Annotated in this window: 57 protein-coding genes (1 of these 57 running past the window's edge); 18 read left to right on the plus strand and 39 right to left on the minus strand. The window is 65.9% G+C overall.

What is annotated here, in order from left to right:
• Window positions 1-34 precede the first annotated feature (34 nt).
• The 3 genes from SP6_RS15350 to SP6_RS15360 form a co-directional block, all read right to left on the minus strand.
• Window positions 35-1060 carry an aspartate-semialdehyde dehydrogenase gene (locus tag SP6_RS15350; protein ID WP_007404084.1) on the minus strand — a complete coding sequence of 342 codons (1026 nt, stop codon included), beginning with the start codon at window positions 1058-1060 and terminating at the stop codon, window positions 35-37.
• 171 nt (window positions 1061-1231) lie between these two features.
• Entirely contained in the window at window positions 1232-1948 is a 717-nt protein-coding gene (locus tag SP6_RS15355; protein ID WP_007404186.1) for an MgtC/SapB family protein, read from the minus strand.
• A gap of 148 nt (window positions 1949-2096) precedes the next feature.
• Window positions 2097-4352, minus strand: coding sequence for a S9 family peptidase (locus tag SP6_RS15360; RefSeq protein ID WP_007404115.1), 2256 nt, complete (start codon window positions 4350-4352; stop codon window positions 2097-2099).
• Window positions 4353-4573: 221 nt separating this feature from the next.
• Here SP6_RS15360 and SP6_RS15365 point away from each other — a divergent pair, with 221 nt between their 5' ends.
• The 3 genes from SP6_RS15365 to SP6_RS15375 all read left to right on the plus strand — a co-directional run bounded on the left by SP6_RS15365 (window position 4574) and on the right by SP6_RS15375 (window position 6206).
• A complete protein-coding gene (locus SP6_RS15365; protein WP_007404090.1) occupies window positions 4574-5227 on the plus strand; it encodes a DUF6975 family protein in 654 nt (217 codons plus the stop codon).
• Between the two features lie 117 nt (window positions 5228-5344).
• Window positions 5345-5890: a CHAP domain-containing protein gene (locus SP6_RS15370; RefSeq protein WP_007404020.1), complete on the plus strand. Its 546-nt coding sequence runs from the start codon at window positions 5345-5347 to the stop codon at window positions 5888-5890.
• 58 nt (window positions 5891-5948) lie between these two features.
• The gene (locus SP6_RS15375; protein WP_037567968.1) at window positions 5949-6206 is read left to right on the plus strand and encodes a hypothetical protein; all 258 of its coding nucleotides are present in this window, start codon (window positions 5949-5951) and stop codon (window positions 6204-6206) included.
• 2 nt (window positions 6207-6208) lie between these two features.
• On the opposite strand, the gene SP6_RS15380 is transcribed toward SP6_RS15375, so the two are convergent.
• Window positions 6209-7303 carry an anhydro-N-acetylmuramic acid kinase gene (locus tag SP6_RS15380; RefSeq protein ID WP_007404026.1) on the minus strand — a complete coding sequence of 365 codons (1095 nt, stop codon included), beginning with the start codon at window positions 7301-7303 and terminating at the stop codon, window positions 6209-6211.
• 118 nt (window positions 7304-7421) lie between these two features.
• On the opposite strand from SP6_RS15380, the gene rimO reads away from it, so the two are divergent.
• Window positions 7422-8762: a 30S ribosomal protein S12 methylthiotransferase RimO gene (gene rimO / locus SP6_RS15385; protein WP_042469351.1), complete on the plus strand. Its 1341-nt coding sequence runs from the start codon at window positions 7422-7424 to the stop codon at window positions 8760-8762.
• Here the strand turns inward: rimO and SP6_RS15390 are convergent.
• Window positions 8746-9135 carry an MAPEG family protein gene (locus SP6_RS15390; RefSeq protein ID WP_007404148.1) on the minus strand — a complete coding sequence of 130 codons (390 nt, stop codon included), beginning with the start codon at window positions 9133-9135 and terminating at the stop codon, window positions 8746-8748. The two genes, rimO and SP6_RS15390, sit on opposite strands and share 17 nt — an antisense overlap.
• Before the next feature lie 323 nt (window positions 9136-9458).
• Between SP6_RS15390 and SP6_RS15395 the strand changes: the two genes are divergently transcribed.
• Both SP6_RS15395 and SP6_RS15400 read left to right on the plus strand, forming a co-directional pair.
• The gene (locus tag SP6_RS15395) at window positions 9459-10859 is read left to right on the plus strand and encodes a serine hydrolase domain-containing protein (protein ID WP_037567971.1); all 1401 of its coding nucleotides are present in this window, start codon (window positions 9459-9461) and stop codon (window positions 10857-10859) included.
• On the plus strand, window positions 10856-12235 hold the full coding sequence (locus SP6_RS15400; protein WP_007404211.1) for a leucyl aminopeptidase family protein: 1380 nt from the start codon (window positions 10856-10858) through the stop codon (window positions 12233-12235). The genes SP6_RS15395 and SP6_RS15400 overlap by 4 nt, the downstream gene beginning before the upstream one ends.
• 117 nt (window positions 12236-12352) lie before the next feature.
• Here SP6_RS15400 and tpiA read toward each other — a convergent pair whose 3' ends face one another.
• Window positions 12353-13099 carry a triose-phosphate isomerase gene (gene tpiA / locus SP6_RS15405; protein WP_007404000.1) on the minus strand — a complete coding sequence of 249 codons (747 nt, stop codon included), beginning with the start codon at window positions 13097-13099 and terminating at the stop codon, window positions 12353-12355.
• A 134-nt stretch (window positions 13100-13233) separates the two neighbouring features.
• Between tpiA and SP6_RS15410 the strand changes: the two genes are divergently transcribed.
• Window positions 13234-15186 (plus strand): peptidylprolyl isomerase, encoded by a 1953-nt coding sequence (locus SP6_RS15410; protein WP_007404163.1) that lies wholly within the window; start codon window positions 13234-13236, stop codon window positions 15184-15186.
• A complete protein-coding gene (gene trpE / locus SP6_RS15415) occupies window positions 15167-16687 on the plus strand; it encodes an anthranilate synthase component I (RefSeq protein WP_007404205.1) in 1521 nt (506 codons plus the stop codon). The genes SP6_RS15410 and trpE overlap by 20 nt, the downstream gene beginning before the upstream one ends.
• 220 nt (window positions 16688-16907) lie before the next feature.
• Here the strand turns inward: trpE and SP6_RS15420 are convergent, their stop codons facing one another.
• The gene (locus SP6_RS15420; RefSeq protein ID WP_007404051.1) at window positions 16908-17342 is read right to left on the minus strand and encodes a hypothetical protein; all 435 of its coding nucleotides are present in this window, start codon (window positions 17340-17342) and stop codon (window positions 16908-16910) included.
• 159 nt (window positions 17343-17501) lie between these two features.
• On the opposite strand from SP6_RS15420, the gene SP6_RS15425 reads away from it, so the two are divergent.
• The 6 genes from SP6_RS15425 to lexA are packed head-to-tail and all read left to right on the plus strand — an operon-like array spanning window position 17502 to window position 22315.
• Window positions 17502-18116, plus strand: a complete 615-nt coding sequence (locus tag SP6_RS15425) for an anthranilate synthase component II (RefSeq protein WP_007404049.1) — start codon at window positions 17502-17504, stop codon at window positions 18114-18116.
• Entirely contained in the window at window positions 18113-19108 is a 996-nt protein-coding gene (gene trpD / locus SP6_RS15430; protein ID WP_007403976.1) for an anthranilate phosphoribosyltransferase, read from the plus strand. The genes SP6_RS15425 and trpD overlap by 4 nt, the downstream gene beginning before the upstream one ends.
• Complete coding sequence (trpC, locus tag SP6_RS15435) at window positions 19105-19881, plus strand: indole-3-glycerol phosphate synthase TrpC (RefSeq protein ID WP_007404064.1); 777 nt, start codon at window positions 19105-19107, stop codon at window positions 19879-19881. Before trpD ends, trpC begins: the two co-directional genes overlap by 4 nt.
• Window positions 19878-20345: a cyclic pyranopterin monophosphate synthase MoaC gene (gene moaC, locus SP6_RS15440; RefSeq protein ID WP_007404033.1), complete on the plus strand. Its 468-nt coding sequence runs from the start codon at window positions 19878-19880 to the stop codon at window positions 20343-20345. The genes trpC and moaC overlap by 4 nt, the downstream gene beginning before the upstream one ends.
• A 46-nt stretch (window positions 20346-20391) precedes the next feature.
• Window positions 20392-21576, plus strand: coding sequence for a molybdopterin molybdotransferase MoeA (locus SP6_RS15445; RefSeq protein WP_007404099.1), 1185 nt, complete (start codon window positions 20392-20394; stop codon window positions 21574-21576).
• Window positions 21577-21631: 55 nt separating this feature from the next.
• Entirely contained in the window at window positions 21632-22315 is a 684-nt protein-coding gene (gene lexA, locus SP6_RS15450) for a transcriptional repressor LexA (protein WP_007404097.1), read from the plus strand.
• 445 nt (window positions 22316-22760) lie between these two features.
• On the opposite strand, the gene SP6_RS15455 is transcribed toward lexA, so the two are convergent.
• Complete coding sequence (locus tag SP6_RS15455; RefSeq protein ID WP_227876648.1) at window positions 22761-24920, minus strand: ComEC/Rec2 family competence protein; 2160 nt, start codon at window positions 24918-24920, stop codon at window positions 22761-22763.
• 28 nt (window positions 24921-24948) lie between these two features.
• Between SP6_RS15455 and gltX the strand changes: the two genes are divergently transcribed.
• Genes gltX through SP6_RS15470 form a run of 3 tightly spaced genes read left to right on the plus strand, consistent with a single transcriptional unit; the run spans window position 24949 to window position 27890 of the window.
• On the plus strand, window positions 24949-26391 hold the full coding sequence (gene gltX / locus SP6_RS15460; RefSeq protein WP_007404061.1) for a glutamate--tRNA ligase: 1443 nt from the start codon (window positions 24949-24951) through the stop codon (window positions 26389-26391).
• Between the two features lie 2 nt (window positions 26392-26393).
• A complete protein-coding gene (locus SP6_RS15465; protein ID WP_007404032.1) occupies window positions 26394-27677 on the plus strand; it encodes a citrate synthase in 1284 nt (427 codons plus the stop codon).
• A gap of 3 nt (window positions 27678-27680) precedes the next feature.
• Window positions 27681-27890 (plus strand): hypothetical protein, encoded by a 210-nt coding sequence (locus SP6_RS15470; RefSeq protein WP_007404015.1) that lies wholly within the window; start codon window positions 27681-27683, stop codon window positions 27888-27890.
• Between the two features lie 48 nt (window positions 27891-27938).
• Here SP6_RS15470 and SP6_RS15475 read toward each other — a convergent pair whose 3' ends face one another.
• The 4 genes from SP6_RS15475 to SP6_RS15490 all read right to left on the minus strand — a co-directional run bounded on the left by SP6_RS15475 (window position 27939) and on the right by SP6_RS15490 (window position 31939).
• Entirely contained in the window at window positions 27939-29291 is a 1353-nt protein-coding gene (locus SP6_RS15475; RefSeq protein WP_325065513.1) for a sensor histidine kinase, read from the minus strand.
• Window positions 29288-30352: a DUF2336 domain-containing protein gene (locus SP6_RS15480; RefSeq protein ID WP_007403989.1), complete on the minus strand. Its 1065-nt coding sequence runs from the start codon at window positions 30350-30352 to the stop codon at window positions 29288-29290. Before SP6_RS15480 ends, SP6_RS15475 begins: the two co-directional genes overlap by 4 nt.
• Before the next feature lie 35 nt (window positions 30353-30387).
• On the minus strand, window positions 30388-31572 hold the full coding sequence (locus SP6_RS15485) for a glycosyltransferase family protein (RefSeq protein ID WP_007404129.1): 1185 nt from the start codon (window positions 31570-31572) through the stop codon (window positions 30388-30390).
• A 73-nt stretch (window positions 31573-31645) separates the two neighbouring features.
• On the minus strand, window positions 31646-31939 hold the full coding sequence (locus tag SP6_RS15490) for a hypothetical protein (RefSeq protein ID WP_007403949.1): 294 nt from the start codon (window positions 31937-31939) through the stop codon (window positions 31646-31648).
• Window positions 31940-32040: 101 nt separating this feature from the next.
• Here SP6_RS15490 and SP6_RS15495 point away from each other — a divergent pair, with 101 nt between their 5' ends.
• Entirely contained in the window at window positions 32041-34365 is a 2325-nt protein-coding gene (locus SP6_RS15495; RefSeq protein ID WP_126053180.1) for a coiled-coil domain-containing protein, read from the plus strand.
• Between the two features lie 5 nt (window positions 34366-34370).
• On the opposite strand, the gene SP6_RS15500 is transcribed toward SP6_RS15495, so the two are convergent.
• The 27 genes from SP6_RS15500 to SP6_RS15630 all read right to left on the minus strand — a co-directional run.
• The gene (locus SP6_RS15500; RefSeq protein ID WP_007403955.1) at window positions 34371-34736 is read right to left on the minus strand and encodes a VOC family protein; all 366 of its coding nucleotides are present in this window, start codon (window positions 34734-34736) and stop codon (window positions 34371-34373) included.
• Between the two features lie 32 nt (window positions 34737-34768).
• On the minus strand, window positions 34769-35494 hold the full coding sequence (locus SP6_RS15505; protein WP_007403952.1) for a helix-turn-helix transcriptional regulator: 726 nt from the start codon (window positions 35492-35494) through the stop codon (window positions 34769-34771).
• 1 nt (window position 35495) lies between these two features.
• Entirely contained in the window at window positions 35496-35771 is a 276-nt protein-coding gene (locus tag SP6_RS15510) for a DUF1467 family protein (RefSeq protein ID WP_007404116.1), read from the minus strand.
• 4 nt (window positions 35772-35775) lie between these two features.
• Window positions 35776-37410, minus strand: coding sequence for a ribonuclease J (locus tag SP6_RS15515; protein WP_007404245.1), 1635 nt, complete (start codon window positions 37408-37410; stop codon window positions 35776-35778).
• A 136-nt stretch (window positions 37411-37546) separates the two neighbouring features.
• A complete protein-coding gene (locus SP6_RS15520) occupies window positions 37547-38326 on the minus strand; it encodes a type III pantothenate kinase (protein WP_007404096.1) in 780 nt (259 codons plus the stop codon).
• Between the two features lie 9 nt (window positions 38327-38335).
• Complete coding sequence (locus tag SP6_RS15525) at window positions 38336-39040, minus strand: biotin--[acetyl-CoA-carboxylase] ligase (RefSeq protein WP_007404232.1); 705 nt, start codon at window positions 39038-39040, stop codon at window positions 38336-38338.
• A gap of 5 nt (window positions 39041-39045) precedes the next feature.
• Window positions 39046-40506: an NADH-quinone oxidoreductase subunit NuoN gene (gene nuoN / locus SP6_RS15530; protein WP_007404220.1), complete on the minus strand. Its 1461-nt coding sequence runs from the start codon at window positions 40504-40506 to the stop codon at window positions 39046-39048.
• On the minus strand, window positions 40506-42056 hold the full coding sequence (locus SP6_RS15535; RefSeq protein ID WP_007404188.1) for an NADH-quinone oxidoreductase subunit M: 1551 nt from the start codon (window positions 42054-42056) through the stop codon (window positions 40506-40508). The genes nuoN and SP6_RS15535 overlap by 1 nt, the downstream gene beginning before the upstream one ends.
• 7 nt (window positions 42057-42063) lie before the next feature.
• Entirely contained in the window at window positions 42064-44184 is a 2121-nt protein-coding gene (gene nuoL / locus SP6_RS15540; RefSeq protein ID WP_007404125.1) for an NADH-quinone oxidoreductase subunit L, read from the minus strand.
• Between the two features lie 5 nt (window positions 44185-44189).
• Window positions 44190-44498 carry an NADH-quinone oxidoreductase subunit NuoK gene (gene nuoK, locus SP6_RS15545; RefSeq protein WP_007404079.1) on the minus strand — a complete coding sequence of 103 codons (309 nt, stop codon included), beginning with the start codon at window positions 44496-44498 and terminating at the stop codon, window positions 44190-44192.
• Window positions 44495-45106, minus strand: a complete 612-nt coding sequence (locus SP6_RS15550; protein WP_007404217.1) for an NADH-quinone oxidoreductase subunit J — start codon at window positions 45104-45106, stop codon at window positions 44495-44497. The genes nuoK and SP6_RS15550 overlap by 4 nt, the downstream gene beginning before the upstream one ends.
• A 49-nt stretch (window positions 45107-45155) precedes the next feature.
• On the minus strand, window positions 45156-45641 hold the full coding sequence (gene nuoI, locus SP6_RS15555; RefSeq protein ID WP_007403979.1) for an NADH-quinone oxidoreductase subunit NuoI: 486 nt from the start codon (window positions 45639-45641) through the stop codon (window positions 45156-45158).
• Window positions 45638-46693: an NADH-quinone oxidoreductase subunit NuoH gene (nuoH, locus tag SP6_RS15560; RefSeq protein WP_007403957.1), complete on the minus strand. Its 1056-nt coding sequence runs from the start codon at window positions 46691-46693 to the stop codon at window positions 45638-45640. Before nuoH ends, nuoI begins: the two co-directional genes overlap by 4 nt.
• Window positions 46690-48708, minus strand: coding sequence for an NADH-quinone oxidoreductase subunit NuoG (nuoG, locus tag SP6_RS15565; protein ID WP_007404201.1), 2019 nt, complete (start codon window positions 48706-48708; stop codon window positions 46690-46692). The genes nuoH and nuoG overlap by 4 nt, the downstream gene beginning before the upstream one ends.
• Entirely contained in the window at window positions 48708-50018 is a 1311-nt protein-coding gene (gene nuoF / locus SP6_RS15570) for an NADH-quinone oxidoreductase subunit NuoF (RefSeq protein ID WP_007404054.1), read from the minus strand. Before nuoF ends, nuoG begins: the two co-directional genes overlap by 1 nt.
• Entirely contained in the window at window positions 50018-50692 is a 675-nt protein-coding gene (locus SP6_RS15575) for a complex I 24 kDa subunit family protein (protein ID WP_007404027.1), read from the minus strand. The genes nuoF and SP6_RS15575 overlap by 1 nt, the downstream gene beginning before the upstream one ends.
• Window positions 50692-50904, minus strand: a complete 213-nt coding sequence (locus SP6_RS15580) for a superinfection immunity protein (RefSeq protein ID WP_037567974.1) — start codon at window positions 50902-50904, stop codon at window positions 50692-50694. Before SP6_RS15580 ends, SP6_RS15575 begins: the two co-directional genes overlap by 1 nt.
• A complete protein-coding gene (locus SP6_RS15585; protein ID WP_037567976.1) occupies window positions 50904-52139 on the minus strand; it encodes an NADH-quinone oxidoreductase subunit D in 1236 nt (411 codons plus the stop codon). Before SP6_RS15585 ends, SP6_RS15580 begins: the two co-directional genes overlap by 1 nt.
• On the minus strand, window positions 52136-52972 hold the full coding sequence (locus tag SP6_RS15590) for an NADH-quinone oxidoreductase subunit C (protein WP_037567978.1): 837 nt from the start codon (window positions 52970-52972) through the stop codon (window positions 52136-52138). Before SP6_RS15590 ends, SP6_RS15585 begins: the two co-directional genes overlap by 4 nt.
• Window positions 52969-53553 carry a NuoB/complex I 20 kDa subunit family protein gene (locus tag SP6_RS15595; protein WP_007404146.1) on the minus strand — a complete coding sequence of 195 codons (585 nt, stop codon included), beginning with the start codon at window positions 53551-53553 and terminating at the stop codon, window positions 52969-52971. Before SP6_RS15595 ends, SP6_RS15590 begins: the two co-directional genes overlap by 4 nt.
• Window positions 53544-53918 (minus strand): NADH-quinone oxidoreductase subunit A, encoded by a 375-nt coding sequence (ndhC, locus tag SP6_RS15600; protein ID WP_007404103.1) that lies wholly within the window; start codon window positions 53916-53918, stop codon window positions 53544-53546. The genes SP6_RS15595 and ndhC overlap by 10 nt, the downstream gene beginning before the upstream one ends.
• A 197-nt stretch (window positions 53919-54115) precedes the next feature.
• Window positions 54116-54928 carry an inositol monophosphatase family protein gene (locus SP6_RS15605; RefSeq protein ID WP_007404243.1) on the minus strand — a complete coding sequence of 271 codons (813 nt, stop codon included), beginning with the start codon at window positions 54926-54928 and terminating at the stop codon, window positions 54116-54118.
• A gap of 127 nt (window positions 54929-55055) precedes the next feature.
• Entirely contained in the window at window positions 55056-55619 is a 564-nt protein-coding gene (gene efp, locus SP6_RS15610; protein WP_007403968.1) for an elongation factor P, read from the minus strand.
• Between the two features lie 72 nt (window positions 55620-55691).
• Window positions 55692-56303, minus strand: coding sequence for a M23 family metallopeptidase (locus SP6_RS15615; protein WP_007403962.1), 612 nt, complete (start codon window positions 56301-56303; stop codon window positions 55692-55694).
• Entirely contained in the window at window positions 56300-56518 is a 219-nt protein-coding gene (locus SP6_RS15620) for a hypothetical protein (RefSeq protein WP_007404203.1), read from the minus strand. The genes SP6_RS15615 and SP6_RS15620 overlap by 4 nt, the downstream gene beginning before the upstream one ends.
• 252 nt (window positions 56519-56770) lie before the next feature.
• Window positions 56771-57457, minus strand: coding sequence for a thiamine phosphate synthase (thiE, locus tag SP6_RS15625; RefSeq protein WP_007404178.1), 687 nt, complete (start codon window positions 57455-57457; stop codon window positions 56771-56773).
• A 102-nt stretch (window positions 57458-57559) separates the two neighbouring features.
• Window positions 57560-57671 carry the final stretch of a class I fructose-bisphosphate aldolase gene (locus SP6_RS15630; protein WP_007404069.1) on the minus strand. It continues 797 nt past the right edge of the window, so 112 of the gene's 909 nt are visible here — the last part of the coding sequence; its start codon lies off the right edge, out of view; the stop codon is at window positions 57560-57562.

Genomic DNA, 57671 nt, shown 5'->3' on the forward strand with positions numbered 1-57671 from the left:
CCACCTCCCCTGCAAGGGGAGGAAGCAGGTCTTCTCAACCCTTCTTCAGGTGACGACGGCCGAGCAGTTCGGCGATCTGCACGGCGTTCAGCGCGGCACCCTTGCGCAGATTGTCCGACACGCACCACAGCGACAGGCCATTGTCGACCGTCGAGTCCTCGCGCACGCGGCTGATGAAGGTCGCATAGTCGCCGACGCATTCGATCGGCGTGACGTATCCGCCGTCCTCGCGCTTGTCGATCAGCATGACGCCGGGGGCCTCGCGCAGGATGTCCTGCGCTTCCTGCGCCGAGATCTCGTCCTCGAACTCGATGTTCAGCGCCTCGGAATGGCCGACGAACACCGGCACGCGGACGCAGGTCGCCGTGACCTTCACCTTGGGATCGAGGATCTTCTTGGTCTCGGCCACCATCTTCCACTCTTCCTTGGTGGAGCCGTCGTCCAGGAAGCTGTCAATGTGCGGGATCACGTTGAACGCGATCTGCTTGGTGAACTTCTTCGGCTCGGCAGGGTCGCCGACGAAGATGTTGCGGCTCTGCTCGAACAGCTCGTCCATGCCCGCCTTGCCCGCGCCCGAGACGGACTGATAGGTTGCGACGACGACACGCTTGATCGTCGCCTTGTCGTGGAGCGGCTTCAGCGCCACCACCATCTGCGCGGTCGAGCAGTTGGGATTTGCGATGATGTTTTTGGCCTTGTAGCCATCGATCGCATCCGGGTTCACTTCCGGCACGATCAGCGGCACGTCCGGGTCCATGCGATAGAGCGACGAATTGTCGATCACGACGCAACCGGCGGCGGCGAATTTGGGGGCATAGACCTTGGTCGCGTCGGATCCGATCGCGAACAGCGCCATGTCCCAGCCGGTCGGATCGAAATGCTCGATATTCTTGATGGTGAGCATCTTGCCGGTCTCACCAAATTCGATCTGGTCGCCCTGGCTGCGCGAGGACGCGACGACCGCGATCTCGTCGATCGGGAATTCCCGCTCCGCCAGAATGTTGATCATTTCCCGGCCGACATTGCCCGTCGCCCCGGCGACCACCACGCGATAACCCATTAAACCCTCCACTCGGAAGCGTGAGCCGGTAGCGTCATTGCGCGGACGCGTCCACCAACTTTGCGAAAAGTGCGCGTTTGGCAAGGGCAAGCGGGGGTTTAGGGGCAAGAGCGTTACCGCTGAACCTCCGTCTTCGCCGGGGTGACAGCGCAGAATCATCCGGCTGTCGCATCAATCGTGGGTGCTCGCTGCCCAGGTGGCATGGACAATGCCGTGAACGGTCTGGAAATGATCGGTGATCCGATCCAGTTCGCCCGCCTCAACGATGGTGCTGGTCAGGGTCGCAGTGACCGTCATTTGGCCTTCGCCCAGTTCCTCGGTTTCGAGTTCGCCGACTGGCAGCCCTGCGCCTTCCAGATGCTCGACCAGCAGGTCGCCGACCGGGCCGGCATTCGCCGCATCGGTCGTCAGGCTGACCGAATAGGTCGCCTCGATATGCCGCCCCTCGACGGGGAAGCGGTTGATCGCGTCGACCAGCGGACGCAGCGCCGTGTTGGCGAGGAGGACGACGATGGTCAGCAGCACGGCCTCGGCCACCATGTCGCTGCCCGCGATCGACCCGACCGCCGCCGAGCACCAAAGGGTCGCGGCGGTGTTCAGCCCGCGGACGTTCATCCCCTCCTTCATGATGACGCCCGCGCCCAGAAAGCCGATGCCGGAGACGACATAGGCGATGATCCGGATCGATTCGACATCGCCGCCCAGCCGCTGGCCGAGATCGACGAACGCCGCCGCGCCGATCGCGACCAGCGCATTGGTGCGAAGCCCGGCGGTGCGCTGACGATACTGCCGCTCCGCCCCGATCACGGTGCCGAGGATGAAGGCGGTCAGATAGCTGATTGCCGTGTCGAGGAACGGCCAGAGGTGGAAGGTCTTCAGAAATGCCATGTGCAGATCCGTAAACCCTCCCCGTTACGGGGAAGTGGCAGCGCGCCAGCGCTGACGGAGAGGGGCGTGCCACAAAGGTCACCCCTCGCGGCACGCCCCCTCCAACATGCTTCGCATGGTCCCCCTCCCCGTACCGGGGAGGATCGGGTTACTTCGTCGGCTTATCCTTCACCGTCCGGTCGAGGAAGTTCAGGATCGTGTGCCACAGATGCTGCGAGACGCCCGGCCCGCCGACCCGGTGGGTCTGGCCGGGATAGAGCATCATCTCGAACGGCGTGTCCGTCTTCTGCATCTCGGCGGCGAAGGCCGTCGCATTGTCGAGGAAGACATTGTCGTCCGCCATGCCGTGGATCAGCATCAACGGATCGCGGATCTTCGCCGCATCCGTAATCGCCTGCGACGTCGCATAGCTTTGCGGATCGGTGCGTGGGTCGCCCAGATAACGCTCGGTATAATGGGTATCGTAAAGCTGCCAGTCGGTCACCGGCGCGCCCGACACGGCGGCGGCATAGACACCCGGCGTCTTCTCCAGCATCTTGATCGACATATAGCCGCCATACGACCAGCCATAGGTCGCGATCTTGTTCGGATCAACGAACGGCAGCGACTTCAGATAGTTCGCGCCCGCCAACTGATCGGCAACCTCGACCGTGCCCATCGCATGATAGATGGCATCCTCGAACGCCTTGCCGCGATTATACGAGCCGCGATTGTCGATCTGGAAGAAGATCCAGCCCTGATCGACCAGATATTGCGGCAGCGCGCCCTGCCAGCCGCGCGTCACCTGCTGGCCGGTGCCGGGGCCGCCATAATGCTGGAAGAAGACGGGGTAGCGCTTGCCGGGCACGAGCTTGGGCGTGATCATTTCCCAATAGAGCGTCGTGCCGTCATCGGCCTTGATCGTACCGAATTTCGTCTCGCGGTGGCTGGCGAGATAAGGCGCATAGGGGTGCCCCGCGACAATCGCATTCTCGTTGATCCAGTTCAGCCGCTTGCCCGTCGTATCGGCCAGATAGATTTGCGTCGGCTGGGTCGGGCTGGAGCGCGACACGATGAAGCGGCTGGCCGAGGAGTCCATCGACGCGCTGTTGGTATAGCCGCGCTCGGTCAGGCGGGTGATGACGTTGGGCTGTGCGATGTCGACGGCATAGAGATGCTGTTCGAGCACATCGTCCTTCAGCCCGGTGAAATAGAGCCGGCCCTTGGCTTCGTCGACGCCGACTAGGCCGGTCACGACCCAGGGCCCCTTGGTCAGCTGCGTCCACTGGCCGTCCGCGAAGCGATAGAGATGGCCATAACCGTCCCGCTCCGACCGCCAGATCAGGCTGCCGTCCTTCATCGGGCGATAGGCGTCGGACAGGTTCAGCCAGCTCCGGTCGCCCGAACGCTCGGTGAACAATAGGGTCGACTTGCCGGTCTTGGGATCGACGCGCAGCATGTCGAGCGTCTTCTGGTCGCGGCTCTCGCGCTGAACCAGCATCGCTGAACCGTCGGGCGTCCAGTCGACCCGGGCCAGATAGATGTCGGGATTGCTGCCGAGATCGACCTTCACCCGCCCCGATCCGTCCGCCTTCATGACGTACAGGTCGACCAGCGCATTGGGCGTGCCCGCCGCCGGATAGCGCTGTTCATAGACCTTGGTCCCTGCGGCCCCGATCGCCGCGCGGACCGCGACCTTGACGGGCGCATCGTCGAACCGCTCGACGGCAATGTAACGCTCGTCGGGGCTCCACCAGTATCCGGTAAAGCGGTGCATTTCCTCCTGCGCGACGAACTCCGCCTCGCCGAAATGGACGGTGCCGCCGCCCTCCTTGGTCAGCGCGCGCGCCTCGCCGCCGGCCAATGGCATGGCCCAGAGATTCTGGTCGCGCACGAAACTGACATAGCCGCCCTTGGGGCTGACGATGGGATTCAGCTCGCCGCCGGGCGTGTTGGTCAGGCGGCGGACCTGCCCGTCCAGCCCGGCAAGGTACAGATCGCCATCGAGCGGCACGAGAATCGACTTGCCATCGGGTGCCCAGTCATAGGCGACGATCCCCTTCGACCCGCCGATGCGCGCCCGCTCACGCTGCATCTTTTCGGCTTCCGACAGTTCGGCGCCCGAGCCGACCTTCTTGGAGTCGACCAGCATCCGCTCCTCGCCGGTGCGCGTGTCACGCGCCCAGAGGTCGAGCCGTTCCTTCTCATCGGCGCGCGGGCGCAGCGAGGTCAGCAGCGTCCCGTCGGGCGACAGGCGCAATCCGCGCGGCTGCGATCCCGACAGGTCGGGGCTGCCGAACACCCGGTCCAGGGTCAGTTCGCCCACCTTCTCATTCCGATCAGCGGCCATGGCCGGCACCCCCAGTCCGAACGTGACCGAGACCCCGACCGAAGCCAGCGCCAGACCCAGCACCCATTTGCGCATCCATAGCACTCCAAACCATCGTTTCGCCGCGTATCCCGGCGCATGGCGCGCGTTATCGCGGGCGTGCCCGCATCCGTAAAGCGGCATCCGCGTCGGTCGGAATGCCGCCCGCCCGAATATTCGTAAACCCGGCGTTAAGGAAAAGCGGATAGGACCAAGGATCGGGAGCAAAAGGGCGGCGTACCTCCCCGGTCGGGGGCGGGAGGTTTATCGGAACGGACATGACGATCACGACGGCATATGACATGCAGCATGACCGACGCGGTGATATCGACGCTATCCTGGCAAGGCTGGGTAGCGCCGGGCATCCGCATGTCCAGGCGCTGCTGCTGCCCCAGGCCCTGCTTCACGACCTGACCGATGCGGTCCATGCGCTGTGTACCGTGCACGGCAATCACCCCAGCATGATCGATTATGCGATGGCGCGCGGCATCCAGATCGAGACGCTGCCCTGGCTGATCCGATCGTCCAACGCCTTTGCCCATGAACGCGCTTTTCTCGCCAACCTGACCTCCGCCGCCGGTCCGTTGCCCTCGACGCCGGGACAGGCGCAGGCCGACACCGCACTCACCCAATTGCGCCATACGCTTGAGATGCTCGCCAATTCCGACCGGCGCGGCTGTGCGACCGGTGCCGTGTCCGCCCTGATCCTCGACTGGCGGATGATCCGCCAACTGCTCGACCATGCCGCCCGCCGCTTCGGCATCGAATCGCCCCCCGGCCTGATGCCGGAGCCCTTGGGGCGCGAGGTAGATGGCGACGATCCCGCCATGGGCATCGCCCGCGCACGCGGCTTCGGCGCCACCCAATTGCTCACCCAGCATCGCGGCCTTTGGGAATTGCTCGAAGCCCGCGCGAGCGCGCGTCGGGGATAGGGGCATGGCGGCGCGTACCCTCCACCGGGCGTACGCAACACTCCGTTTACCGACCTGCCACGGCGTTAACCATATCGGGCAGGTCCAGGTTAATCCTGCGAAAGCAGCATGGTGACCATGAAAGGCATCGTTCCCCCCGTAACTTTGTCGCTCTGCGCAGTAGCGATCGCATCGCCCGCCCCTGCCCGCTCGCTGCTCGACTATGTCGGGCAGTGCGTGCCCTTTGCCCGCCAGGCCTCCGGCATCGCGATCTATGGCGATGCCTGGACCTGGTGGAGCCAGGCAGAGGGCAAATATCCGCGCGGACATGCCCCCCGCGTCGGCGCGGTCGTCGTCTTCGCCAAGACCAGCCGCCTGCCGCTGGGCCATGTCGCGGTGGTCAGCCGCGTCGTCGAGGACCGGGTGCTGATGCTCACCCACGCCAATTGGTCTATCCAGAATGGCGAGCGCGGACATGCCGAACAGGACGTCACGCTGTTCGACGTGTCGCCCAACAATGACTGGAGCAGCGTGCGCGTCTGGTTCCGCGACTCGGACGGGCTGGGCAGCTCGACCTATCCGCTCTACGGCTTCATCTATGGCAAGGGCCGCACCGCGCCCGAGTTGACCAGCGAGAGGCCCGATTATGTCGGCGCGCTGATCGACGCCTATGTCGCGCGCTGATTGCCGTCCTGCCCGATAAGGCATAGGCTGTCGCCTATTCTTTGGGAGGAGAGTGGCGATGCTGTTGCTCGTTGCGTTACTGACCTTGTCGTCCATCGGTGAAGACGTGCCGAACACCATGCCAACCCATGGTCAGCCCCTAGCGCGCTGCGTGCCGCATGGCGACCGGGTGGCCAGCCCCGCCGCCACGGACAAAGCCGGCCCCCGCAAGCTTAACGAAATGCCCGCCGCCGAGCCGCATCTAGCGGTATGGCGCAGCGTTGATGGCTGCCCGGTTCCCGCCAAGGTTCGAACAGAGGTCGCGCCCCGCCGCTGACCCTACACGCCGGCGGCGTGATGCATGACGCCGCCGGTCATCGGCTCGGGCGCGCCGGTCGTGCCCGGAAAGCTGATCGGCAGGTCGCGCAACCGGCGCACCGCCATATAGGCGAAGCCCTGCGCCTCCAGCGCGTCGCCGTTCCAACCGAGCGTGTCGGTCGACTCGGGGGTCAGACCCGTCTCGGCGGCGATCATCGCCAGCATCGTGGCATTGTGCCGCCCGCCGCCCGCGACCAGCAAGCGACGCGGCCGCTCCGGCAGATGGTCCAGCGCACGCGCCACCGTCCGCGCGGTGAATGCGGTCAGCGTCGCGGCTCCATCCGCCGGTAACAGGCCCCGCGCCGGCTGAATGGTGAAATCATTGCGGTCGAGCGACTTGGGCGGCGCCAAGTCGAACCAGTCATTGTCCATCATCGTGTCGAGCACGGTCGGCTCGACCCGCCCCGCCGCCGCCAGCGCGCCGTTCGCATCGAAACGCTGACCCGACTCGGCCTCCATCCAATGATCGATCAGCCCGTTCGCCGGTCCGGTATCGAAGGCGACCAGCGATCCGTCACGCCCGATCCAGGTGATATTGGCGACACCGCCCAGGTTCAAGATGGCAACCGGCCTCTCCAGCCCGCCGGCTAGTGCAGCATGATAGACCGGGATCAGCGGCGCGCCCTGCCCGCCCGCCGTGACATCGGCGGATCGGAAATCGCCCACGACCGTGATCCCGGTCGCATCCGCCAGCGCCTGGCCATCGCCGATCTGCCAAGTCCAGCCGCGATCGGGGCGGTGCGCCACCGTCTGGCCATGAAAGCCGATCACATCGACCGCATCGGCGGCGAGCCCGGCATCGCGCAACAGCTTCTGCACGACCATCGCATGGGTACGCACGATCAGCTCGCTGGCCGCCACGATCGGCGGACTGGCGCGCGGCCGCTCGAAGGTCAGCGCCAGCGCGGTCGCCTCGGCCAGTTCGGCGCGCGCGGCGTCGGAATAGGGCTCGCTTCGAAAGGCCAGCGCCCGGACTTGCGCCTCGCCATCGGTCTCGATCAGCGCGGCATCCACGCCGTCGAGCGAGGTCCCCGACATCAATCCGATCGCCAGCATCACGCCTAACCCTTATTAAGTTTCGCCCCTCATGCCGGGATCGTGGCGGCCTGTCGACCACATGGCGCAAGCGCATCTGGAAAAGCGGTCCGATTTGGACTATGTGCGCGCGCATCCCATGGCAACCAAACTCCCCACTCCGCCGCGCGTCGGCATGGTCTCGCTCGGCTGTCCCAAGAATCTGGTCGACAGCGAACGCATCCTGACCCAGCTCCGCGCCGATGGCTATCAGATGTCGCCCGACTATGCCGGCGCGGACGTCGTGCTGGTCAACACCTGCGGCTTTCTCGACTCCGCCAAGGAGGAAAGCCTGGAAGCGATCGGCGAGGCGATCAAGGAGAACGGTCGCGTCATCGTCACGGGGTGCATGGGCAAGGAAGCCGAGGCGATCCGCACCCGCTTCCCGGACGTGCTCGCCATCACCGGCGCGCATGAATATGAGCAGGTGGTGGAGGCGGTCCACGCCGCCGCGCCCGCGAACCTGTCGCCCTATATCGACCTGATCCCGGACGCCGGGCTGAAGCTGACGCCGCGTCACTACAGCTATCTGAAGATTTCGGAAGGCTGCAACCATCGGTGCAGCTTCTGCATCATCCCGTCGCTGCGCGGCGATCTGGTCAGCCGCCGCCCCGACGCTATCCTGCGCGAGGCGGAGAAGCTGGTCGCGGCGGGCACGCGCGAGCTGCTGGTCATCAGCCAGGACACCTCGGCCTATGGCATCGACATCCGCAAGGAACCGCGGATGTGGAAGGGGCAGGAGGTCGTGCCGCACATGACCGACCTCGCCCGCGAACTCGGCAAGATCGCACCCTGGGTGCGGCTCCATTATGTCTATCCCTATCCGCATGTGGATCAGGTGATCCCGCTGATGGCGGAAGGACTGGTGCTGCCCTATCTGGACATCCCGTTCCAGCACGCCGCGCCCTCGGTCCTGCGCCGCATGAAGCGCCCCGGCAACGACGCCAAGGTGCTGCAGCGCATCCATCAGTGGCGCGACATCTGCCCCGACATCGCGATCCGCTCGACCTTCGTCGTCGGCTTCCCCGGCGAGACGGAGGAGGATTTCGAGTATCTCCTCGACTGGCTGGACGAAGCCCAGCTCGACCGGGTCGGCGCCTTCCGCTTCGAGCCCGTCGAGGGTGCCGCCGCCAATGCGCTTCCCGATCACGTCCCCGAAGAGGTGAAGGAAGAGCGTTACGCGCGGATCATGGAAAAGACCGCCGCCATCTCCGCCGCCAAGCTCGCCGCCAAGGTCGGGTGCACCCTGCCCGTCATCATCGACGCGGTGGACGAGGAAGGCGGTGCTACCGGCCGTAGCCAGGCCGACGCTCCCGAGATCGACGGCGAGGTCTTCCTGCGCGATGCCGGCCATCTGTCGGTCGGCGACATCGTGAAAGTCGAAATCGAGGATGCCGACGAGCACGACCTGTACGGCGTCCCCGTCACAGGAAACGCATAAGCATCATCACCAGTCCGGCCATCGACACCAGATAGGCCAGCGACCGCACATAGCGGACGCCAAAGATGTACAGCGGCACATAGGCGACCCGCGCGAGGAACCACACCCAAGCGCCGGTCGCCGCGATGCCGCCGCTTTGCCCCGTCACCGCGAGGCCGAGCGCGAGAGCGATGAACACGGGCCAGGTCTCGCGAAAATTAGCCGATGCCCGCTCGGCACGGCCGGCATAGCGCCCCAATGGCGCAGGCGTTCCATCGCGCGGTCCTGCATTCCAGCCAATGCCCCGGTCCAGCGTCGCCATTTGCGATTGCAGCGCGATATGGACGAACAGCAGGATGATCGACCAGCCGAGAATGGTCAGTTCGGTCGTCATTTGCCCTTACCCCTTACACCACCCCGGCGAAGGCCGGATCCCATGCCATACCTCTTCCAACGCAAAGCATCGCGACTGGACCCCGGACTCCGCCGGGGTGGTAAAGAAATTCACCCCCACCCCGGTTCAGCCTGAGCGCAGTCGAAGGCCAAGGGAAACCCCGTCCACGTAACCCCGGATCACGCGTGGCGAATGTGCTAGCATGGCCTTCGACTGCGCTCAGGCTAAACGTAGGTAGGGGTAATTTTGCAAAAGCCATTCAGGCGGAGCCCACGCTCCACACCCCGTTGCACCGCCCCCGCAAACCTGCTTCCTTGGCGCGCATGAGATACCCCCATTTGCTGGCGGCGATCGCGTTCATCGCCCCCGCCCCGCTGCTCGCCCAGGCGCTCACCACGGCCGAAACCCAGAAGATCGATGCGCTGGTGACGAAGACGCTGGCCGATACCGGCGTCCCTTCCGCCTCGATCGCGGTCGTGCGCGGGGGCAAGACCGTGCTCGCCAAGGCCTATGGCAAGCAATTCGAGGGGCAGAAAGGACCCGCCGATCCGACCCTGCCCTATCAGATCGCCTCGGTGTCGAAGCAGTTCACGGCGACCGCTGTCCAATTGCTGGCGGACGAGGGCAAGCTGTCGCTCGACGACACGGTCGGCAAGTATATCCCCGGCATCACGGGTGGCAACACGATCACCATCCGCCAGTTGCTCAGCCACACCTCGGGCCTGCGCGACTATTGGCCGCAGGATTACAGCTTCAAGGCGATGGCGACCCCGACCACGCCGCAAGGCATTGTCGACCGCTGGGCCAAGGCGCCGCTCGATTTCCAGCCCGGTACCCAGTGGCAATATTCCAACACCGGCTATGTCGTCGCCGGCATGATCGTCGAGAAGGTCTCGGGTGAGCCGCTGCTTCAGTTCCTCCAGACCCGCGTCTTCCGCCCGCTCGGCATCCGCGCTCTGGACCAGGACAAGGCGATCGGCCCCGGTTTCCCGCAGGGCTATCTGCGCCACGCGCTCGGCCCCGTGCGGGTCGAGACGCCGGCCGCGCCCGGCTGGCTCTATGCGGCGGGCGAGTTGTCCATGTCGCCGCAGGATCTGGCGAAGTGGGACATTGCCCGGATGAACCGCACGCTGCTGCCGGCCAAGGACTGGGCGGAGCAGGAAACGCCGGTCAAGCTGGCCGACGGCTCCAGCACCAATTACGGGCTGGGCGTCGGCATCGGTGTGACCGATGGTCGCCGGATCGTCGAACATAGCGGTGAGGCGGTGGGCTTCCTGACCGAGAATATCGTGTACCCCGAGGACAAGGCGGCGATCGTCGTCGCGGTCAATGCCTGGTTCGCCGACGCGCAAGGCCGGATCGCCAAGGGCATCGCCGATGTCATCCTCCCCCAGCCACAGACGAACAATGCCGACGCCGCCGCGCTCGATCGGACGAAGCAGGTCTATGGCCAGTTGCAGACCGGCCGACTCGACCGCTCGCTGCTGACCGAGGATGCGGCCTATTATTTCACGCCATCGACGCTCGCCGACTATCAGTCGAGCCTGTCGCCGCTGGGCAGCCCGACCAAGATCGAGCAGGTCGGCAAGACCCGGCTGCGCGGTGGCTTCGTCAACCGCGCCTACCGCGTGACCTATCCGAGCCGCAGCCTGCGGATCAGCACCTATGCCGAGCCCGGTGCGCAGGGCCGCATCGAACAATTTCTGGTGAGCCCCGTCGAATGACCGACTTCGCCCCCCTGCTTCAGCCCGATCGCGGTCAGGCCGCCCAGACGATCACCCTCCTGTCCGCCGACGGCTTTGCCGGCTGGCTGAGCCAGCAACCCGCCACCACCCGCATACTGGCGACGGCGCAGCGCTTCTCAGCCAAAGCCGATACCCATCTGCTGGTGCCGCATGGCGATGGCGTCGCTGTCGTCGCGGGCGTGACCGATCCCGCCTCGCCCTGGGCGCTGGCCAAGCTGGCCGAGACCCTGCCCGAAGGCACCTATCGCCTCGACGAGGCGGAGGTCGGTGCCAACGCGTTGGGCTGGCTGCTCGGCCAGTATCGCTTCACCCGCTATCGCAGGGGCGAGGCCGCTGGCGACCGCGTGCTGTTGACCGGTGACGTCGCGCACCGGGAGGAGGTCATCCGGATCGCCACCGCCACCGCGCTGGTCCGCGATCTGGTCAATACCGGCGCGGGCGATCTCGGCCCGGCGGAACTGGAAGCGGAAGCGGAAGCGCTCGCCCGTCTCCATCATGCGCAGATCACGGTGACAGCGGGCGATACGCTGGCACGGGACTATCCGATGATCCACGCGGTCGGCCAGGCCGCCACGCGCGAGCGCGCGCCCCGGTTGATCGAGTTGATATGGGGCGATCCTGCCCATCCGCGCATCGCGATCGTCGGCAAGGGCGTGTGCTTCGACACCGGCGGGCTCGATATCAAGCCGTCCGCCGGCATGCGGCTGATGAAGAAGGATATGGGCGGCGCGGCGCATGCGCTGGCACTCGCGGGGTTGGTGATGGCGGCAAAGCTGCCGGTGCGGCTCCACCTGTTGATCCCGGCGGTCGAGAATGCGGTATCGGGTGCGTCCTTCCGCCCCGGCGACGTGCTGCGGACGCGCAAGGGCCTGACCGTCGAGAACACCAATACCGATGCCGAGGGTCGCCTGATCCTGGGCGATGCGCTGACCCGGGCGGGTGAGGAGAAGCCGGAGTTGATCCTCGACTTCGCCACGCTGACCGGCGCGGCGCGCGTGGCGTTGGGTCCGGACCTTCCACCGCTGTTCACCGACGATGAACGGCTTGCCACCGATCTGCTCGCGGCGGCGGCGAAAGAGGACGACCCCGTATGGCGCCTGCCGCTCTGGGACGCCTATGACGAGATGCTGAAATCGGACATTGCCGACATGGTCAACGCGCCCGATGGCGGCTTTGCGGGGGCGATCACCGCCGCGCTGTTCCTGCGCCGATTCGTGCCGAAGGACACGGCCTGGGCGCATCTCGACGTGTTCGCCTGGCGGCCGTCGCGCAAGCCGGGGCGTCCCAAGGGAGGCGATGCTTATGCCCTGCGCGCGGCGTATCGGATGTTGAAGGAGCGGTATTCGGGGGCCTGAGGCGCGGTCGGGGCGTGGCCTTCGACTACGCTCAGGCTGAACGGGGGTTGGGTTTCAATCCAAACAGCCGTTCACGCTGAGCGGAGTCGAAGGGCACGCTCCGCCCTCACCCCGAAATCACAACCGCGCCGCCGCCTCGATGATCGGCACGAATTTGGCCGCCGTCAGGCTCGCCCCGCCGACCAGCGCGCCATCGACATTCTCAACCGCGAGTAGCGTCGCGGCATTGTCGCCCGTCACCGAGCCGCCATAGAGGATACGCACCTCATCCGCCGCATCGCCGATCAGCATCCGCAGCTTGGCACGCGCAATAGCGTGGATGCTCGCGATCTCCTCAACGGTCGGGGTCTGGCCGGTGCCGATCGCCCAGCGCGGTTCATAGGCCAGCGTGAACCAGCTGCCATCGGCATTGTCGGGCACCGACTTCTCGATCTGCGCCTGCACCACCCGCTCGGCGCGGCCCGCATTGCGCTCTGCCTCGGTTTCGCCGCAGCACAGGATGACCTGCAGCCCGTTGCGATGCGCCGCCGCCGCCTTGGCCCAGGCGTCCTGGCTGGTCTCGCCCTGATCGGCGCGACGCTCGGAATGGCCGACGATGGTGAAGCGCGCGCCCGCCTCCTTCACCATCCCCGCCGAGACGCAGCCGGTATGGGCCCCCGAGTCGCGCTCATGCACATCCTCCGCGCCGATCGACAGGCTCGGCACCCGCTCGGCCGCCGGCGCGATCAAGGTAAAGGGGACCGCCATCGCCACGTCGATGCCCGGTGCCGCCTGAGCCGCCGCCGCGACGGCGTCCAGCTCGGCCAGTGCCGCGCGGGAACCGTTCATCTTCCAATTGCCCGCCACCAGTTTGCGCCGTGCCATTTCAGGGGCTCCCATAAGTCGACTGTTATACGCGTTCAACATCGATAGCGGATCGCGCGCGCGGCACAAGCTTGATGCGGGCGCGCCGTCCCCCTAAAGCACGTGCGTTTTTATCCTTTGCCGATCGGTCGTCCATGCTCAGCTTCTTCCGCCGGATCATCAATTCCAAGGCCGGCGTCATCGTGACCTTCATCGTGCTGGGCGTCATCGCGATCGCCTTTGCCGCCGGTGACGTGTCCAATATCGCGGGGATGGCCGGCGGCCTGACCGGCTCGACCGTGGCGAAGGTCGGCAGCGCGAAGGTGACCGTCGACGACCTCCGCACCGCCGCGCAGAACGAGGTCGCCGCCTATCGCCAGGAACAGCCGACCCTCGACATGGCGCAGTTCATCGCCGCCGGCGGGTTCGAGGGCGTGTTGCAGCGCGAAGTGACCGGCCTGTCGCTCGAACAGTTTGGCAAGGACCAGGGCATGGTCGTCTCCCGCCGACTGGTCGATGGTCAGATCGCCTCGATTCCGGCGTTCCGCGGCCCCAATGGCCAGTTCGACCCGGCGCTCTATCAACAGCTTCTGGCGCAACGGAAGATGACCGACGCGCAGGTCCGCACGGACCTGCAGCGCACGCTGTTCGCACAGCAGCTGACCGTGCCGACCATCGGTGCCACGCAGATGGCGAGCCAGATGGCGCTGCCTTACGCCTCGCTGCTGCTCGAAAAGCGGCAGGGCGAGGTCGGCTATATCCCGACCCGTCTGGTCAATGCCGGCGGCGCACCGAGCGATGCGGATATCCAGACCTTCTACAGCCGCAACGTCCAGCGCTATACCCTGCCCGAGCGTCGCGTCGTGCGTTATGCGCTGGTCACGCCGTCGGCGATCGCGGCTCAGTCCGCGCCGACCGACGCCGAGATCGCTCGCTATTATCAGACCAACGCCGCACGTTACGCCGCGACCCAGAAGCGCGACGTGACCCAGGTGATCGTCGCCGATCAGGCGGGCGCCAATGCGCTGGCCACCCGTGCCAAGGGTGGTGCGAGCCTGGCCGAGGCGGCACGCGCTGCCGGGCTGGAGGCCTCCGTTCAGAAGGGGGTCGACAAGGCGACCTATGCGACGCAGAGCGCCCCGGCCGTCGCCGATGCGGTGTTCGGCGCGGCGCAGGGCGCGGTCGTCGGCCCGATCCGGGGTCCGCTCGGCTTCGTCGTCGCGCGTGTCGATGCAGTGACCCAGGTTCCGGGCAAGACGCTGGCGCAGGCCCGCCCCGAAATCGTGACCGAACTGACCAAGCAGAAGCAGACCGCCGCGCTTGGTGAGATGCGTAATGCGATCGAGGATTCGCTGTCGGGCAATGCGACCTTCGATGAGGTCATCGCCGATCGCAAGCTTCAGGCGCAGGCCACTCCGGCCGTGACCGCGCAAGGTGCTGCCCCCGATGCGCCCGCCTTCCAACCCTCGGCCGAACAGCGCGCGATGATCACCGCCGCCTTCACCGCCGAAGACGGCGACGCGCCGCAGATCGTACCGATCGGCCAGGATGGCGGCTTTGCCGTTGTCGGCGTCGGCCAGATCCAGCGTTCCGCACCGCGCCCGCTGGCGCAGGTCCGCCAGCAGGTGATCGCCGACCTGACCGCCGACCGTGCCCGCGCCGCTGCGCGCAAGCTGGCCAATGCCGTGCTCGCCAAGGTGAACAAGGGCATGCCGATGGCGCAGGCGCTGAAGGAAACCGGGCTGGCGGTGCCGCCGGTCCGCCCGATCGCCGCGTCGCGTCGCGATCTGGCCGCCGCGCAGAACACGCCCGCCGCCGCCCCGCTCGCGCTGCTGTTCTCGATGCCGCAGAACAAGGCCAAGACTCTGGAGGCTCCGGCCAATGAGGGTTGGTACATCATCCGCGTGACGAAAATCGATGCGGGCAATGCCACGGGCAACGCCGCCGCGATCCAGGCCGCACGCCAGGATATCGGTCGCCTGATCGGCCGCGAATATGTCTCGCAATTCGCCCGCGCGGTACGCGACACGGTCGGCGTCAAGACCGATCCCAAGGCGGTCGCCAAGGTCCGCGCCGAGCTGCTGAACAATGGTGGTTCCGATAACTGAGCATAATGCCTCCGACGCCGTCAGCCGGCTGGCCGGCAGTCGTCCTGCGCTGATCTGGCGTAGGCAGATCGCCGACACCGAAACGCCGGTCGCCGCCGCGCTGAAGCTGATCGAGCCGGGCCGCGGCGACTTCCTGCTCGAATCGGTCGAGGGCGGCGCGACGCGCGGGCGCTACAGCCTGATCGGCCTCGCCCCCGATCTGGTCTTCCGTGCGCATGGCCATGACGCGGCGATCAACCGCCACTGGGCGAGCGATCGCGACGCCTTCACGCCCTGCACCGCGCCGACGCTGGAGGCGCTGCGCCAGCTCGTCGCGGAATGCCGCGCCGATGTGCCGGAGGGGCTGCCCTCGGCGCTGGCCTGCCTGGTCGGCTATTTCGGCTATGAGACGGTCGGCCTGGTCGAGACGCTGCCTCAGCCGGCCGCCGATCCGCTTGGCCTGCCCGACATGATCTTCGTCCGGCCGACGGTGATCCTGGTGTTCGACCGGCTGGCCGACGCGCTTTATCTGGTCGCGCCGGTCTGGCCCGGTTCGGGCATCGATCCCGCTCGCGCGGTCGCCGAAGCGCAGGATCGGCTGGACGCGACCGCCGCGCGGCTGGCCTCGACGCCCCTGCCGGCGCCGGTGCGCGCGGAACTGCCCGAACCCGCCTACACCCCCGCCCTGCCCGCCGGGCGCTATGCCGAGATGGTGGCCCGAGCGAAGGACTATATCGTCGCGGGCGACATCTTTCAGGTCGTTCTGGCACAGCGTTTTTCCGCGCCCTTCGCCCTGCCGCCGTTCGAACTCTATCGCAGCCTGCGCCGGATCAACCCGTCACCCTTCCTCTATCATCTCGACCTGCCCGGCTTTTCGCTGATCGGATCGAGCCCCGAAATCCTGGTGCGGGTGCGCGATGGCGAAGTGACGATCCGGCCGATCGCGGGCACGCGTCCGCGCGGGAAGACCGGTGCCGAGGATGTGGCCAATCGCGACAGCCTGCTCGCCGACCCGAAGGAGCGTGCCGAGCATCTGATGCTGCTCGATCTCGGCCGCAACGATGTCGGCCGCGCAGCCCAGGCGGGCAGCGTGCGGGTGACCGACAGCTATACGGTCGAATTCTACAGTCATGTGATGCACATCGTCTCCAACGTCGTCGGCCGTCTGGCGGACGACAAGGATGCGCTCGATGCCCTGTTCGCCGGATTTCCCGCCGGTACGGTCAGCGGCGCGCCCAAGGTCCGCGCCTGCCAGATCATCGCCGAACTGGAGCCCGAACGGCGCGGCGCCTATGCCGGCGGCGTCGGCTATTTCTCGCCCGACGGGTCGATGGACTCGTGCATCGTGCTGCGTACCGCCGTGGTCAAGGATGGCACCATCCATGTCCAGGCGGGTGCGGGCATCGTCGCGGATAGCGATCCGGCCTATGAGCAGCGGGAATGCGAGGCGAAGGCCGGTGCGATGCTGGCCGCGGCAAAGGATGCGGTCGCGCGAGCGGACGAAGGAAATTTCGGGCAGTAGGGCGCGGCGTCGACAAGCCTTCAGGCGGGCGGGACTACCTGCCGCATAAATCTGCCGAGATTTGGGTCGTAACCAGTACCCGTGGAGGCGGGGGCCTTAGTTTTCCAGTACGCCTCGATTATTCAAAAGCTTGCCGTTTCACCGCAGCGGCTTGGAAACTGGGCCCCCGCTTTCGCGGGGGTGCGGCATAATGGGCGGGTGTTGGCTCAAAGCCAGCCGATCAATCCCCGTCGGCGGCCGGCGGCGTGGCCTCGGCCTGCCGCGCCCGACGCTCGGCGCGATATTGCTGGTTCCACAACATGCTGCAGCCGCTCTGACCACCGGTGCCCACCGGCGAGCAGGTATCGGGGATTCCGCCGGCCACCCGCCCGACCTGGTCCATGGTCGCCGCGCGATTGACCCAGCTCTGGTTCTGGGCGGGGATCGGCCGATCGTCGCGCAACGCCTTGGGAATGCGATAGGGCTCGTCGTCACGGCCGCAGACCACGACCTCTTCCGCCGTGCTCTCGGGGCATTTCTGATCGCCGGTCAGCGTCACGTTGCGCACGCGCTTGGGCGGCTGTCCGGTGGCGGCCTGCTGATCCTGCGGTGCCGCCTGGGCTAAGGCGCTCCCCGAGGACAAGAGCAGGGCGGCAATCAGGGCGGCTCGAACCATGGCGACGGGACTCCTTTGATATCCTAACGTCAGACACGGCGCATGGCTCCATGCTGAACGATCTGTCCAGACGACCGCATTCGGGCGAAATTACGGCCACACTCACCATAAGGGAAAGCGGGGCGTTGCACCGCCCGCACGATCGTCTATGGCAGTCCCATGATCCTGGTCGTCGACAATTACGACAGCTTCACCTGGAACCTCGTCCATTATCTTCAGGAATTGGGCAGCGAGGTGGAGGTCGTCCGCAATGATGCGATCTCGGCGGGCCAAGCGCTTTCGTCGGGTGCGCAGGCTTTCCTCATTTCCCCCGGCCCCTGCACGCCGACCGAGGCGGGCGTCAGCCTGGACCTGGTCGCCGCCGCCGCTGAGGCCGGCCGGCCTTTGCTGGGCGTATGCCTGGGCCATCAGGCGATCGGCCAGCATTTCGGTGGCCTGGTCGAGCGCGGCGGGCTGATGCATGGCAAGACCTCGCCGGTGCTGCACGACGGAACGGGGCTATTCCATGGCCTCCCCTCGCCCTTCACCGCAACGCGCTATCACTCGCTGATCGTCAACGACGTGCCCGACGACTTGGTCGTCAACGCGCGCGCGGAGGACGGGACGGTGATGGGCTTCCGTCACAAGACCCTGCCGATCCACGGCGTGCAGTTCCACCCCGAAAGCATCGCCACCGAATATGGCCATGCGATGCTCGCCAATTTCCTGCGCGAGGCCGGCGTGGCGCACGACCTGCCCGAACGGCTGCGTCCCCCGGTCGGACAGGACGCGTGACCACCACCACGCTGCTGCCCGACACGATCAGTCCTTTGTCACGCGAAAGCGCGGCGGCGGCCTTTGCCGATATTCTCGACGGACGGGCCGGTGAGGACGCCATCGCCGCCTTTCTGATCGGTCTGACCGAACGCGGCGAAACCTCGATCGAAATAGCCGAGGCGGCACGCGCAATGCGCCAGCGGGTGATCCCGATCGAGGCGCCGGCCGGCACCATCGATGTCTGCGGCACGGGCGGCGACGGGCATCATACCCTCAACGTCTCCACCGCCGTGTCACTGGTCGTCGCCAGCCTGGGCGTACCGGTCGCCAAGCATGGCAATCGTGCCGCTTCCTCCAAGGCGGGGGCCGCCGACACGCTGGAGGTTCTCGGCCTCGACATGCAGCGCGCGGGCGAAATGGCGCAGGCGAGCCTGACCGATATCGGCATCGCCTTTCTCTTCGCCGCCAACCACCATCCCGCCATGGCGCGGATCACGCCCATTCGGAAGCAGATCGGGCGGCGGACGATCTTCAACCTGATGGGCCCGCTCGCCAATCCCGCGCATGTCGGCCGCCAGTTGATCGGCATCGCCCGCCCCGACTATGCTCCGGTCTATGCCGAAGCGCTGGAGCAACTGGGCGCCGAGGCTGCGCTGGTCGTCTCGGGCGAGGAAGGACTGGACGAATTGTCGGGCGCCGGACCCAGCATCACCGTCTCGGTCGGCCGCGTGACCGCCCCCCGCACCATCACCCCCGAGGATGCCGGGCTTCCCCGTCATCCCATCACCGCCATTCGTGGCGGCGACGCGCGGCACAATGCCGAAGCGCTTCGCCGCCTGCTCGCCGGAGAGCCGGGCGCCTATCGCGACGCCGTTCTCCTCAATGCTGCGGCCGCGCTGCTGGTCGCCGGGCATAGCGCCGATCTGGCCCAGGGGGCCGTGGCCGCCGCCCGCGCGATCGACAGCGGTGCGGCAGCCGCGCTTCTCGATCAATGGATTGCTTACCGATGACGATGCTCGACCGCATCCTGGAAACCAAACGTGCCGATGTCGCCGCGCGCAAGGCGACGATGTCGCATGCCGATCTCGACGCGCGGATCGCGCAGGTTTCCGCCCCGCGTGGCTTCCGCGCTGCGCTCGACGCCAAGACCGGCCATGCCCTGATCGCCGAAGTGAAGAAGGCCAGCCCGTCAAAGGGGCTGATCCGCGCCGATTTCGATCCGCCCGCCCATGCCCGCGCCTATGAGGCAGGGGGTGCCGCCTGTCTGTCGGTCCTGACCGACGAACGCTGGTTCCAGGGGGCGGATGCCTATCTGGAACAGGCGCGCGCGGCGGTGTCGATCCCGGTGCTCCGCAAGGACTTCATGGTCGATCCGTGGCAGGTCCACGAGTCGCGCGCACTGGGTGCCGACGCGATCCTGATCATCGTCGCCGCGCTCGACGATACGCAGATGCAGGAGATCGAGGCGGCCGCGATCGAATGCGGCATGGACGCGCTGGTCGAGGTGCATGACACCGCCGAGATGGAGCGCGCCGCGCGGCTCAAGTCGCGGCTGATCGGGGTGAACAACCGCGATCTGAGGGACTTCTCCGTCGATTTTCAGCGGACCTATGATCTGGTCGATCGCGCCCCCGCCGGCTGCACCTTCGTCGCCGAGAGTGGGCTGACCAGCCGCGCCGATCTTGACGCGATGGCCGAGCATGGCATCCACTGTTTCCTGATCGGCGAGGCGCTGATGCGCCAGCATGATGTCGAGGCGGCGACCCGCGCATTGGTCGGATGAGCGGCCTTACCCATCTCGACGAACATGGATCGGCCCGCATGGTCGATGTCGGGGACAAGGTGGTGACCCAGCGTCAGGCCGTAGCGCAGGGGCGCATCACCATGACGTCCGACGCTGTCGCCGCGATTGCCGCCGGGCGGGTGAAGAAGGGCGACGTGCTGGCAGTCGCCCGGGTTGCGGGGATCATGGCCGCCAAGAAGACCAGCGACCTGATCCCGCTCTGCCATCCCCTGCCGCTCAGCAAGGTCGAGATCGAACTCGACCTCGACGATAGCGGCGTCACCGCCACCGCGACCGCCGCCACCGCCGGGCAGACCGGGGTGGAGATGGAGGCGCTGACCGCCGTGTCGGTGACGCTGCTCACCATCTATGACATGGCAAAGGCGTTGGATAAGCGCATGACGGTCGGCGATATTCGCTTGCTGTCGAAGATCGGCGGCAAGTCGGGCGACTGGCACGCCTGACGCCGGAACGCGGGCGGCCCTGGATGCGTCTTTCCCGCCAACAGGAGTGACCGCCATTCTCTTACCCGTCGCCGAAGCGCAGCAGCGCCTGATCGCACTGGCCGCTGATCGCCCCGTTATCGAAGCCCCTTTGCGCGAAGCGGCCGGCCGCTGGGCTGCCGAGGATGTGCTCGCCCGCCGCACCCAGCCGGCCAGCGACTTGTCCGCGATGGACGGCTATGCGATCCGCTTCGCCGACATGCCCGGCCCCTGGACGGTGATCGGTGAGAGCGCCGCGGGGCGGCCTTATTCGGGTCGGGTCGAACAGGGCCAGACCACGCGGATCTTCACCGGCGCCGCCCTACCCCAGGGCACCGACACGGTGTTGGTGCAGGAAGAAGCCGCGCGCGATGAAGCTACGCTGATCCTCGCCGGCGAAGGCCCCGCGCATCGCGGGCGTAATGTCCGGCGAAAGGGACTCGATTTCACCACCGGTGACCGCCTGATCGCCGCCGGGGAGCGGCTGACGCCCGCGCGGATCGCCGTTGCGGCGACCGGCGGCCATGCCACCCTCCCCGTTCGGCCCCGCGTGCGGGTCGCCATCGCCGCGACGGGGGACGAACTCGTCGCCCCGGGCGTGACCGATCCCTCCGCCCTGCCCGAATCCAACGGCGCGATGCTGGCGGCGATGCTCGCCGACCTACCGGTCGACATCATTGATCTGGGCATATTGCCCGATAATTTGGAGCGGCTGCGCGAGGCTTTTGGCCAGGTCGACGCCGATCTGCTGGTCACCACCGGAGGCGCGTCGGTCGGCGATCATGATTTGGTCCAACCCGCGCTCAAGGCTGCGGGTGGCAGCATCGACTTTTGGCGGATCGCGCTTCGCCCCGGCAAACCGATGATGGCGGGGCGCTTGGGCAAAGCCGTCGTACTGGGCCTGCCCGGCAATCCGGTATCCGCCTTCGTCACCGCCATCCTGTTCGTCAAACCGTTGATCGCGCATTTGGCGGGCGCGGCCGATCCCTTTCCCACGCCCATTCCGGCCATGCTCGGTGAAGATCTGCCCGCCAATGGCCCACGGATCGACTATCTGCGCGCCGCGATGATCGACGGCCGCGTCCATGCCGCCGCGATCCAAGACAGCTCTATGCTACTGACCCTGGCCCGTTCGACGTGCCTGATCATCCGCCCACCGCATGCGCCGCCAGCCAGCGCCGGCGACTCGGCGGAAATCCTGATGCTCGCTTGACGCAAGCCTTTCCGTTCCATATAAGTTCCACGTCTGTTCTGGACGGAGGATCGCGATGCTCACCGCAAAGCAGCATGAGCTTGTCTGCTTCATCAATGACCGCTTGAAGGAAACCGGTGTCTCGCCGTCCTTTGAGGAGATGAAGGAGGCGCTGGACCTCAAGTCCAAGTCGGGGGTCCACCGGCTGATCTCCGCGCTCGAAGAACGCAACTTCATCCGCCGCTTGCCCAACCGCGCCCGTGCGCTGGAGGTGTTGCGGATGCCGGACCGCCCGGAAAAGCCGGCCAGCGCCCCGGCGGCGACGGCCGGCAATGTCCGTAACCCTTCGGCCCGCACCGTGGGGGAGCCCGCCAACGACGTGGTGGAAATCCCGCTGCATGGCCGCATCGCCGCCGGTGTGCCGATCGAGGCGTTCGAGGGCAGCTCGATGCTCGCCGTGCCCGCCGCACTACTGGGATCGGGTGAGCATTATGCGCTGGAAGTGTCGGGCGATTCGATGGTCGAGGCTGGTATATTGGACGGCGACTATGCGCTGATCCGCCGCACCGATGTGGCCCGCGACGGGCAGATCGTCGTTGCGCTGATCGATGAGTCGGAGGCGACGCTGAAATATTTCCGGCGCGAAGGCTCGATGGTCCGGCTCGACCCCGCCAACCGTGCCTATGACCCGCAACGTTATGCGCCGGCGCAGGTCCGGGTGCAGGGCAAGCTGTCCGGGATTTTGCGCCGTTACGATTGAGGGGTATCGTCGCCGGGTGATGGGCGGATCGCCCGTCATCGCGGGAGTGTCAGGCGTGCGGGCATTCGGCCTGATGCACAAGGAGGCTATGCCGAAACGCAACGTCTCGGCAAGCCAACAGAAGCAGATTATAATATCCCATCCTCACGGCGGATAGCCTGGATCCGCTCCGCCATGACGGTCCAGAATGACTCGATGCGATCGAGCAGGCACTTGATCCTCCCCTACAAGGGGAGGTGGCAGGCCGAAGGCCTGACGGAGGGGTGTCACCGGTAGCAAGTACGGGCTGGCTTTCGATCTAGACAGCCCCAGCACCATGCTTCCTATGGTCCATTCCCCAGACCGGGCTTGGAAAAACTGGCAAGAAACAACGCATTGTCGATCGCCACTGAGGTCCATTGGAGGTGGCGGCCCCTCCGGTAATAGTGGTAAAAAAGACCATCCTTTACGCCCCTCCGCCTTTGAAACGCCGCCACGGATGCCCATCGCCTGGCTTATTGACCGTTTCGACACGCGGTGGATCAAGCCATAGGGTCGCCCCACCCGCTTTCCGCAAAGTCGGCGCATCCAGCTTCAGCCAGCGAGGTTGACAGGCCTCCGGCAAACGCCGGTCGGCAATCATAATATCGACGCGGCGACATAGAGCGATCAAGCTGACCCAAGGCAGATTGTAACCACTCCGCGTCGCGCCGATGCGCCAAAGCCGCCCCGCCCGCCTCAGCTGCGTTACGCAAACATCCGGGCCGCACCGCCCATGATCGGACAAGGCGACCAGTTCGGCCTGCGATCCGCTCATCTCGGCCAGGGTCATACGCATATAATCCCCCGCCCGCTCACGCAGCAGCGCCATGCCATGGTCCGTGCGGATCGCCGCATGGCGCCCGTCCCCCGTTACGATCAGATCGGGCGATGGCGCCATCAGCATCTCGACTGATCCCATTAATATGAGGGGTACGCCCATCCACCGCGCCCGCGTCCGCCACAACGCCAGCCAAAGCCCTCCACCGACTGCCGTGGCAAAGGCCCAACAGGAGGCGACCGGCAACGCAATTGCGGCACCGGGCAGCGCCGCGACATAATGCGCCAACGCCAACAAGGCTCCCAACGCCCATCCGAGCAAATGCCACAACGGCCCCGCCAACCCCAAGGGCTCGAAGAGCAGCGCCAGCATCTCGATCGGCATGGCGATGAAGGTCGTCCACGGGATCGCCACGATATTGGCGAACGCGCCGTAGAGCCCCGCCTTGTGAAAGTGGAAGATCGCAATCGGCATCAGCGCGGCCTCGACCACCAGCCCGGTGACCAGCAAGGCGCCACCCTGCCGGACGATCGACCAACGCCAATCGGGATGCGCCCCAAACCAACGGCGCATGACGGGATGCTCGTGCAGGGCGATGATGGCGGTGATCGCGGCGAAGGATAGCTGGAAGCTCGCCCCCATTAAGGCTTCGGGCCGGAACAGGAGCACGATCAACGCCCCCGCCGCGACCAGCCGCAACGTCATCGCCTCGCGCCCCAAGGCCAGTGCCGCCAGGACGAGCATCGCGGCGACGCAGGATCGGATCGTGGGTACTTCGGCACCGGTCAGCCAGGTATAGCCGATCGCCGCTAACGCCCCCGCCAGTGCCCCGATCAGGGGCAGCCGCACCCGAACCGCCAGCCAGGGCCAGAGCGCCAGCAGCCGGATGGTGATCGTCATGACGATGCCGACCACCGCCGTGATATGCAGCCCGCTGACCGACAGGAGGTGCGCGAGACCGGCGCGCCGCATCGCCTCCGCATCCGCCTGCCCGATCGCCCCGACATCGCCGGTCGCCAACGCCGCCGCGATCCCGCCCGCGCTGCCGGCCACCCGCTCGGTGATGCGCCGCGACAAGCGCTGACGCAGGCCGTCTTCCTGCTGCGATGCACGCAGGATCGTGATTGGCGCAAAACCGCGTCCCGTCGCGCCGATCCCCTGAAACCAGGCGGCGCGGGCAAAGTCATAGCCGCCCGGCGCGACCGGCCCCGCTGGCGGCATCAACCGCACCCGCAACCGGATCACAGCGCCCGGCCCCAGCCCCGCAGGTGCATCATTGTCGGCCAAGGATACACGGATACGCGGCGGCAGGGTGATCGGCCGCCCGCGTCCATCGCGCGCCTGAGCCGGATGAAGCATCACGCGCCGCAACTGCCGAGCCGCCAGATGATCGACGGTTTCGACCCGTGCCACCATCTCGGCCAGGACCGGCCGCGACAGGATCGGGGCCGCCAGTGATTCGGCGCGTATCCAGACCAGCGACAGTCCGGCCATTATCAACAGCGCCATGCTCATGACCAGCCGCGCCACCCGTCCACCATTTGCCAGCGTCGCCGCCGCTACCGCGATCGCCGCCAGCAGGCACAATGACGCCGTCCACCCCCACGCGTCGGGCAGCACGAACCACGAAGCGATCCCCATCCCCAGGCAGACCGGCGTCCAAAGCGGAAGCTGGGTCCGCTCCACCTGCGCCCACTGCTCCAGTCGATCGCCAAGGGCCCGCACGAGATCGAGCCCATCGGCGAAGCGCGGCATTTGGCGGCGCGGGCGCTTGATGCTAGGGGCTGCGGCGGCTGAATGGGCCATCGGATCTTATGCTTGGGAGTATGCGCGGTTGAGCGCAACACATGAAATCGCCCCCGCCCCGACGGCGGACGCCAATGCGGTCGTAACCCGCTTCGCACCGTCGCCGACCGGGTTCCTTCATATCGGCGGCGCGCGCACCGCGCTGTTCAACTGGCTGTTCGCCCGTCACCATGGCGGCAAGTTCCTGCTGCGCATCGAGGATACCGACCGGGTCCGCTCGACCCAACCGGCGATCGACGCGATCCTGGACGGCATGCGCTGGCTGGGCCTGGATTGGGACGGCGACGCGGTGTTCCAATTCGCCCGCGCCGACCGCCATGCCGAGGTCGCCCGCGAGATGATGGAGCGCGGCCACGCCTATCGCTGCTACATGACGCAGGAAGAGATCACCGCCCAGCGTGAGGCCGCGCAGGCCGCCAAGCAGCCGCTGCGTATCCGTTCGCCCTGGCGCGATGCCGATCCCGCGACCGCACCCGAGGGTCAGCCCTTCGTCGTCCGCCTGCGCGCACCGCGCGAAGGCTCGGTCACGATCGAGGATCAGGTGCAGGGCAGCGTTACCGTCCAGAATGCCGAGCTCGACGATCTCATCCTGCTGCGCTCCGACGGCACACCCACCTATATGCTCGCCGTGGTGGTCGACGATCACGACATGGGCGTGACCCATGTGATCCGCGGCGACGATCACCTGAACAACGCCTTCCGCCAGTTGCCGATTTACAAGGCGATGGGCTGGCCGGAGCCGACCTATGCGCATATCCCGCTGATCCATGGATCGGATGGCGCCAAGCTGTCCAAGCGCCACGGCGCGGTCGGGATCGAGGCGTATCGCGACGAGATGGGTATCCTGCCCGAGGCGCTCGACAATTACCTGCTCCGTCTCGGCTGGGGACATGGCGATGCCGAGATCATTTCGCGCGAAGAGGCGGTGAAGTGGTTCGACCTCGCCGCCGTGGGCAAGGCGCCGTCGCGCTTCGACATCAAGAAGCTGGAAAACCTCAACGGCCATTATATCCGTGAGGCGGACGATGCGCGTCTCGCCGCGCTGACCGCGCAGCGCATGGGTGTGGATGACGTTGCGCTGCTGACCGCCGCCATGCCATCGTTGAAGCCGCGCGCCGCCAATCTCAACGAGTTGGCCGATGGCGCCCGCTTCCTGTTCGCCACCCGTCCGCTGGCGCTGGACGAGGCCGCGAAGGGGCTCCTCGACGAAAAGGCACGGAACATTCTCTTTTCCGTTCACACCGCGCTTGACGCGGTGCACAACTGGGATACGGAGCTTTTGGAAGACGCGGTACGCCAGGTGGCCGAAGCCGAGAGTGTCAAACTCGGCCAGGTCGCCCAGCCACTCCGTGCTGCCTTGACCGGACGCAAGACGTCACCAGGGATCTTCGACGTGCTCAGCCTGTTGGGCCGTGAGGAAAGCCTGGGTCGGATCGCGGACCAGATGACCGCAGATAGGAAGGATAATTGAGCATGAGCGATACCGCGAAATTCAACATCGCAAGCAAAGAGTTCGACTATCCGGTCATGTCGGGTTCGATCGGCCCGGACGTGGTCGACATCCGCAAGCTCTATGCGCAGACCGGCGCATTCACCTATGATCCCGGCTTCACCTCGACCGCGTCGTGCCGGTCGGAGCTGACCTATATCGACGGCGACGAGGGCGTGCTGCTCCATCGCGGCTATCCGATCGGCGAACTGGCCGAGAACAGCAGTTTCATGGAAGTCGCCTATCTGCTTCTGAACGGCGAACTGCCCAGCCAGGACGAGCTGTCGACCTTCACCAACACCATCACGCGCCATACCATGGTGCATGAGCAGTTGGCGGCGTTCTTCCGTGGCTTCCGCCGCGACGCGCATCCGATGGCGATCATGTGCGGCGTCGTCGGCGCGCTGTCGGCCTTCTATCACGACTCGACCGACATCCATGATCCGGTGCAGCGCACGATCGCGTCGCACCGCCTGATCGCTAAGATCCCGACGATCGCGGCGATGGCGTACAAGTACAGCGTGGGCCAGCCCTTCCTGTACCCGGACAACTCGCTGTCCTACACCGGCAACTTCCTGCGCATGACCTTCGGCGTTCCGGCCGAGCCCTATGAGGTGAACCCGGCCGTCGAAAAGGCGATGGACCGCATCTTCATCCTGCACGCCGATCACGAGCAGAACGCCTCGACCTCGACCGTCCGTCTGGCCGGTTCGTCGGGCGCGAACCCGTTCGCCTGCATCGCGGCCGGTATTGCCTGCCTCTGGGGTCCGGCACATGGCGGCGCGAACGAAGCCGCGCTCAACATGCTGCGCGAGATCGGCACGCCCGACCGCATCCCCGAGTTCATCGCGCGCGCCAAGGACAAGAACGATCCGTTCCGCCTGATGGGCTTCGGTCACCGCGTCTACAAGAACTACGATCCGCGCGCGACCGTGATGCAGAAGACCGTGCGCGAAGTGTTCGACGCGCTGAAGGTCAACGATCCGCTGTTCGAGACCGCGCTCCGCCTCGAAGAGATCGCGCTGAGCGACGATTATTTCGTCGAGAAGAAGCTGTTCCCGAACGTCGACTTCTATTCGGGCGTCATCCTGTCGGCGATCGGCTTCCCGACCGAGATGTTCACCGTGCTCTTCGCACTCGCCCGTACCGTCGGCTGGGTCGCGCAGTGGAACGAGATGATCACCGATCCCGACCAGAAGATCGGCCGTCCGCGTCAGCTCTATACCGGCCCGACGCAGCGTTCCTACGTCCCGGTTTCGCAGCGCTAAGCCATGAACCGGGTCCGGCCGATCCTGATCGCTATCGGCGTCATGCTGGCGCTGACGGGTGCTTTGTGGATCGGTCAGGGCCTGGGTTATATCCGCTGGCCGCAGGAAAGCTTCATGCTCGGCCGTGGCGAATGGGCCGATCGAGGCGCCTTCACCGCGGTGGCCGGCTTGCTGCTGATCCTGGTCGCACGGCGTCTGCCCCGACGACGCTGACGATACGGCAGCACTGACAAGGAAAAGGGCTCCCTCGGGAGCCCTTTTTTATCGCGCCCGCAGGCGGAAGGTGAAGGTGGCGCCCTCGCCGGGTATGCTCTCGACGCTCAGATCGCCACCCATCGCCCGTGCCAGACGTCGGGCGATATATAGGCCCAGGCCGTTGCCGCCCGGCTCGGACGGATCGACCCGTTCGAACTTCTCGAAAATGCGAGCCTGATCCTCGGGCTCGATGCCCTTGCCGCGATCGCTCACGCGGGTCAGCGCCCAACCATCCTCGCGTTCGACCGTCACCACCACTTCACCACCACGCGGCGAATAGCGCAGGGCGTTGCCGATCAGATTGATCAGGATCTGCAGGCTGCGACCGAAATCCCCGGTGGCCCCCATGCCCTCGCTCGGGCCCGGGCGACGGATCGCCACTCCGGCGGCCTCGGCGCGGACGGCCAGCAGTCCGGCGGCGCGGCGGGTGACGTCGGCGAGGTCGATCGGCATCGATGCCAGCTTGAAATCGGGCTGCTCGATCGCCTGAAGCTCGACCAGATTGTCGACCAGCCCCATCAGATGCCGTCCCGCATGCGCGATGTCGCTCGCATAATCGGCATAGGCGGCCGCAACCGGGCCATCACCCTGCGCGGCGATGCTGTCAGCATTGGCGACGATCCGCGCCAGCGGCGTGCGCAACGCGCGGTCGAGGCCATTGGTAAAGCTCTCGGTCAGCGGTGGTCCGGCCGGCGACACGGTCTCGGCCTCCTCGCCCGCTTCGTCGATTAGATAGGCCGCGCCGATCAGCCCGGCGATCCCTCCCATGGCATCGTGCCGGATCGCCGCCGACAGGCGCACCGGCGCGTCGGTCGGCCGCAATCTGGCCCCCTGTCCGTCGAGCGGAACCGGATCGGCGAGCAGGCGTCCGCCCGCCGCCTGATCAAAGGCGAACAGCGCATTGAGCGGCTGGCCCAGCATCGCCTTGGCATCAAAACCGTGCCGCACACCTGCATCCGAAGACAGCGAGATCAGGCGGAGCGCGGCGTCGGTTTCCCAGCGGAAGTCGGCACCCGCCATCGCGTAATCGGGCGGCGTCGCGCTCGGCTTCCACGCCTCGCGATCACGCCAGCCGCTGACGCTCAGCCGGATCTGGCCCGTCTCGGGCCGCGCCTGCACCCAGAGGTCGAGATCACCTTCGTCATCCGCCACCACGACACGCCGCGACACGGCAATGCCCAGACGTCGGGCAAGCTGCGCGATCGTCGCGATCGGCGCCACCGCCAGGCGATCGCTCGCCGCGCCCCCGGCGCGAATATGGAGCAGTTCGATCGGCGGATCGGCGGACAGGATCCGGTTCTCACCGTCGAGGATAGCCCGCGCCACCATCGACTCGCCTGGGCTGTTCATCGACGTCATCGCGGGGCAGCCCCGTCCAATCGGTCGATCGCCCTGCGGAATGCGCGTGGCAGCTTCAGCATCGCCAGCGCCTCGGCCGCCTCCGCCGCGGGGATCGCCATCAACGCGTCCAGCCCATCGGCAAAGGCTTCGACATCGCGCCGTCGATCCGCCTCACTCAGCGCCCAGCCGATCCGCGCGATCGTCGCCCGGTTGAGATCGAGCGCCCGCAGCGCCAGCCACAGCCGGTCCCCTTCCGGCTCCAAGACGATCTCACGAATATCGCGATCGTCGAGACCCAGGGCATGGGCCAGAAATGCGATGAACAGACCAAGCTGTCGGTCCGACAGGCTTTCGAGCAGCAGGTCGGGCAACTCGCTCGCCCGCGCATCGATCGCCGCCGCCAGCCGCAGCGCGGGCACGCCGAAACGCTCGCTTTCATCGCGTGCGTCGAGCATCCGCTCCGCCGCCTGCGCCAATGCCCGGTCCGCCGTCGCTATGGTACCGGCCCGCATGGCGGCGGCGACCGCCCACACAAGCCGCTCCTGCGTCTCGGCCGAAAGGAGGGAATGCCCCTCGCCTTGCCCGGCAGCGGCCTGCTCCCGGCTTTCCGCCGCCAGCACGGCACGGGCGGCCGCCGCGACGATCCGGTCGGGCGCCTCGGTCAGCCGGACGAGCAGGCTGGGGCCGTCCCCGCCCATATTCTCGGTCGGCAGGACATCGGCGATCAGCCTTTGCCGCAATTGTGCGAGGAGTTCCTCCACCAGCCGCGCGTCATGCAACTGGCCGGCCATGTGCAGCCGCTGGACGATGTCGGATGGAAGGGCCGGCCAGGGATCCGCCGCATCATGCCCCGAGTCGCCTGCCAAGCGGGTGGCCTGATGCTTCAAATCGCGGGCGATTGCTTCGATCAGACCATTCAGCCGGGCTACCAGCGCCAGGCGAATCTGGTCGCTCAGACGGGCGTCTTCGTCCAGCCCCAATTCGGCAACCGCCGCCCGCTGCCGACGCGACGCGCGACGGCGCGCCTGCGCGACGCGCGCGAACAGATCAGCCTGATATGGGTCCGGGTCGACTGCCATCCGGCATCGCTACCCGCTATGATCTTAATGCGACACTAAACTTGTGCCCGCAATGTCTCGATTGCGGACGCCAAAGTGGCAATGGCGTAGATGCCGGCCAGCGCCAATCCCCAAAGGCCGATGCCCAGGATCGTCGCCGGCAGGATGACCAGCAGATAGGCGGGCGGGCTCGCCCACCAGCGCCGCCGGAACCGGTACAGCCCCGCCCGTTCGGCCAATATGCCAAGGATGACCAGCATCAGCGCCAGCACCGGACCCAGTTCCTCCCCTGCTACCCGATAACATTGCCAACCGAGCGCCGCGATGGCCAGCGCCGAGAGGACGGCGATGGCCGCCGACTGCGCCTTGGCCGCCGGCTGTTCGTCGCGCAGCCCCGCCAAGGTCTCGCCCAGCCCGAGCCCCAGCGTTCCCGCAATCGTCACGCACAGGCCCAGTGTCGGCAATCCGAACAGAATGAGGACCAGCCCCAGTGCCCCGAGCGCCGCCCCCGAGCCACCCGCGACATGCGCCGGCACCGCGCGCTCGACCAGCCGCGGCAGCGCAAAGCGCGCGACCGGTGCCAGAATATAGCGATCGAACCAGCTCCGCCGCCCCGACACCAACCGCGCCACGACGGCGCGCCCACGCGCATCCAGCGTCTCGGCGCGGTGGACGATGCCATGCCCGGCCTTTTCGGCATCGGCGGGCAGCAGGATATGGGTGGCCCGCGCTTGCGCCGCCAAGCGCAACAGGGTGGATTGCAGGTCGTAATCGCGGGGCAGCGCCGCCACCTCCGCCACGCGGCGCGGATCGACGCGGGCGACGCCGGCCCAGGCCATCTGCCCGCCAACCCGCTCCAGCCCGGCCTCGGCGCCCGCTTCGGGCACGACCATCAGCGCGTCGTGCCCGGTATCGCGCAGGACGAGCGCAATCGTCCCCTCGGTGGTGATCAGGCCATCGGCCAGTACGACCAAGCGCGACAGCGGATGCAGCTTCTCCGCCGCCTCGACCGCGCTGCGCACCGTATCGACCACCACGCCGCGCTGCGCGATTCGAGCGATGGCGCCGAGCAGTTCGGGGGTTAGCCGGGCGACGACGATGATCACCTGCGCCGCCCCCGCCGCGATCAGCAGGCGCGCCTGATATTCGATCAGGGTGACGCCGGCGAATGGCAGGGTGGCCGTCAACCGCCCGGGGCGGTCATCGGCATCGTCGATCGCAAATAAGAGCCCGGACAACATCGGTCGCTGTTAGGCGCTTGGCGGCATCCATGCCAGCCCCGACCGCTGTTCCCCTTTCACCGGGGATAAGCCCTTACAGACGGGCGACAACCTCGCCGATCCGCTCCAGCAGTGCCGGGTCGGCGGCATCCTTTTCCGCCGCCTGGCCGGCCAAGGTCATCAGCGGAAGGGCGTTGACGCTGGCGGCCAACCCCTTCAGGCGTAGCGCGGCCTCGCGCCATTCGCCGCCGTCCTGGGCGAGGTGCATCGCCTCCAGCGCGCGCGTGGCGCTGTCGACAAAAGCGATACGCAAATCCTGGATAACCGCCGGCTCGTCACCCGCAACGGCCGCCAAAGCCGAGTCGATCGTTCCGCGTTCATAGGTCATCCTTGCTCCCATAAACCGGAAGCTCCTGCACGGAATAGCGCAATTCGCTTTCTGCCGCCGGCAAACGTGATAAACCGACCCATTGTGACACGGGGGCTTGGATGATCGTGGATTTGCGCGCGGAGCGTCAGGACAGATCGGACCTGCTGGACGAAGAGCCGATCGGCATGGCCACACAGGCTCCGTTCGACGCGCCCGAACCGATCGCCCCCCCTGCCCCCGGCCAGCCCGCCAGCATCTGGCTGGAGGATCAGATCGGCATCGCCGCCGAGGCGCCCGCCCCCCGCTGGCCGCTGTTCGTCGCCATCTCCACCTCCGCCCTGTGGCTGATCGGCATTCTTATTTGGGGTATGGTCGGTCTGGCGCAGGTGACGCCCACGACATTGGCGCCGATCGTCACGCTCGCGCTGGCGGGCCCCATGCTCGTCGCGGTCCTCTGGCTGATCCTGCAACGCGGCAGTCGGGCCGAGCAGCGTCGCTTTGCGCTGACCGCGCGCGACATGCGCGACGAGGCGCTGGCACTGGAGAGCGCCGTCGCGGCGGTCGGGCGGATGCTGGAGGCCAATCGCTCGGAACTCTCCGCCCAGGCCATCGCGCTCGCCGAAATGGCGCAGGCCGCTGAAACCCGCTTCAACGCCATTGCCCGTGACCTGTCCGACGATATCCAGATGGTCGAGGCGCATGGCCGCACGCTGGCCGATGTCGCCGGGACCAGCCAGACGAGCCTGGCCCAACTCCTTGACGCCCTCCCCCATGCCGTCGATGAGGTCGGCGAGGCGAGCGATCGCATGGCGGAGGCCGCCCGTTCGGCCCAGAGCCATGCCGCCGCCCTCGATGCCCAGCTTGTCGCGCTCGGCCGGCGCGGACAGGATGCCGACACCATCGCCAGCGGCGCGGCGCAACGGCTGGCGGCGCATATCGAGCAGATGGAGGCGACCAGCCGTGTGGCCAGTTCGCATCTGGAGACCGTCACCGCCAATGTCGCGACCACCATCGACACCCTGCTCGATAGGACGGCGGACGCGATCGACCAGTCGCGTCAGGGAATCGCCGCGCAGGGCGAGGCGATGCTGGCGATGGTCAGCGCCAACCAGGCGGCGCTCGACAGCGCGGCGCGTGACAGTGCCGAGGCGCTGGCGGAGCGGCTGACCCAGGTCGATGGCACGGTGACCCAATTGACCGCCCAACTCGAGGCGCAGCGGATCGCGGGTGAGGCGATCGTCGACACGCTCGACACGCAGCTCGACCGGGTCGAGACGCGGATCGCGACGCTGCATGTCCAAGGCACCGAGAAGTCGCAGATGCTCGCCGCCTCGATCAGCGCGCTGGGCGGATCGGCCGATGCGATGACCGGCGCGCTGGAGGCCGGCGAGACGATGGCCAACCGCGTCATCGGCACGACCGAAACCCTGCTGATCGCACTCGATGCTGCAGCTCGCGAGATCGACGAGACACTGCCCGAAGCCTTGGCGCGGCTCGACCAGCGGATCGCCAACAGCCATGAGGTCGTCGTCCAGACCAAGCCCGAATTGCTCGCCCTGGTGACGGCGGCCGAGAGCACCCATGAGGCGATCGAGGCGATCGCCGAGGTCATCGCCGAACAGCGCCAGACCCTGGAAAATCTGTCGGGCACGCTGATCGAGACGCTGTCGACCGGCCGCGCCAAGGCCGATGCGCTGGGCATGATGGTCGAGGAGACGATCGACCGGACGAATCAGTTCGCCGACGAGGCTGCACCCAAGCTGGTCGATGCGCTGCTCCGCGTCCGCGAGACCGCCGTCACCGCCGCGGACAGCGCGCGCGAAACGCTGGCCAATGTCATCCCGGAGGCCGCGACCATTCTGGAACAGGCCAGCGCCGAGGCGATGCGCCGCGCCACCGGCAACACCGTCGAGCGGCAGGTTCACGCCATTGTCGACGCGACCCAGAGCGCGGTCGAGGCCGCCACCCGCGCCACCGAGCGACTGGCACGCCAAGCCGAACTGATCACGGAAAAGACGGCCGTCATCGAAAGCCGGATCGAGGATGCGCGGACCGAGCGCGAAGACGCCGATCGCGACAATTTCGCACGCCGTGCTTCGCTTTTGGTGGAATCGCTCAACTCCGCCTCGATCGACATCGCCAAAATCTATGCGCCGGAGGTCACCGACAGCGCCTGGGCGGCCTATCTGAAGGGCGATCGCGGCGTCTTCACGCGGCGGGCGGTTCGCATCCTCGACTCGCATCAGGCCCGCGACATCGCCGACCTCTACGATCAGGACCTCAAGTTCCGCGAGCATGTAAACCGCTACATCCATGATTTCGAAGCGATGCTGCGCGGCGTGCTGGCCCAGCGGGACGGATCACCGCTGGGCGTGACGCTGTTGTCGTCGGACATGGGCAAGCTCTATGTCGCGCTGGCCCAGGCGATCGAGCGGCTTCGTTAATCGGCTCAATCGTTCAGCGCATAGACCCGCAGCCGATGCCCATCGGGATCGAGCGCGACGAAGCTGCGCCCGAACGGCCGGTCGGTTGGCGGCATCAGCATCGCGACATCCTGGGCTAGCCAGTCGGCATGGCAGGCATCGACGCCTTCACGGTTCTGCTTGAAGCCGATCTCAATGCTGTCCGTCGTGCCGGTCGCCGGCGGATCGATCGCATCTGCGCGCCACAGCCCCAGCGCAAGCCCGGGTGACAGGAGGAACAGGACAAAGGCGTCGCTGGCCTCCACCGGCTCGCGATCCAGGATGTGGCGATAGAAATCCGCGCTGGCCGCCGGATCGGCGACATGCAGCAACAGGGTCGAAACATCGGTCATTGCAAAGCTCCTTCGTTTGAGAGGAGCCCTTCCTATTCCGTGCCCGCGTCAGTTTCCGTCAGCAGGAAACGCTGCTGCCCGATGCCCTCACGCTCGCACCAATCCCGCAACAACACCGCACGGCGGCGCGGATAGCGATCGGGCAAGGGGCGCGCCGCAGCGATCCGGTCGATACGAAAGGTTCGATAATCCCCGCGCAACTCGCACCACCCGAGCAGGACGGTCGCCCGGTCGAACAGGGCGATGGCAAAGGGCCAGATTATGCGTTCCGTGGGCTCGCCCGCCGCATCGCGATAGAAGAGCGAGACACGCCGCTCCATCCGGATCGCCTGGCGTAGCGGCGCGGGGTCGATCTCCGCGTCATATCCCTCCGCGCCGGGTCCGATGAACAGGGCGATGGAGCGCATCGCCTCCGCCTGCTCGGGCGTCATCGCGCGCATGATCCGCGCGATCGCGCTGCGCGCCGCCTGCCCCATCGCCGGGTCCGCGCGCTCGGCAACCCAGCGTGCGCCGAGAACCAGCGCCTCAACCTCCTCGATCGGGAAGCTCATCGGCGGCAACAGGAAGCCGGGGCGCAGGCGATAACCCAGCCCCGCTTCCCCCTCGATATCCGCGCCCATCGCCTGAAGCGTCGCGATGTCGCGATAGAGGGTCCGCAGCGAGATGCCGAGTTGCTCGGCCAGATGCCGTCCGCCGACGACGCCGCTCTGCCGGTGGAGCAGGTGCAACAGGTCGAACAGTCGGGTCGCACGCGCCATGTCAGACGCGCCTGTTCACCCCGCTCCAGTCGAGCATGTCGGCGGTGATCCAGCCATAGATATAATTCAGATAGAACAGCACGAACATTACCGTCGCGACAATCGTCGTGCGCAGGAAGAAACGCCCGATGAGGAAGACATGCGGAGCGCTCTCGGCCGTGCCCGGAATATGCTCCGCCCCCGCTTCATGGGCGGTCCTGACCCCGAAGGGCAGGACCAGGAACACGGCCAGGAACCAGAACAGGACGTAGATCGCGAGGGCCGACGTCCAGTGCATGGCCTCACCCCTCGATCAGCAGGACGTCGACGATCGGCTTCTTGCCGGTCCAGCGGGTCGCGACCTTGCGCACCGACAGGCGGATATCCTCGCGCAGCTTGTCGGTCGCGCGGCGCGGACCATCGACCGCCTTGGCGGCGGCGGCGACCGCCTCGGCGATGAAGGCGTCGCGCTCATCCTCGACCGGTACGCCCTGCACGCGGACCTGCGGGCTGCCGACCAGCCGCCCCTTGGCGACCGCGACGCCGACTGAGATCTGACCATTGATCGCCAGCTTGCGCCGCTCGTTCATGGTCGAGCCGTCCGAGGGCAGGATCACGTCGCCGTCGAGCACGAGGCGACCGACCGGTGCCTGGCCGATCTTGGTCGCGTTGCCCGGCAGCAACCGGACGATATCACCGTCCGACTGGACGATCGTCTGCGGCACACCCTGCGTCGTTGCGAAGCGGGCATGTTCCATCATGTGACGCATTTCGCCATGCACCGGCATCAGCGTGCGCGGGCGCAGCCACTTGTACATCTGCGCCAATTCAGGCTGGCCGGGATGGCCCGAGACATGAACATGCGCCTGACGCTCGGTGACCATGCGGACGCCCTTGCCCGCCAGGATGTTCTGGATGCGGCCGACCGCCGTCTCGTTGCCCGGAATCTGGCGCGCCGAGAAGATCACCGTATCGCCGGTGTCGAGCCGGATCGTGTGGCTGCCCTCGGCGATACGCGACAGCGCCGCACGTGGCTCGCCCTGCCCGCCGGTCGCGACGATCAGGACGCGGTCCTTCGGAAGGCGCATCGCCGTCTCGGGATCGACCGTCTCCGGGAAGCCCTTGAAATAACCGCACGCCTTGCCGACCTTCAAAATTCGGTCGAGCGATCGGCCGGTGACGCACAGCTTGCGCCCGGTTTCCTTGGCCACCTCGCCCAGCGTCACCAGACGCGCGGCGTTGGAGGCGAAGGTGGTGACGACCACCCGCCCCTTGGCCTTGGCGACCGTCTCGGCGATGCCGGGGCGGACGCTCGCTTCCGAGCCCGATGCCTCGGTGTTGAAGGCGTTGGTGGAGTCGCAGACCAAAATATCGACGCCGCGATCACCGATCGACGCCAATTGCGCCGGGGATGCGGGCTTGCCGATCACCGGCGTCTGATCGAGCTTCCAGTCGCCGGTATGGAAGACCCGGCCTACCGCGGTTTCGATCAGCAGCGCATTGGCTTCCGGGATCGAGTGCGACAGCGGCACGAAGGTGAAGTCGAACGGGCCGACCTCGAACGCCTTGCCCGGCTCGATCACGCGCAGCTTGACGCGATTGGCGCTGCCCTCTTCCTCCAGCTTGCCGCGCACCAGCCCGGCGGTGAAGGCGGTGGCATAGATCGGCACGCCCAGATCCTCGGCGAGGTAAGGCAGCGCGCCGATATGGTCTTCATGGCCATGGGTCAGCACGATCCCGACCAGATCGTCCAGCCGGTCCTCGATGAAGCTCAGGTCGGGCAGGATCACGTCGATACCGGGATAGGCCGGATCGGCGAAGGTGATGCCGCAATCGACCATCACCCACTTACCTTCGGTGCCGTACAGGTTTACGTTCATGCCGATTTCGCCCGATCCACCGAGCGCGCAGAACAGCAATTCTTTCTTGGGAGTCATTCACTTCCTGACAATAGACGCCCACCCCGCTGAAAGCGGGTTCGGGGCGATAAGGATGCGCCGGTCAGGGCGCGGTCATCTCTTTTGCGGACCGAGCGCCCTGCGGCTTTTCGCGGGCTGCTCCGTCCGAAATTTCTCACGCAATATGGGCGCGTTCCCACAGGATCGCCAGCCCCTGAATGGTCAGATCGGGCTCGATATGATCGAATACGTCCGTGTGCGGGCTCAAAAGCGCCGCGAGGCCGCCGGTCGCGAGCACCTTGACCGGCCGCCCGACCTGCGCCTTCAACCGCGCGACCAGCCCCTCGATCATCGCGACATAGCCCCAGAAGATGCCGATATGCATCTGGTCGACCGTGTTGCGGCCGATGACGCTGCGGCTCTCCGGCGCCTCGATCGCGATGCGGGGCAGCTTGGCGGCGGCCGTCACCAGCGCGTCGAGCGAGAGGTTGATCCCCGGCGCGATGATCCCGCCCTTATACGCCCCCTGATAGTCGCTGACGTCGAAGGTCGTCGCCGTGCCGAAATCGATGGTGATGAGGTCGCCCGGATGGAGCGCATGCGCGGCGATGGTGTTCACCGCCCGGTCGGCGCCCAGCGAGGCAGGTTCGTCGACATCGATCGGAATGCCCCATTCGACCGGCGCACGGCCCGCGATCAGCGGATCGACCTTGAAATATTTCTGCGCCAGCACCTCCAGATTATGGAGCGCCCGAGGAACGACGGTGGCGATGATGACGCCGGTCACGTCTTCACGCGCATAGCCTTCCAGCGCCAGCAACTGGCTGAGCCAGACCGCATATTCATCGCCCGTCCGACGCGGATCAGTGGCGATGCGCCAGCGGCCCTTGATCGTCCGCCCTTCGAGCAGCGCGAAGACCACATTCGTGTTCCCGGCATCGATCGCAAGCAGCATGATGGTTCCTCAGACCAGGAAGATGTCACCGGCGTGGATGACATGGGAAGCGCCATCCGCCAAGCCGAGCCGCAGCGCGCCGTCGCTCGCCAGCCCCTCGAACGCGCCCGTCAGCACCTGACCGTCGGGCAGTCGGGCGATCAGCGGCGTGCCGCGTGGATGCGCGCGCGCTTCCCAGCGTTCGATGACGGCCGACAACCCCGCCTCGCGCCAGATCGTCACCCAATGCGCCATGGCGTCGGCGAGCAATCCCTGCATCCTCGCGGGGGACACCTCGGCTCCATGATCCACCAACGCGGTGGTCGAGCGATCGGGCAGCTCCGGGGCGGATACCAGATTGATCCCCATGCCGATCACCACCGCATCGCCCGTGCGCTCCAGCAGGATACCGGACAGTTTGGCGCCATCGATCAGCAGATCATTGGGCCATTTGAGCGCCAGACGCGTGCCGATGTCGGGAAGGCAAGAGCGGACCGCCGCCTCGATCGCCACGGCCGCGACCAGCGCCAGCGTGGCGGCCATCGGATCGCCCGGCCTGAGCCGTACCAGCGTCGATCCGTAAAAATTGCCGGAGGGCGAGGACCAGTCCCGCCCCTGGCGTCCGCGCCCCGCCGTCTGGCGGTCGGCGCGGAGCCAAAGACCGTCTTCGCCGCCCGCTTCCGCGAGCTGGCGAAGATCGGCATTGGTCGATCCCGTCTCCGGGACGTGCAGCAATCGGCTCAGAACAGCGCCCGAGCGGCGGCCAGCGACCAGGCGCCGAGCAGCGGGATCGCCAGATAGCCGATCGGCGAGACAAACAGCGCCGACAGCGCGATCAGGCCGCTCTCGACCGGCTGGGCGTCATTGGCCCAGCTTCCGGCCGGCTCGTCGAAGAACATCGTCTTGACGATGCGCAGGTAATAATAGGCACCGATCACCGAGGCGACGACACCGATCACCGCCAGCGGGAACAATCCCGCCGCGACCGCCGCATTGAACACCGCGAACTTGGCGTAGAAGCCGAGAAGCGGCGGGATGCCCGCGACCGAGAACATGAAGAACGCCATCGCCCAGGCCAGCGCCGGACGCGTCCGCGACAGGCCCGACAGGCTGGCGATCGACTCGAGCGGATTGCCGTTCTCGTCGCGCATGCGGATCACGATCAGGAACGCACCCAGCGTCATGATGACGTAGATGGTTAGGTAGGTCAGCACCGCCGCGACACCCTGCGCCGTACCCGCCGCCAGACCGATCAGCGCGAAGCCGACATTGTTGATCGATGAATAGGCCAGCAGCCGCTTGATGTTGGTCTGCCCGATCGCCGCCACAGCGCCGAGGATGATCGACGCCAGCGCGGCGAAGGTCACGATCTGCTGCCACTGCTGCACCGCCGAGCCCATGGCCTCGACCGCGACGCGGATCGCCAGCGCGATCGCCGCGACCTTGGGGGCCGAAGCGAAGAAGGCGGTCACCGGGGTCGGCGCGCCTTCGTAGACGTCCGGGGTCCACATGTGGAACGGCACCGCCGACATCTTGAACGCCAGGCCGGCGAACACGAACACCAGACCGAACATCAGCCCCAGCGAACGCGTGCCCATGACTGCGTCACGACCATAAGCACCCGCGATCTGCGCGAAGTCGGTCGAACCCGAGAAGCCGTAGACCAGCGAGATGCCGTAAAGCAGGATGCCCGACGCCAGCGCGCCGAGAACGAAGTACTTCAGGCCCGCTTCGGCCGAACGCCCGTCGCGCCGCATGAAGCTCGCCAGCACATAGGCCGACAGGCTCTGCAGTTCGAGACCGACATAGAGCGTCAGCAGATCGCCCGCCGACACCATCATGCCCATGCCGACCGCCGAAAGCAGCATCAGCACCGGATATTCGGGACGCAGATCCTCACCCGGCGAACGGGCGAAGAAGCGCGGCGCCATGATGATCGCGACCGCGGTCGCCAGATAGATCAGCACCTTGGCGAACCCGGCAAAGCTATCCGCTCGGTACAGGCCATCAAACGCCACGCCGCCGGTAGTCGCCGGACCGGTCAGCGCCACCATGGCACCCGCCAGCACGAACACCGCCGCGATGGAGATGCCCCGGGTGGAGGCGGTTCCACCCCAGGCGGCGACGAGCATCAGCGCGATCGCGCCGAGGGTCAACACCAGCTCGGGCAGGACCATCAAAAGGTTCAACGAATAGCTCATCAGTGCGCCTCCCCGTGCGCAGCTTGGTGCTCAGGGGCATGGGTGGTGGCGAGCGCGGGGTTGCCGGCGGTCGGACGGCTGTCCGAACCCGGGTTCGCCCGGTCGATCCGCTGGAGCAGGATCGTCACGTCCTTGCGCATCGGCGCCAGGAAGCTTTCCGGGTACACACCCATCCACAGCGTCACCGCCGCGATCGGGGCGAGCAGCCATAGCTCGCGCGCCGACAGGTCGGGCATCGCCGCCACCTCGTCCGACTTGATCTCGCCATAGGCGACGCGCCGGTAAAGATAGAGCATGTATGCCGCACCCAAGATGATGCCGGTGGTGCACAGCAGCGCGGTCCAGGTCGACACCTGATAGGTGCCCATCAGCGACAGGAACTCCGCGACGAAGCCGCTGGTACCCGGCAGACCGATCGACGCCATGGTGAAGAACAGGAACAGCACGGCATATTTCGGCATGTTGATCGACAGCCCGCCGTAGCGCGCGATCTCACGGGTGTGCAGCCGGTCATAGATGACGCCGACGCACAGGAAGAGCGCGCCCGACACCAGACCGTGGCTGAGCATCATGATCATCGCGCCCTCGATGCCCTGCTGGTTGAAGGCATAGAGACCGATGGTCACGATCGCCATGTGCGCCACCGACGAATAGGCGATCAGCTTCTTCATGTCGGACTGCACCAGCGCGACCAGCGAGGCGTAGATCACGGCGACGGCCGACAGCGCGAAGATCAACCAAGTCAGCTGTCCGCTCGCCTCCGGGAACATCGGTAGCAGGAAGCGCAGGAAGCCATAGCCGCCCAGCTTCAGCAGCACGCCTGCCAGGATGACCGAACCCGCCGTCGGCGCCTGCACGTGCGCGTCGGGAAGCCAGGTGTGGACCGGCCACATCGGCATCTTGACCGCGAACGAGGCGAAGAAGGCGATCCACAACCAGGTCTGGACCGAGGCCGGGAAGTCATAGGCGAGCAGCGCCGGGATCGAGGTCGTGCCCGCCGTGCGCGCCATATACAGCATCGCGACGAACATGAGGAGCGAGCCGAGCAGCGTGTACAGGAAGAACTTGTACGACGCGTAGATGCGGTTCGCCCCGCCCCAGATGCCGATGATCAGATACATCGGGATCAGGCCGGCTTCGAAGAAGACGTAGAAGAGGAACAGGTCCTGCGCCGCGAAGGTGCCGATCATCAGCACCTCCGTGAACAGGAACAGGCCCATATATTCGGGCACCCGCTTGTCGATCGCGCGCCAGCTGGCGCCGATGCAGATCGGCATCAGGAACACGCTGAGCATGATCAGCAGAAGCGCGAAGCCGTCGATGCCGAGCGACCAGCCGAACGGGCCGAAGATGCCCGGGGCATGCTCGACGAACTGCCACTGCGCGCCGCCGACATCGAACTGCGTCCAGAGCACGATGCCCAGGGCGAAGTCGATCAGCGTGGCGGCGAGCGCCAGCATGCGCGCGCCGTTCGCGTTGAGGAAAAGGCAGGCGATCGCGGCAACAGCCGGGACCGCCAGCATGACGGAGAGGATCGGGAAGCCCTGCATCACGCGATCAACCCAAAATGGCCCAGGTGACGGCCGCGGTCAGGCCGATCAACATGACGAAGGCATAGCTGTAGAGATATCCCGTCTGGAAGCGCGCCGCACCCTTGCTGCCCTGCTGGATAAGCCAGGCAACGCCGTTGGGGCCGAAGCGGTCGATCGTCTTCTCGTCGCCACGGTGCCACAGGAACCGGCCGATCGCGAAGGCGGGGCGCACGAAGAGGAAATGGTAGATCTCGTCGAAATACCATTTGTTGAGGAGGAAGCGGTACAGGATGCGGAACTCGTCCGCGAACTTGGCCGGGAACTCCGGTGCACGGATATAGGTCAGATACGCGGTCAGCAGACCAAGCAGCATCACCACCGTCGCCGACAGCTTCACCCACACCGGCACGCCATGCATCGAGTGCATCAGGTGCTCGTTGAAGGCGATCGCACCCTTCCAATAGGTCTCGCCTGATTCCGGCTCGATGAACCAGCCGTGGAAGACGAAACCCGCCGCGATCGCGCCGATCGACAGGACGATCAGCGGGATCAGCATGACCAGCGGGCTCTCATGCGGGTGATAGCCACCGGTGCCCTCCGGCAGATCGGTGTGCGCCGCACCGTGCACGCTCGGTTCGTCACCGGCGTCTTCGGCATGGGCGACGTTGTGATGCGCCTCGTCATGATGATGCGCGTCATGAGCATGGGCATGATCGTCATGACCGTGGCCATGCGCGTCGTGCAGCGCGTGCTGGATATGCTCCGACCCGGTCCAGCGCGGCTTGCCCCAGAAAGTCAGGAACATCAGGCGCCACGAATAGAAGCTGGTCAGCAGCGCGGCGATCACGCCCGCCCAGAAGGCGAAGCCCGAACCACCGGCATAAGCGACTTCGATGATCGCGTCCTTCGAATGGAAGCCCGCGAAGCCGAACGCCATCGGATTGCCGAACAGAGCCGGGATACCAACGCCGGTGATCGCCAGCGTACCCATCATCATCGCCCAGAAGGTGAGCGGGATGTGGCGACGCAGACCACCATAATACCGCATGTCCTGCTCGTGATGCATCGCATGGATCACCGAGCCCGCCCCCAGGAACAGCAGCGCCTTGAAGAAGGCGTGCGTGAACAGGTGGAACATCGCTGCGCCATAGGCACCGACGCCTGCCGCGAAGAACATGTAACCGAGCTGCGAACAGGTCGAATAGGCGATGACACGCTTGATGTCGGTCTGCACCGTACCGATCGTCGCGGCGAAGAAGCAGGTGCAGGCACCCACCACCGTCACCACGCCCAGTGCGGTCGGCGAGGTTTCAAACATCGGCGACAGGCGGCACACCATGAACACGCCGGCGGTCACCATGGTCGCCGCGTGGATCAGCGCCGACACCGGGGTCGGGCCTTCCATCGCGTCCGGCAGCCAGGTGTGGAGCCCGAGCTGCGCCGACTTGCCCATCGCGCCGACGAACAGCAGCAGGCAGAGCACGGTCATCGTGTCGAAGCGATAGCCCAGGAAACCGATGGTCGAACCCGCCATGCCCGGCGCGGCGGCCAGGATCGCCGGGATCGAGACGGTCCCGAACACCAGGAAGGTGCCGAAGATGCCGAGCATGAAACCGAGGTCGCCGACGCGGTTGACGACGAACGCCTTGATCGCGGCGGCATTGGCCGAAGGCTTGCGGAACCAGAAGCCGATCAGCAGGTAGGACGCGAGACCCACGCCTTCCCAGCCGAAGAACATCTGGACCAGATTGTCCGCCGTCACGAGCATCAGCATCGCGAAGGTGAAGAGGCAGAGATAGGCGAAGAAGCGCGGCTGATCCGGCTCCTCGCTCATATAGCCCCAGCTATAGAGGTGGACGAGTGCAGATACGCTGGTGATGACCACCAGCATGATCGCGGTCAGCGAGTCGACGCGCAGCGCCCAGTCGACCGACATGGTGCCGCTGGTGATCCAGTGGAGCACCGGCGTGACCGTCGCGACGCTATGGCCCGACAGATAGCCGATGAAGATCGGCCATGACAGCGCGCAGGAAATGAACAGCGCGCCGGTCGTGACGACCTTGGCGGGCACGTTCCCGATGGCCTTGTTGCCGAACCCCGCAATGGCGGCGGCCAGCAACGGCAGGAAGACGATAGCGAGGATCAACCCGATTACCCCTTCATCCGGTTGACGTCGTCGACCGCGATGGTGCCGCGGCCACGGAAATAGATGACCAGGATCGCCAGACCGATCGCCGATTCACCGGCGGCCACGGTCAGCACGAACATGGCGAAGACCTGACCCACCAGATCCTGAAGCGCGGCCGAGAAGGCGACGAGGTTCAGGTTCACGGCGAGCAGGATAAGTTCGATCGCCATGAGGATGACGATCAGGTTCTTCCGGTTGAGGAAGATACCCAGCACCCCCATGGTGAACAGGATCGCCGCGACGACCAGATAATGGACGAGACCGATCGTCACAGTTCCACCCCCTGCCCGATGGGCTGATTGATGTTGCGGATCGCTTCATGCGGCTGCCGCGCATTCTGCTTGGCGATGTTCTGCGGACGGACGCCGCCGCGCTTGCGATGCGTGAGCACGATCGCGCCGATCATCGCGACGAGCAGGACCAGACCCGCACCCTCGAAGATGAACAGATAGCGCGTGTACAGCAGGTTGCCGATCGCCTGGATGTTGGACACCTCCGGCGCGATCGGGGCCGCGCGGGCCGCCAATTGCACGCCGCCGACGCTCCACGCCTGGAACGCGATGATGACCTCGGCCAGCAGCGCGACCGCGAGCGCCAGGCCCAGCGGCAGGTAGCGCGCAAAGCCCGCCCGCATCGCCGCGACCTCGATATCGAGCATCATGACGACGAAGAGGAACAGCACCGCGACCGCGCCCACATAGACGATGACGAGCAGCATCGCGATGAACTCGGCCCCGCACAGCACCATGAGGCCCGCGGCGTTGAAGAACGCCAGGATCAGCCACATGACCGAGTGCACCGGATTGCGCGACGCGATCGTGAGCCCTGCGGACACGATCACCACGGTCGCGAAAATATAGAAGGCGATAGCCTGTATCACTGCCTGTCAGGCCCCTTTTCTGTCCGCCCCGAACCGTTGGTCGCGGGCTTTAACGGTACGGCGCATCGGCGGCAAGGTTCGCCGCGATCGCGCTTTCCCAGCGGTCACCGTTATCGAGCAACTTCGACTTGTCGTAGATCAGCTCTTCGCGGGTCTCGGTCGAAAATTCGAAGTTCGGACCCTCGACGATGGCGTCCACGGGGCAAGCCTCCTGGCACAGCCCGCAATAGATGCACTTGGTCATGTCGATGTCGTAGCGCGTCGTGCGGCGACTGCCGTCGTCGCGGGGTTCCGCCTCGATCGTGATCGCCTGGGCGGGGCAGATCGCCTCGCACAGCTTGCACGCGATGCACCGCTCCTCGCCATTGGGATAGCGACGCAGCGCGTGCTCACCCCGGAAGCGCGGAGAGATCGGGTTCTTCTCGTACGGATAGTTGATCGTCGCCTTCGGCTTGAAGAAGTAGCGAAGGGTCAGCGCATGGCCCTTCACGAACTCCCACAGCGTAAAAGCCTTGACGTACTGAGCGACGCTCATGCCGGAACTCCCACGCGCGCATACATCAGCACGCCAGACACCAAGAATACCCAGAACAACGACACCGGCAGGAACACCTTCCAGCCCAGCCGCATCAGCTGGTCGTACCGGTAGCGCGGTACGGTCGCCTTCACCCAGGAAAACACGAAGAAGAAGAAGCACATCTTCAGCAGCAGCCAGACGATGCCCGGCACGGCGTAAAGCGGCGCCCAGTCCAGCGGCGGCAGATAGCCACCCCAGAACAGGATCGCGTTCAGCGCGCACATCAGGATGACGTTGGCATACTCACCCAGCCAGAACAGCGCGAACGACATCGAGCTATATTCGGTCTGGTAGCCGGCGACGAGCTCCGACTCCGCTTCGGTCAGGTCGAAGGGCGCGCGCTGCGTCTCGGCCAGCGCCGAGATGAAGAACATCACCGCCATCGGGAACAGCAGCGGGTTCAAGAAGAAGCCGTTGACCGGAATGCCCAGCACGCTCTTCTGCGCCTCGACGATGTCGGTCAGGTTGAAGCTGCCCGCCCACATCACGACAGAAATCAGGATGAAACCGATCGCGACTTCATAGGACACCATCTGCGCGGCCGCACGAAGCGCCGAGTAGAAGGGATATTTCGAGTTCGATGCCCAGCCCGACAGGATCACGCCGTAGACGCCCAGCGACGAGGCGGCGAGGACATAGAGCAGGCCGACATTGATGTCGGCGACGACCACGCCCGGTTGGAACGGCACCACCGCCCAGACGATCAGCGCGACCGTGAAGGTGATGATCGGCGCCAGCAGGAACAGCCCGCGATTGGCGGCGGCCGGAACGATGGTTTCCTGCAGGAAGACCTTCAGACCGTCGGCGAACGACTGGAGCAGACCGAAGGGGCCGACGACGTTCGGACCACGGCGCAGCGCCATCGCCGCCCAGATCTTGCGGTCGACATAGATGACCATCGCCACCGCCAGCATCAGCGGCAGGGCGATCGCCAGAATCCCGACCAGCGTCGCGATCGTCCAGGCCCAGCCATAGGGAAGGCCGAGCGTCGTGTTGAAAAACGCGGTCACTCCGCTGCCTCCGCATAGCTCTCACCATGGACCAGTTCGGCCGAGCAGCGCTGCATCGTCGGGCTGGCGCGGCAGATCGCGTTGGTGAGGTAGAAGTCCTTGATCGGATAGCCCTCGAGCGTGCCGGACGCGGTCGCGTTCAGCGACGGCGCGGCCCAATCGAAGGTCACGAGGCCGACCTGGCCCAGCGCGGGAACCTCTGCGGCCATCGCGGCGCGCAGTTCGTCCAGCGTGTCGAAGCTCAGGGTCTGGCCGAGCACTTCGGACAGCGCGCGGAAGATCGTCCAGTCGTCCCGCGCGTCGCCCGGTGCGAACACCGCACGGTCGCCGCGCTGCACCCGGCCTTCCAGATTGACCCAGGTGCCCGACTTCTCGGCATAGGTCGCGCCCGGCAGGATGACATCGGCATGATGCGCACCCTTGTCGCCATGATGGCCGACGAACACCTTGAAGCTGCTGCCGAACTTGGCGAAGTCGACCTCGTCGGCGCCCAGGAAGAAGGCGAGCTTCGGCGCGGCCGCGACCACGTCGGCGATGCCGCCCTTCTGCGCGTAACCGAGCATCAGGCCGCCCATGCGCGCGGCCGCCATGTGGACGACATTATAGCCGTTCCAGGCCGAGCCATCTTCCAGCGTCCGCACCAGATTGAACTGGTCGACCAGCTTCAGGCTCGCGCCATGCGCGCCCTTCAGTGCAGCGCCACCGACGATCACCATCGGACGGGCGGCCTTGCCGAACAGTTCGGCCACCGTGTCGGGCAGGTTGCCCAGCACCGACAGATCGGCACCCAGCCACTCGACCTTGTAGGTCAGATCGGTTTCGGGGCCGATCGCGAAGACCTTGGCACCCTTCTTGATCGCCTTGCGGATACGGGTGTTCACCAGCGGCGCTTCCCAGCGCAGATTGGTGCCGATCAGCAGGATCGCATCGGCGCGCTCGACGCCCGCGATGGTCGTGTTGAAATTGACCGCGGCCAGGCTCGACACGTCATAGTCCATGCCGGTCTGACGGCCCTCGAGCAACGTCGAGCCCATCTTCGCCAGCAGCGCCTTGGCGGCGAACATCGTCTCGCAATCGACCAGATCACCGGCGATGGCGGCGACGCTCGAACCGGCATTCACGTCACGGATCGCGGCGAACGCCTCGTCCCAGGTCGCGGGCACCAGCTTGCCGTCGCGGCGGATGAACGGACGGTCGAGACGACGACGGACCAGGCCGTCGATCGCGTGACGCGTCTTGTCGCTCGCCCACTCCTCATTCACCTCGTCGTTGATGCGCGGCACGCAGCGCAGCACCTGACGACCCCGGCTGTCGAGGCGGATGTTGGTGCCGACCGCGTCCATCACGTCGATGGCGAGCGTCTTCTTCAGCTCCCAGGGACGCGCCTCGAACGCATAGGGCTTGGACGTCAGCGCGCCCACCGGACACAGGTCGACGACATTGCCCGACAGTTCGCTCGTAACCGCATGTTCGAGGTACGAGGTGATCTGCATATTCTCGCCGCGATAGATCGCGCCGATTTCCTCCACGCCCGCGACCTCTTCGGCGAAGCGGACGCAGCGGGTGCACTGGATGCAGCGGGTCATGACCGTCTTGACGATCGGACCCATATATTTCTCGGTGACGGCCCGCTTGTTCTCGTCATAGCGGCTATGGCCCTTGCCATAGGCCATGGACTGGTCCTGCAGGTCGCACTCGCCGCCCTGATCGCAGATCGGGCAGTCTAGCGGGTGGTTGATGAGCAGGAATTCCATCACGCCTTCGCGCGCGGCCTTCACCATCGGGGTGGTGGTGAAGATTTCCTGATTGTCCGCCGCCGGAAGCGCGCACGACGCCTGCGGCTTGGGGGGCCCAGGCTTCACCTCGACCAGGCACATGCGGCAATTGCCCGCGATGGACAGCCGCTCATGATAGCAGAAGCGCGGGATTTCCTTGCCCGCAAGCTCGCAGGCCTGCAGCACGGTGGCGCCCTGGGGCACCTCGATCTCGACGCCGTCGACTTTGACCTTAGGCATTATTCGGCAGCTTCCATCATCGGGGCGTTGCCGCCCGTCTCGCCTTTGCGTTCGCGAATGCGGCGTTCCATCTCCGGGCGGAAGTGGCGGATCAAGCCCTGGATCGGCCAGGCCGCCGCGTCGCCCAGCGCGCAGATGGTGTGGCCTTCGACCTGCTTCGTCACCTGGAACAGCGTGTCGATCTCGGAGACGTCGGCATCGCCGGTACGCATCCGCTCCATCACGCGCCACATCCAGCCGGTGCCTTCACGGCACGGCGTGCACTGGCCGCAGCTCTCATGCTTGTAGAAATAGGACAGGCGGCTGATCGCCCGGACGATGTCGGTCGACTTGTCCATGACAATGACCGCCGCCGTGCCGAGGCCCGATCCGACCGCCTTCAGGCCGTCGAAGTCCATCGGCGCGTCCATGATCTCGGCGGCGGGCACCAAAGGCACCGACGAGCCGCCCGGGATCACCGCGAGCAGATTGTCCCAGCCGCCACGGATACCGCCGCAATGCCGCTCGATCAGCTCGCGAAAGCTGATCGACATGCTTTCCTCGACCACGCAGGGGCGATCGACATGGCCGGAAATCTGGAAGAGCTTGGTACCCTTGTTGTTCTCGCGCCCAAAGGAGGAGAACCACTCGGCCCCGCGCCGCAGGATCGTCGGCGCGACCGCGATCGACTCGACGTTGTTGACCGTGGTCGGGCAGCCATAAAGGCCCGCACCAGCCGGGAAAGGCGGCTTGAGGCGCGGCTGGCCCTTCTTGCCCTCCAGGCTTTCGATCATCGCGGTCTCTTCGCCGCAGATATAGGCGCCCGCACCGCGATGGACGAAGACGTCGAAGTCATAACCCGAGCCGCAGGCATTCTTGCCCAGGAAGCCCCGGTCGTACGCTTCGGCGACCGCCGCGAACAGCGTCTCGGCCTCGCGGATATATTCGCCGCGAATATATATATAGGCCGCCCGCGCGCGCATCGCGAAGCCCGCGACCAGCGCGCCCTCGATCAGCTTGTGCGGATCGTGGCGGATGATCTCGCGGTCCTTGCACGAACCGGGCTCGGACTCGTCGGCGTTGATGACCAGGAAGCTCGGCCGGTCGGGGCGCGGTTCCTTTGGCATGAAGCTCCACTTCATACCGGTCGGGAAGCCCGCACCGCCGCGCCCGCGCAGACCCGACGCCTTGATGACGTCGATGATCTTGTCCTGGCCCAGCTCGAGCAGCGCCTTGGTATTGTCCCAATCGCCGCGCTTCATCGCCGCGTCGACGTTCCACGGCTGATAGCCGTAGAGATTGGTGAAAATGCGGTCCTTGTCAGCGAGCATTATGCGCCCCACTCCCCGCGATAGTCGTGATTGTCGCCGACCATGGCGGTCAGCGTGGTCGGACCGCCCAGCGGCTCGACCGTGTGGCGACCCGGCTCCTGCGTGCCGGTCTTGGGGCTCTCGCCCCGGGCCAGCGCTTCCAGGATCGTGACCGTGCGGTCGTAATCCAGATCCTCGAAATTGTCGTCGTTGATCTGCACCATCGGCGCGGAGGCGCAATTGCCCATGCACTCGACCTCGGTCAGCGTGAACAGGCCGTCGGGCGTCGTCTTGCCCTTGATCAGGCCCTTGTTCTTGCACGCCGCCAGCACGTCGTCCGACCCGCGCAGCATGCAAGGCGTCGTGCCGCACACCTGAACGTGATAGCGGCCGACCGGCGCGAGGTTGAACATCGTATAGAAGGTCGCGACCTCGTAGATGCGCATATAGGCGACGCCGAGCTGACGCGCGACGAACTCGATCACCGGGACCGGCAGCCAGCCTTGCGTCTGCGTCTCCGCCCCCACCTGGCGCTGCGCCAGATCGAGGAACGGGATCGAGCACGACTGCTCGCGACCCTTCGGATAGCGCGCGAGGATCTCGTTCGCCTTGCGCTGGTTCTCGTCGGTCCAGGCGAAATTGCCCCAGCGGGCACGAACTTCCGCCTCATCGGGAATGTTGGGTGCTTCAGCCATTACAGTTCATCAACTCTGCTACGAGAGATCGGCAGGAGGCTCCACACGAGCGCACCGATCCACCCGACAAAAGTCCAAGCCAGAAAGATATTCACCAGCAGGATCCACAGCATCCGGGGATGCATCCGAGCCGCCGCCACGATCGAGGGCAGGAACCCGATCGGCAACGTGACCAGGAGTATCAGTATGTGGACCAGGCTGAACGATCCCATCAGCGATCGCACTCCCCAAAAACGATGTCCATCGCGCCCAGGATCGCGGTCGTGTCGGCCAGCATGTGGCCCTTGGACATGAATTCCATGGCCTGCAGATGGCTGAACGCGGTCGGGCGGATCTTGCAGCGATAGGGTTTGTTCGATCCGTCGGAGACGAGATACACGCCGAATTCGCCCTTGGGGCTTTCGGTCGCGACATACACCTCACCGGCGGGGACGTGATACCCTTCGGTATAGAGCTTGAAGTGGTGGATCAGCGCTTCCATCGAGCGCTTCATCTCGGCGCGCTTGGGCGGCGTGACCTTGCGATCGGTGGCGAGCACCGGACCTTCGGGCATCTGCGCCAGGCACTGCTTCATGATCCGGGCCGACTGGCGCACTTCCTCGACGCGCACCATGAACCGGTCATAGCAGTCGCCGCTGGTGCCCACTGGCACGTCGAAATCCACCTTGTCATAGGCGTCATAGGGCTGCGACTTGCGCAGGTCCCACGGAATGCCCGAGCCGCGGATCATCGGGCCCGAGAAGCCCCACTTGATCGCATCCTCGCGGTTGACCACCGCGATATCGACGTTGCGCTGCTTGAAGATGCGGTTGTTCGACACCAGGCCGATCGCATCCTCGAATAGCTGCGGCAGACGCGTATCGAGCCAGTCGGCGATATCGGTCAGCAGCTTGAGCGGCACGTCCTGGTGGACGCCGCCGACACGGAAATAATTCGCATGCATGCGCGCGCCCGAAGCCCGCTCATAGAAGTTCATGCAGTCTTCGCGGATTTCGAACATCCACAGGTTCGGCGTCATCGCGCCGACGTCCATCACATGACTGCCCAGATTGAGCATGTGGTTCGAAATACGCGTCAGCTCGGCGAAGAACGTCCGCAGATATTGCGCGCGCAGCGGCACTTCGAGGTCGAGCAGCTTCTCGACCGCGAGCACATAGCTATGCTCCATGCACATCGGCGAGCAATAGTCGAGGCGATCGAAGTAGGGCAGCGCCTGCGCATAGGTCTTGTATTCGATCAGCTTCTCGGTGCCGCGATGCAGCAGGCCGACATGCGGATCGACGCGTTCGACGATTTCGCCGTCCAGCTCCATGACGAGGCGAAGCACGCCGTGCGCCGCCGGATGCTGCGGGCCGAAGTTGATCGTATAGTTCTGGATCGACACGTCACCCGTGGTCGGGTCGGCATCGTCCGTCTTGTGGAGCAGTTCGTCGACGTAGTCGCTCACTGATTCTGTCCTCCGCCCTTGCTCGGCACGACGTCCGGATCGTTGGGCTTGCCCTCGGCCTTGTTGCCCGGATGCGGTTCGCCCGCGCCCGTCTGCTTGGAGCTTTCGGTGGTCTTGGTCTCGGGCGCGTTGGCGGCGGCCGTCTTGTCGGGCGCCGCATCGGCCTTCTTCACCGCATCCGCACTCGCCGGAGTCTGCGCACCCTTGCCCTGCGGCTGCGCGCCCTTCTCGTCGCCCGGCAGGACGTACTCGGCGCCTTCCCACGGGCTCTGGAAGTCGAAATTGCGGAAGTCCTGCGCCAGCTTCACCGGCTCATAGACGACCCGCTTTTCCTCTTCCGAATAACGCAGCTCGGTATAGCCGGTCAGCGGGAAGTCCTTGCGCAGCGGATGGCCGCGAAAGCCATAGTCGGTCAGGATGCGACGCAGGTCGCTATTGCCCGAGAACAGGACGCCGTACAGGTCATAGACCTCGCGCTCCAGCCAGCCCGCGACGGGCCACAGCCCGGTCACCGACGGCACCGGCTTGTCCTCGTCGGTGCAGACATGGACATGCAGGCGGTGGTTGCGGGTCAGCGAGAGGAGGCAATAGACCACCTCGAAACGCTCGTCGCGTTCGGGATAGTCGACGCCCGCGATTTCCATGAGCTGCTGATATTCCAGCCCCTTGGTATCACGCAGCGCAATCATCGCAGGAACCAGGTTCACCCGGTCGACGACCAGCGCGACCTCGCCGACATGCTCGCGCGCGTCGACCAGCCAGGGGCCGAGCGCGGCGCGAGCCGCATCGATCACGCCGTCGTTCGCGGCGAAACGGGGAGCAGGCGCCCTCACCGTTCGATGCTCCCGGCGCGACGGATCTTCCGCTGCAACTGCATCACGCCGTACAGCAGCGCCTCGGCGGTCGGCGGACAGCCTGGGACATAGATGTCCACCGGCACGATCCGATCACAGCCGCGCACCACCGAATAGCTATAATGGTAATAGCCGCCACCATTGGCGCAGCTGCCCATCGAGATGACGTATTTCGGGTTCGACATCTGATCGTACACGCGACGCAGAGCCGGGGCCATCTTGTTGCACAGCGTACCCGCGACGATCATCACGTCCGACTGGCGCGGCGACGCACGCGGCGCAGCGCCGAAGCGCTCCATGTCATAGCGCGGCATGTTGACGTGGATCATCTCCACCGCGCAGCACGCCAGACCAAAGGTCATCCACCAGAGCGAGCCGGTGCGCGCCCACTGGAAAAGCTCCTCGGTCGAGGTGACGAGGAAGCCCTTGTCGGTCAGCTCGCCGTTCAGCCCATCGAAAAAGCCCTGATCGGGCTGAATGACGGCCTGGCCATCATGGACGGCTCCGCCATGGGCCTGCGGCTTGAACTCAACCGGACCGGAGTGAAGATTTACTCCCAATCCAACGCTCCCTTCTTCCACGCATAGACGAGACCCAGCGCGAGCTCGCCGATGAAGATCATCATCGAAATCCAGGCGACCCAGCCAATGCTGAACACACTGACCGCCCAGGGGTACAGAAATGCCGCTTCCAGATCGAAGATGATGAACAGGATCGCGACGAGGTAGAAACGCACGTCGAACTGGCTGCGCGGGTCTTCGAACGCGGGGAAGCCGCATTCATATTCGGACAGCTTCTGCTCGTTGGGCTGGTGCGCACCGGTCAGGCGCGCGACGAGCATCGGCAGAAACACGAAGGCCGTCGACAGTGCCAGGGCAACGCCCAGGAACAGGAGGATCGGCAGATATTGCGACAGATCGACCAAGTTTTTCTCTCGCAGATGCGGAACTGGATGCGGATGGCTTTAGGCCGATGGGTCGGCTGGAGCAAGCCAGCGGAGCTATGAGAATGAATCGCAAATGAACCGCGCCATTCATCCTATCCGACAGGATTTCAGATGGTATCTGAGGGGCTTGAGCGCAATGGCGATCCGCCATCGCGCTCGAAATCCCTCAAAAAACCTTAACGGAGCGCGTTCGCCAGCAGCTTGTGCAGCTTGGAATGCAGGCCCTCATTGGCGGCCAGATACTCGCCGCGGTCGAGCGACTTGTCGCTGCCCCGGAAATCGCTGACGAAACCACCGGCTTCTCGCACCAGCAGCATGCCGGCCGCCGCGTCCCAGGGCTTCAGCCCCGACTCCCAGAAGCCATCATACCGGCCCGCCGCCACCCAGGCGAGATCGAGCGCGGCCGAACCGAAGCGGCGGATACCGGCGACCTGCGGCGCGATCGCACCGAAAATGCGGCTCCACTGAACGAAATCGCCATGACCCAAAAAAGGAATGCCGGTCGCAATCAGCGCCTCGGAAAGATCGCGGCGCGACGACACGCGCAGGCGGCCGTCCTGCAACCACGCGCCCCGGCCCTTCTCGGCCCAGAAGCTCTCATCGGTCAGCGGCTGATAGATCAGGCCCGTCGTCACCTCACGCTTGCCGTTCGCCAGCGGCTCCTCGACCGCGATCGAGATGGCGAAGTGCGGGATGCCGTGCAGGAAGTTCGAGGTGCCGTCGAGCGGGTCGATGATGAAACGCGGCTTGGACGGATCGCCCTTGATCTCGCCACCCTCCTCCATGAGGAAATTCCAGTCGGGACGCGCCTTCTTCAGTTCCTCGAAGACGGTCTCTTCGGCGCGCTTGTCGGCCATCGACACGAAGTCGGCGGGCCCCTTGCGGCTGACCTGGAGGTGCTGAACCTCGTTGAAGTCGCGGCGGAGACGCGGGGCGGCCTTGCGCGCGGCGCGTTCCATGATGGTGAGAAGCCCGGAGTGCGAGGCCATGATCGTCCTTTCGGTCGCGCCTCTGCATCTCGGGCGCTGGAAGTGAAAAGGCCCGCCGCGAACGACGGGCCGGGACGGCGGATGACGGTGTCGCGCTTAAATCGCGCCGGTCATCCGCCGATACCGATTAGTCCGCGCGGCGGACGTAGGTCTGTTCGTACACATCGACCACGATGCGCGTGCCGCTGGCGATGTGCGGCGGCACCATCACGCGGACGCCATTGTCGAGGATGGCGGGCTTGTACGAGGACGAGGCGGTCTGCCCCTTCACCACGGCGTCGGCCTCGACGATCGTCGCTTCGATCTGGTCGGGAAGCTGGACCGAGATCGGCTTTTCCTCGTGCAGTTCCATCACGACGTCCATGCCGTCCTGCAGGAACGCGGCGGCATCGCCCAGCAGGTCGCGCGGCAGCGTGATCTGCTCGTAACTTTCCTTGTCCATGAAGGTCAGGTCGTCACCCTCGGCGAACAGGAACTGGAAGTCCTTGGTATCCAGGCGAACGCGCTCGACCGTCTCGGCGGAGCGGAAGCGGACGTTCGTCTTGCGGCCGTCGATGAGGTTCTTCATCTCGACCTGCATATACGCACCGCCCTTGCCGGGCTGGGTGTGCTGAATCTTCACGGCGCGCCAGATGCCGCCTTCATACTCGATGATGTTGCCGGGACGAATGTCCACGCCGCTGATCTTCATGGGTCTTCAACCTGCTGGAAAGAGCGAAGGATGCCGGGGCATGAAGCGGCCCGGCGGTCCGTGTCGGCCGCTTTAGCTCGAAGCGGTCTTTCCGGCAAGCAGCGGATAGGGATCGACCGGCTCGCCCTGCCACCAGCGGTCGCCGGCGCGCATCCAACTGACCGCGAAATGCAGATGCGTGTTGCCCGCTCCCGCATTGCCCGTATCGCCGACATAGCCGACCACCTGCCCCTGCCGCACGCGCTGCCCCTCGGTCAGGCCAGGCGCATAGCCTTTCAAGTGCGCATAATAGAGGCTCCAGCGGCGATCAAAAGACCGGATATAGATGGTATGCCCGCCGCGATCGCTGTCGAACAACTTCTCGACCGTGCCGGGGAGCGCCGCAACGACCGGCGTGCCCGAGGGCGCGATGAGGTCGATGCCCTGATGTTTGCGCTGGCCGCCCTCGCGCGGATCGCCCCAGTCATGGTGGAGCGATGCCGCGGGATAGTTGGCGATCGGCATGGCCAGGGCGGCCGAGCTTCCCGCAGCCGCTTGCACGGTCGGCGCGGCGACATCGGGCACGACGACCTCGCCGGGCCCAAAGGATAGCATCGATAGAAAGCCGCCGACCGCGACCACGATCAGCCCCAGCATGACCCAGCCGAAACGCGATAGCGGGCCCGTTCCCCGCTTGCGCGTCATTCCGGCGTCACCAGCAGATTGCCGATCCTGGCATCCCTTGCTTGCGGCGCCGAACGATCGATAGGCTTAGCCCCGTCCATGCCGCGCGCCGCAGGTCGCGACAGCGCATAACGCGTATCCGGTGCACCCTGCGCCGGGGCCGGCGAAGGATGCGTGGCCACCGCCACCAGCGCCAAAGCGATGCCGCCACCCATGGCCATCGCCAATTTGTTCATGCGCCGCTCCTTCCCGCCTTTTGCCACCTTGGTAGATCAACGCAGGCGAAAGGCGCTTGTTTCCGGAGCGCAACGGATTGCCCTTTATGCGACACCCCGGCGACCCCGTTATGACGTGGAGGCGGATGTGGTTTGGCGGACGGGGGAAGCGCATCTCGTCCTGCCCGCTTTTCCTCCAACGCGATCGACGAGCAGACCGGAAGCGGTAGGGCACCTGGGGCCCCGGCTTTCGCTGGGGTCGTGCAGGCTGAATCAGACCTTCAAAACCTCAGCAAACGCCTTCACCGCCGCGGCTTCGTCGCCATTCCACACCGCGCCGGACGCGGCCAGGAAGTCCGCCCCGGCCTTCACCAACGGTGCCGCATTGGCCGGGGTGATCCCGCCGATCGCCACGCAGGGGAGCTCGAACAAGGTCGACCACCAGGACAGAACCACCGGCTCGGCCCGGTGCTTCGTTTCCTTGGTCGTGGTCGGATAAAAGGCGCCGAACGCGACATAGTCGGCCCCCGCCTCCCCCGCTTCCATCGCCAGATGGCGGCTGTCGTGACAGGTCACACCGATCTGCACCGATGGCCCCAGCACATCGCGCGCTTCCCGCGCATCGCCGTCCTCTTGCCCCAGATGCACGCCATCCGCACCCAGTCGCTTGGCCAGGCTGATGCTGTCGTTGACGATGAAGGCTACCTCACGATCGGCACAGATGCGCTGGAGCGGCTCTGCCAGCTTGGCGGCCGCATGCTGATCCATGTCCTTCACGCGGAACTGAAAGGCCGCGACGGGCCCGGCATCGAGCGCGCGCGCCAGCCGGTCGGGAAAGTCTCCGCCTACTTCGAGCGGCGAGATCAGGTAAAGCTGGCAGGGCGGACGTCGCATATCGCGGACAAAGGCATCGGCGAATTGCGGATCGAGGGGGCCCAGGGGATCGTCATCAAGCGTCATGCCGCTTTCCCTAGCGCCTGACGCGTCGCCCGTCACCTATGCCGGGCGGATGTAGAATGGGCGTCCCGGTTCCCCAACCGGAACGCCCACACCCACAAGAACTTATTCTTCGTTCTTGTAGATCGCGATCAGCTTATCGAGCATCGCCAGCGCCTCGTCGCGCGGACGCTGGAATGTGTTGCGGCCGATGATCGAGCCATTGCCGCCACCGTCG

It is taken from the genome of Sphingomonas paucimobilis NBRC 13935 (genome assembly GCF_000739895.2).
Taxonomy (GTDB): domain Bacteria; phylum Pseudomonadota; class Alphaproteobacteria; order Sphingomonadales; family Sphingomonadaceae; genus Sphingomonas; species Sphingomonas paucimobilis.

Coding starts and splice junctions, on each gene's coding strand:
- SP6_RS15455 (WP_227876648.1), bottom strand. CDS start 24,920: ATGGCCCATTCAGCCGCCGCAGCCCCTAGCATCAAGCGCCCGCGCCGC.
- SP6_RS15605 (WP_007404243.1), bottom strand. CDS start 54,928: ATGGCCTCGCACTCCGGGCTTCTCACCATCATGGAACGCGCCGCGCGC.
- SP6_RS15350 (WP_007404084.1), bottom strand. CDS start 1,060: ATGGGTTATCGCGTGGTGGTCGCCGGGGCGACGGGCAATGTCGGCCGG.
- lexA (WP_007404097.1), top strand. CDS start 21,632: ATGCTCACCGCAAAGCAGCATGAGCTTGTCTGCTTCATCAATGACCGC.
- SP6_RS15515 (WP_007404245.1), bottom strand. CDS start 37,410: ATGACTCCCAAGAAAGAATTGCTGTTCTGCGCGCTCGGTGGATCGGGC.
- SP6_RS15500 (WP_007403955.1), bottom strand. CDS start 34,736: ATGACCGATGTTTCGACCCTGTTGCTGCATGTCGCCGATCCGGCGGCC.
- SP6_RS15355 (WP_007404186.1), bottom strand. CDS start 1,948: ATGGCATTTCTGAAGACCTTCCACCTCTGGCCGTTCCTCGACACGGCA.
- SP6_RS15615 (WP_007403962.1), bottom strand. CDS start 56,303: ATGACGCGCAAGCGGGGAACGGGCCCGCTATCGCGTTTCGGCTGGGTC.
- SP6_RS15380 (WP_007404026.1), bottom strand. CDS start 7,303: ATGCTGGCGATCGGATTGATGTCGGGGACCTCGCTCGACGGCGTGGAT.
- SP6_RS15520 (WP_007404096.1), bottom strand. CDS start 38,326: ATGCTGCTTGCGATCGATGCCGGGAACACGAATGTGGTCTTCGCGCTG.
- SP6_RS15420 (WP_007404051.1), bottom strand. CDS start 17,342: ATGGTTCGAGCCGCCCTGATTGCCGCCCTGCTCTTGTCCTCGGGGAGC.
- SP6_RS15495 (WP_126053180.1), top strand. CDS start 32,041: ATGATCGTGGATTTGCGCGCGGAGCGTCAGGACAGATCGGACCTGCTG.
- SP6_RS15620 (WP_007404203.1), bottom strand. CDS start 56,518: ATGAACAAATTGGCGATGGCCATGGGTGGCGGCATCGCTTTGGCGCTG.
- SP6_RS15580 (WP_037567974.1), bottom strand. CDS start 50,904: ATGGGATCGTTCAGCCTGGTCCACATACTGATACTCCTGGTCACGTTG.
- SP6_RS15510 (WP_007404116.1), bottom strand. CDS start 35,771: ATGCACTGGACGTCGGCCCTCGCGATCTACGTCCTGTTCTGGTTCCTG.
- SP6_RS15470 (WP_007404015.1), top strand. CDS start 27,681: ATGAACCGGGTCCGGCCGATCCTGATCGCTATCGGCGTCATGCTGGCG.
- SP6_RS15400 (WP_007404211.1), top strand. CDS start 10,856: ATGACCGACTTCGCCCCCCTGCTTCAGCCCGATCGCGGTCAGGCCGCC.
- nuoI (WP_007403979.1), bottom strand. CDS start 45,641: ATGAGCGTCGCTCAGTACGTCAAGGCTTTTACGCTGTGGGAGTTCGTG.
- SP6_RS15375 (WP_037567968.1), top strand. CDS start 5,949: ATGCTGTTGCTCGTTGCGTTACTGACCTTGTCGTCCATCGGTGAAGAC.
- rimO (WP_042469351.1), top strand. CDS start 7,422: ATGGCAACCAAACTCCCCACTCCGCCGCGCGTCGGCATGGTCTCGCTC.
- tpiA (WP_007404000.1), bottom strand. CDS start 13,099: ATGGCACGGCGCAAACTGGTGGCGGGCAATTGGAAGATGAACGGTTCC.
- SP6_RS15480 (WP_007403989.1), bottom strand. CDS start 30,352: ATGGCAGTCGACCCGGACCCATATCAGGCTGATCTGTTCGCGCGCGTC.
- SP6_RS15410 (WP_007404163.1), top strand. CDS start 13,234: ATGCTCAGCTTCTTCCGCCGGATCATCAATTCCAAGGCCGGCGTCATC.
- SP6_RS15505 (WP_007403952.1), bottom strand. CDS start 35,494: ATGGCGCGTGCGACCCGACTGTTCGACCTGTTGCACCTGCTCCACCGG.
- SP6_RS15535 (WP_007404188.1), bottom strand. CDS start 42,056: ATGCAGGGCTTCCCGATCCTCTCCGTCATGCTGGCGGTCCCGGCTGTT.
- thiE (WP_007404178.1), bottom strand. CDS start 57,457: ATGACGCTTGATGACGATCCCCTGGGCCCCCTCGATCCGCAATTCGCC.
- SP6_RS15575 (WP_007404027.1), bottom strand. CDS start 50,692: ATGGCTGAAGCACCCAACATTCCCGATGAGGCGGAAGTTCGTGCCCGC.
- SP6_RS15370 (WP_007404020.1), top strand. CDS start 5,345: ATGAAAGGCATCGTTCCCCCCGTAACTTTGTCGCTCTGCGCAGTAGCG.
- SP6_RS15365 (WP_007404090.1), top strand. CDS start 4,574: ATGACGATCACGACGGCATATGACATGCAGCATGACCGACGCGGTGAT.
- efp (WP_007403968.1), bottom strand. CDS start 55,619: ATGAAGATCAGCGGCGTGGACATTCGTCCCGGCAACATCATCGAGTAT.
- SP6_RS15475 (WP_325065513.1), bottom strand. CDS start 29,291: ATGACGTCGATGAACAGCCCAGGCGAGTCGATGGTGGCGCGGGCTATC.
- SP6_RS15395 (WP_037567971.1), top strand. CDS start 9,459: ATGAGATACCCCCATTTGCTGGCGGCGATCGCGTTCATCGCCCCCGCC.
- trpE (WP_007404205.1), top strand. CDS start 15,167: ATGGTGGTTCCGATAACTGAGCATAATGCCTCCGACGCCGTCAGCCGG.
- nuoF (WP_007404054.1), bottom strand. CDS start 50,018: ATGCTCGCTGACAAGGACCGCATTTTCACCAATCTCTACGGCTATCAG.
- nuoG (WP_007404201.1), bottom strand. CDS start 48,708: ATGCCTAAGGTCAAAGTCGACGGCGTCGAGATCGAGGTGCCCCAGGGC.
- SP6_RS15390 (WP_007404148.1), bottom strand. CDS start 9,135: ATGACGACCGAACTGACCATTCTCGGCTGGTCGATCATCCTGCTGTTC.
- SP6_RS15360 (WP_007404115.1), bottom strand. CDS start 4,352: ATGCGCAAATGGGTGCTGGGTCTGGCGCTGGCTTCGGTCGGGGTCTCG.
- trpC (WP_007404064.1), top strand. CDS start 19,105: ATGACGATGCTCGACCGCATCCTGGAAACCAAACGTGCCGATGTCGCC.
- SP6_RS15425 (WP_007404049.1), top strand. CDS start 17,502: ATGATCCTGGTCGTCGACAATTACGACAGCTTCACCTGGAACCTCGTC.
- SP6_RS15465 (WP_007404032.1), top strand. CDS start 26,394: ATGAGCGATACCGCGAAATTCAACATCGCAAGCAAAGAGTTCGACTAT.
- SP6_RS15490 (WP_007403949.1), bottom strand. CDS start 31,939: ATGACCTATGAACGCGGAACGATCGACTCGGCTTTGGCGGCCGTTGCG.
- SP6_RS15485 (WP_007404129.1), bottom strand. CDS start 31,572: ATGTTGTCCGGGCTCTTATTTGCGATCGACGATGCCGATGACCGCCCC.
- nuoN (WP_007404220.1), bottom strand. CDS start 40,506: ATGAGCTATTCGTTGAACCTTTTGATGGTCCTGCCCGAGCTGGTGTTG.
- moaC (WP_007404033.1), top strand. CDS start 19,878: ATGAGCGGCCTTACCCATCTCGACGAACATGGATCGGCCCGCATGGTC.